This is a genomic window from Enterococcus sp. B2E4, assembly GCF_030499455.1.
GTDB classification, from domain to species: Bacteria; Bacillota; Bacilli; order Lactobacillales; family Enterococcaceae; genus Enterococcus_D; species Enterococcus_D casseliflavus.
The window spans coordinates 1-55,530 of sequence record NZ_JAUKPK010000022.1; the positions used below are offsets into that span (position 1 = coordinate 1).

Here is a 55,530-nt window from a genome sequence, read left to right on the forward strand (position 1 = left end):
CTAGGGCTGTTAAAAAGCCACCCGTTTCACGGGTGGATATTTACTTAGAGCATCAAGAAGATGCTATTAGCTGGTGCTTCATTTGGTAATGAAAAACAACTACAAAAACAGCCGATAACAATTATTCACCTGTTATCGGCTGTTTTTTATCAATAATCATCTTTTTCATGAAGCGGCAAAGTCACCGTAAAGGTAGAACCAATTTTGGGGAAACTGTCAACCTTGATGCTGCCGCCTAATAATTTGGTATAGTCTTTGACGATAGCCAGCCCAAGTCCAGTGCCGCCAGAATTGCGAGCGCGGGCTTTGTCCACCCGATAAAACCGCTCAAAAATCCGTTCCTGATCTTCTTCATCGATGCCGATGCCTTGATCCTGCACTTGAAATAACAGCTGGTCGTCTTGCTCTGAATAGGATAATGTGATGACACCACCAGGTTTTGAATAGGTGACAGCATTTTCTACCAGATTTTTTACGATGGGCTGCAGCAGCTCTTTTTTGGTAGATAAAATGAAGGGTTCGGGTCCTTCAAATTGAAAGGTCAATTGCTTCTTACCAGCTGCGGGACCATAGGTTTGAACGACTTGTTGCAGCAGCTCAGAAAAGTTGATCGGTTGGTCGACATACTGGAAAGAATCACTGTCTTGAGACAGTTGGATGATATCTTGTATTAGATTTTTCAAGCGATAAGCATCTTTTTGAATGATCTCTAAAAAGGTCTGCAATGTTTCTGGGTCTTCTTTGGCGCCGTCCAGCAGTGTTTCGGTAAACCCAATCAAGGAAGTTACCGGCGTTTTTAATTCATGGGAAACATTGCCGACAAAATCTTTTTGCATTTTTTCTAATTGTCGGATGCGCGTCAAGTCATAAGAAATACCAATCAACTGGTTTTCTTGGAAGCTTCGCAAGGTAACATCCAAGACTTTTGAACGTTCTCCGCTAAGGGTGGTTTCCGCATGGAAAATAGGGGTCTCGTCGTTAAATTGATAGATCAATTGGATCAGTTGTGTGTCATGAATCACTTCAGTGAAGGGCTGCGGCAAGGTTGGCGCAGTTTCCATCCCCAACTGTTCTTGCATCGTCGGATTCAACAGCAGCAGTTGATTTTCTTCATTAATGATAAAGACACCGATCATCAGTTCACTGAGCAAGCCGTACAGCTGTTGTTCAGATGCCGCATAGGCACGATAGGTCTGGCTCATTTGTTCGCTCAGCTGATTGATCAGTTGATACAACTCGTCATGTTCAGGGGTTTCTTGCATAATGATTGCTTGTTGATCGGGCGAGGTGATCATTTTTTTTACGACGGGCAGAATCGTTTGGATTGGACGATTCCGCTGACGCAGCGTGTGAAAAATCAGCAGGCTGATCAAGAAACAAAAGACAAGATAGACAATCAAGATCGATTGCTTGATTCCTTGGTTTTTCGCAAAAAAAGCAGCAGTCGGTTCTGCGATCCGCAAGATTTGAGTTAAGTTTCCATCTTCTTTGACAGGAATCGCCACGTAAAGCAATTCTTCATGCAAGGTGTCGCTTTCCCGCAACGATTGTCCAACGGCGCTTCCGCGCAAAACGGCTTGAACTTCTGGACGATCGGAGCGATTTTCATGGAGAGTATGATCATAAGTATCGAAAATGATTTGGCCTTGATCATCTAACAAAGTGATGCGGCTATTGCTGTCTTGAACATAGGCATCGGCAAATTGTTCGAGCGCTGCGGTTTGGTTATCTGAGAGATTCGAAAACACAGCGGCTTTCTCTTGCAGAAAATCCACTTGCTGGGCGATGACTTGCTGACGGTAAAAACTGCTTAGAACTTGCCAACACAGGAAAAAAATCAGCAATAGACCGATTGACCATAAACCATAGCCATAGCGTTTTTTCATTGGGTCGGCTCCTGAAATTTATACCCAAATCCTCGAACGGTCACCAAGTATTCTGGACGCTTTGGATCAGCTTCCAATTTTTCTCTTAAATGACTGATGTGAACATCCACGATGCGACTTTGTCCATCAAAGTCGAAATTCCAAATACGATTGAGTAAGGTATCGCGATCGATCACGCGGCCTTTACGTTTCATAAAGTAAACCAGCAGCTCGAACTCTTTCGGTGTCAGGAAGATTTTCTCACCATCCACACTGACCTGGAAATTGGTCAGATCGGCTTGGATTCCGCCAATTTGCAAGATTTCTGCAGGTTGATCTTCTTCTCGTGCTTGTTGACGAGGTTCTAAGCGACGGAAGATGGCCTTCATTCGAGCCAATACTTCTCGAGGGCTGAAGGGTTTCGTCAAGTAGTCGTCAGCCCCGATCTCTAAGCCCAAGATCCGGTCGATCGGATCATCTTTTGCGGTCAAGACGAGGATCGGTGTCTCGATTTTTTCTTGACGTAATTTCTTTGTGATTTCGATGCCGTCCAAATTCGGCAGCATGACATCCAAGATGATAAAGTCAAAAGGTTTTGACAACGCCAAGTCGAAGGCTTTTTGACCATCTGAGGCGGAAACGACTTGGTAGCCCTCTTTTTCTAAATTAAAGGTTAAAAGTGTGACGATTGAAGGTTCATCATCGACAACGAGTATTTTTTTCATGATAGACTCCTTTCGTTTCTTTTTTTCAAGAAACGATTAAATTTCAACGAACAAGTCCTATTTTAGCATGAATAGACAATTGGTACTATTGCAACCACTAAATAAATGCTATAATAAAGGACGATTTCATAGGAAAGCTGAGGGTGCTAAATGATTGGAATCAGTGCGTGTCTAGGCGGTGCCCTTTGCCGCTACGATGGAAAACATCAATCAGTACCACAATTGATCGAACTTGTTCGTGCGGGTCAAGCCATGATGGTCTGTCCAGAAGTTCTTGGCGGCTTGCCGATTCCACGTGAACCGGCCGAAATCGTCGGTGGCGATGGGGTGGATGTTTGGGCGCAACGAGCGAAGGTCGTCACCATTTCAGGAGAAGACGTGACGGAACAATTTACTAAAGGCGCGAAAATTGCTTATCAAAAATTACAAGAGCAAGGCATCACCCAACTGATCTTAAAAGAGAAAAGTCCCTCTTGTGGCAGTCAGACGATTTATGATGGCAATTTTTCTGGAATCAAAAAAACAGGGGTCGGTGTCGCTTGTGCCTATTTTCGACAACAAGGCATGACTGTTTTGTCCGATGTCGAATGGCTTGCAAAACAGGAGGAAGCAAATGGAAATTGAAAAGACCAATCGCATGAATGCGTTGTTTGAGTTTTATTCCACGTTATTGACGGAAAAACAGATGAATTACATGGAATTGTATTACGCAGATGATTTTTCTCTAGGAGAAATCGCTGAAGAGTATCAAGTTAGCCGTCAAGCAGTCTATGACAACATCAAACGCACCGAACGTATTTTAGAAGACTATGAAAAAAAACTACATATGTTTTCGGATTATATCATGCGGGAAGACTTGCTGGATCAGCTAAGCGAGTATACGAAAACCCACTATCCAAAAGACGAAACCTTACAGGGGTTTATTCAACAGCTCCAAGAAATTGAAGAATAAAGGAATGAAAAAAAATGGCATTTGAAAGTTTAACTGAACGCCTCCAGCAGGCAATGAGCAAACTGCGCAGAAAAGGAAAAGTATCTGAAGCAGATGTAAAAGAAATGATGCGTGAGATTCGTCTAGCTTTATTAGAAGCCGACGTCAATCTGCAAGTTGTAAAAGAGTTTACCAAAAATGTCCGTGAACGGGCAGTGGGGGTAGAAGTATTAGAAAGCCTATCTCCAGCGCAACAAATCGTTAAGATCGTTGATGAAGAATTAACCAAAACATTAGGATCAGAAACAGTTGGGATCGAAAAATCACCGAAGATCCCAACGATCATCATGATGGCTGGTTTGCAAGGGGCAGGGAAAACCACCTTTGCTGGGAAATTAGCCAACCATTTGATCAAAACCGAAAACGCACGTCCATTAATGATCGCTGGTGACGTGTACCGTCCAGCTGCGATCGACCAGTTGAAAGTATTAGGGCAGCAATTGGATGTACCTGTTTTTGATATGGGAACTGATGTCAGCCCAGTTGAAATCGTCCGCCAAGGATTGGCTTTGGCTCGGGAAAAGAAAAATGACTACGTTTTGATCGATACGGCGGGTCGTTTGCATATCGACGAAAACTTGATGGAAGAGCTAAAACAAATCAAGGACTTGGCACAGCCAAATGAAATTTTACTGGTAGTAGATGCGATGACAGGACAAGATGCTGTCAACGTGGCGGAAAGCTTCAATCAACAACTGGGGATCACAGGGGTAGTCATCACCAAGCTAGATGGCGATACTCGTGGCGGGGCGGCATTGTCGATTCGTCAAGTTACGGGCGCTCCAATCAAGTTCACTGGTACCGGTGAAAAATTGACCGACCTTGAAGTATTCCATCCAGATCGGATGTCTAGTCGGATTCTCGGTATGGGTGATATGCTGACTTTGATCGAAAAAGCACAGCAAGATTACGACGAGAAAAAAGCAGAAGAACTTGCTCAAAAAATGAAGGAAAACTCCTTCGACTTCAATGACTTTGTCGAACAGATCGATCAAGTTATGGGCATGGGCCCAATTGAAGATCTCTTAAAAATGATTCCGGGAATGAGTCAAATGCCTGGTATCGAAAATGTCAAAGTTGATCCGAAACAAATTGCTCGACAAAAAGCCATGGTTTATTCTATGACACCAGCTGAACGGGAAAATCCTGATTTGTTGAATCCAAGCCGTCGCCGCCGTATTGCTGCTGGTTCTGGAAACAGTGTCGTCGAAGTCAACCGTATGATCAAACAATTCAAAGAATCTCGCAAAATGATGCAGCAAATGAGTAAAGGGAATATGAATATTCCTGGCATGGATCAAATGTTTGGCGGCGGGGTCAAAGGGAAACTTGGAAAAATGGCCATGAACCGCATGGTCAAGAAACAAAAGAAGAAAAAGAAAAAACGCAAATAATCGTTTAACACTGATAGGAACTGAGAACTGAACCTTATCTTCGTGTAATTAAAAAACATGATCTGAAAAGGCACCAAATCGAGAAGCTGTACCTGCTAATTCTAGCAACTGCAGCGCCTCAGATTGCCTTCTTCAGGTCATGGTTTTTTATGCTCACAGCGTCCTCTTTAAATGAACTCCTTCAAAGAACATCAAATAGAACATCTAAAGAACATCCTTTTTTTATAGAGAAAGCCAGCTTTCTACCGAATATCTCAAATCGTCCAAGAGTCAAAAATAGCGATCAACTATCGTTGCGGACAACTCTAAGAATAGGATAGAAGCAGAACATTCGTGCTTTCTGTTAAATGGTGCTACTATTAATTTATAGCAAGTATGAAAGGAGTTTTTTACGATGACAAACAAAGATCGCATTGAAGGAAAAGTAACCGAAACAAAAGGGAAACTTACAGGAGATGACTCCGAAGAATTAAAAGGCAAAACCCAAAATAAATATGGGAAAGCCAAAGATAAGGTTGAAGATTTTGCGGATGATGTTTCTCGTAAAGTAAATGACTTCTTTGACAAAAAAGACGACGACAAACCTAGACATTAAACTTAAAAGCATCCCTGCAACATGTTCTTGTTGCAGGGATGCTTTTTTATATTCCACTGATTTGTTTGTTTTTTCGTTTGTACCACCAATTCATCAGCGCTTTAGGATAGACAAGCAGCAAACTGATGAATAAGCAGGCAACCAGTAATAAACCGAGCCGAAGGGCGATGTTCCAAAGACTGACATCATACCCCTCATAAAGATTACGGTAAAAAATTTCTAGTGGGTAATAAGAAATCATGGATAAATAGAACCAGGTTCCCAAAGAAAGCAGCCAATAAACTGGTGCGCGCAATTTAGGGATCGTTATATAATCACCGTCATTTTCTAAAGAGATTTTCGAGAACACTTTTTCGGCAGCAAGAATCAGTAAGCCGCTCAAGCCGAGGTAAAGGAGCAGCAGCCACCAAGGGTAGACATATCCTTGCGGCCAATCGATCCAGGTTTGAAAAGGAATCAGAAAATCCCCATGACCAAGAAACACAAAACTAAAAAACTCGCGGGTACATTGGAAAAAGCTATACCCCATTGATCCTAGCGAAATAGTGAAGAAGACCGAGAGCACGCCAGTAAACAGATTCCCCAGCAAAACGCCTAACAAGAGACCTGCAGCAAATACTAGCAGATTCGTTGCCAAGGTACTAAGGGCAGAAAGCAGCACGTCTTGAAGCGGCACAGCGAGATAGCGAGCTGGGATCATCGTGTATTCGATCAGGATATGACCTAACAGACCCAACACTAAACAAGCGGTCAAGGGTAAGCCGATAAAAAGCAGTTTCTTGTGAAAGACGTGCTTTCTGCTAAAGGGTAAAGCAAATAAAAAGCGATTGAAATTGGTGCGGCCATCGACAAAAAAGGACAAGAAGCCCCAAATAAACAGGAAGACAATCACAAATTGATTCATGGTGGTCATATAAGGGTGATTGTAATAAATCTCATCAGGGGACTCATTGCTGATCGTCAATACCGCATCGCGGTACTCTGTTGCCGAATCAAAGTAAACCGGGGTTTCACCCTTGTAGCTTTTGATATAGTACTCTCGATTTTCGTTGAAATCTTTGATAAATTCTTCAGATGTCAAATAGTGTTCTTGCTGATGCCAGGCTTTTTGTGATTGCCAGCCATCACCAAGATACATTAAGAGTAAGACAAAACAAAAGCCGATCAGCAGCTTGCCGTAGCGTTCTTTAAATATATTGCTTAACATCGTTTTCCACCTCTATCCTTCCACTAATGCCTCTTGTCGTAAATTTGCTTCAAACAGATCTTCCAAGGTCAAGGGCAATTCTTCGAAAACCAAAGGGTCAAGCTGCTGGATCTCAGCCGCCAGCTCTTTTGTGTAATTGTCAAACAAAGCGGTCAAGACTCGACCTTGTTTTTGAATCAGCTTGGAGCGCTGCTTGATAAGGGGAGGAATCTGCTTGCTGCGAAAGACGAGTTGAAGTTTGCGAGATTGTTCGCGAATCGTTTCCAAACGGTAGTTTCCTTCAATCGTTTTCCCTTTGATCAACAAGGCACGATCAATAATATGCTCTAATTCATTTAGATTATGGGAAGCGATCAATGCGGTACGATTCGACTCACTGAGGCTTTCCAGCAATAGTCCGATCACTTTTTTACGGACGATCACATCAAGCCCATCAAAAGGTTCGTCTAACAGTAAGAACGTCGCATTTGAAGCGATCGCTAGAATCATCTTATAAAGACCTTGCATTCCTTTTGACATTCGCCGGTAAGAAAGCGTTAGCGGCAGACCATGGCTTTGCATCAATTCTAAATAAAGATTTTGATCAAAATTCGGATAAGCAAGCCGATAAAATTGATTGATTTTTTTTTAACGAGTAGGCAGCCAGAAAGTTTTCTTTTTCATCGATATAAAAAAGCTGTTCTTTTAATTCCGGGTGCTGATCCAGGCGTTGGTTATCGATTGAAATCTCGCCATCATCTAGTAAATAATGTCCAGCGACCGTCCGAAACAACGTGGTTTTCCCAGAACCATTGCGGCCGATCAATCCTACGAGTTCTCCTTTTTCCAAAGAGAAGTTCACGTTTTCTAAGATAATTGTTTGTTCCATTTTCTTGGTCACATGTTCGATCTTCACTGCGGATCGCCTCCTAACTCTTGTTCAAAGCCATTCATCCAATCGCTCAGCTCACGCATGCTGATCTGTAGATGGCGTGCTTCGATCACCAATTCTTTCAAACGTTCTTTCACTTGTAAGATCCGAATCTCATCGCGTGGCAGATCCTCAGTAACTTTCACAAAGGTGCCTTTTCCTTTGATGGTGACAAGCACTTGCTCATTTTCCAATACTTTGTAGGCTTTGCTGACGGTATTTGGATTCATCAACAGGTGCTTGGCCATTTCACGAACCGAAGGCACTTGGTCTCCAGCGGTTAGAACACCGTTCAGAATATCTTCTTTGATACTTAAAACCAATTGCTCATAGTAAGGTTTGCTGCTGGCTTTGTTAATGCGAACCACAAAATCAGCTCCTTTCATTTATGTGTACTAGTATACGTAGTACACTAGTGGAAGTAAAGTCTTTTATGATAAAATAAACAAAAAGGAGCTGATGAGGACAATGGAACGATGTGAGTGGGCCAACAGTACACCAGCGATGCAGGAGTATCATGATACAATCTGGGGGAAACCTGAGTATGAGGATCAGCAGTTGTTTCGAAAATTGGTGTTAGATATGAATCAAGCAGGGTTGAGCTGGCAAACGATTTTAAATAAAATGGCGAATTTTGATGCGGCGTATGATCAGTTTGAAATCACCAAAGTAGCGAACTATACGGAAGAAAAAGTGGAAGAACTGATGATGAATCCAGGAATCATCCGCAATCGGCGAAAGATTGAAGCGGCGATCAGCAATGCCCAAGAAGTTTTAAAAATCCAGCAAGAATATGGTAGTTTCTCCGCATTCTTGTGGCGATATGTCGATCATCAGCCGATCATTAATGAATTTGAGCAGCAATCCGATGTACCGACCCATTCGGAAATCTCTGATCAGCTAGCGAAAGATTTGAAAAAGCGAGGGTTTAAATTTGTCGGAACGACCATTATTTACGCCTTTATGGAAGCTGTCGGCATGGTCAACGACCATTTAGTCACTTGTGTTTGTCGAACATCAGCAGCAAACAAAGAATAAAGGAGCGAGCATAATGGGAAAAGTGATATTCTATGGTGCGATCAGCCTCGATGGCTATTTAGCAGGTCTGAAGGATCAACTGGACTGGCTGTTTCAAACCGATACCGGTGTCGCCACGACTTATGAAGCATTTTTTGCAACCATCGATGCGACAGTGATGGGGAGAAAGACCTATCAAGAAGCAAAAAAACTTATGGATGGTGGACTGTTGTATCCCGAAACGACAAACTATGTTTTTTCCCGAACACAAAAAGAACCGTTGCCAGATGCAACGCTAGTGTCAACGGATCCAGTGGCATTTGTTTCAGCATTAAAACAAGAGGAAAACGTATGGGTAGTAGGGGGAGGTTCCTTACTAAAACCATTGCTGGAAGCTGATTTGATCGATGAATGGTTTATTCAAATCGCGCCGGTGTTTTTAGGAGAAGGCAAGCGACTGTTTGAACCGGGGGATTACTCGAGACGCTTGACGTTTGTTGAAACAAAACAGATGGGGGAACTGACAGAACTCCATTTTGTCCGAAAGTCTGTGTCAGGCAGCGAGTAAAAAGCGCAAACGATTATTCTTCACAGTAAAAAAGACCAAGAAACTCAGTGCCGAGTTTCTTGGTCTTTTTGTATGGATTCTTCATTAGTTGAATCGTTGAAAGAATTCAATATATTTTGCAAGGATCGTTTCGAAGAAGCTTACTGTATCTGGGTTGATTTCATTGTTTTCATCGATCAAGTTTGTGATACCGCCAATGTAGGCTTCTGGTTGTTGCAGAGTAGGCATATCCAAAAAGACTAATGATTGACGCAAATGATGGTTCGCACCAAATCCAGCGATCGCTCCTGGAGAAACGCTGACGACTAAGGCTGGTTTGCCACCCCAACTGCTCGCACCGTAAGGACGAGAACCAACATCTAAAGCATTTTTCAAGGCTGCAGGAACAGAGCGGTTGTATTCTGGTGTAAAGAAGAAGACACCATCAACGGCGCTTAATGCTTCACGAAATGCTGTCCATTCAGCAGGAACTTTTCCTTCAACTTCCAAATCTTCATTGTAAAAAGGCAAGTTGCCGATCTCGATGAAAGATGCTTCAAAACCTTCTGGTAATAGTGATGCGAATTTTTTTGCTACGAGTTTATTGTAAGAACCTTCCCGCAAGCTGCCGACGATAAAACCGATTTTTTTTGTCATGTAAAATTCCTCCTTGTTGTTTTCTACTCATTCAGCTTACCAAAAGTAAGTGAATGGTGCAAATAAAACGATTTGGCCTTAAAAAGGTTTCTCTAGTATTCATGATACGCGTCCAGATTCATTCTGGCAAAAGATAACCATGCCGAAAAAACAGGAAAGAAAAACTTTTTTCAGCTGTAAAGAAAAAACTCTTTACACCATCAGAAAAACCTGTTAAACTAGCTCTTGTGATTAAATCAATGGAGGTGTAAATAATGGCAGTAAAAATTCGTTTAAAACGCATGGGTTCTAAAAAGAAACCTTTTTACCGTATCGTCGTAGCAGATTCACGTTCTCCTCGTGATGGACGTTTCATCGAAACAGTTGGTACTTACAATCCTTTACTAGACCCAGCTGAAGTAACAATCAAAGAAGATCTAGTTCTTGATTGGTTATCTAAAGGTGCGCAACCTTCAGATACAGTTCGTAACATCCTTTCTAAAGAAGGCGTTATGAAAAAACACCACGAAGCAAAATTCACTAAGAAATAAGGTGACTTTGGATGAAAGATTTGCAAGAATTAGTCTTAACGATCGTTTCACCACTTGTTACCAAACCTGAGGATATCAAGCTTGAGCTGGTAGAGTCAGATGATTTCTTGGAATATAATCTTACTGTGGCACCAGAAGATATTGGTCGTATCATCGGTAAACAAGGTCGGGTTGCCAAAGCAATTCGAACGATCGTTTACAGTGTACGGACAAATGGACCGAAAAAAGTTCGTTTGAATATCATTGATGGTAAATAAGCAAGAGTGTAAAGCATTTCTCAAAGAGAAATGCTTTTTTTTGTAAAATTCATGCTTAAGATGGAGGACAAAAAAGGACGGTTTTGAGATAATCAAAAATGAGGAGGTGCTTGTATGTCTCAACTAATCGCATGGATCGTCGTTCTTTTGATTCTCGTCTTTATTTATAAAATCGGTTCTTTTCTTTGGCGAACGCTAGGGATCTTGTTGTTGCTCTTTTTAATTTGGGTCTATCGTGAGGAGATCATGACCCAATTGAACCAATGGACACAAAACTTTCGTTGGGGCGACCTATCGACGATCGCCAATCAAGTTTGGCAATGGATCAAGGACGGCTTCCAATCACTGCAAAATTGGGTCACCAATCTTTAAAAAATCGACAAAAAAATGACAGACAATCTGACTTGTTTGTCATTTTTTTTATTGAGGGGTATCCTTTGTATAAGGAGGGGAACATCATGAAAAAAGAACTAGGATTATTTGTTACGCTGCTAACGATCGGAACCTTGGCTGGCTGTAATAATCAAAAAGACCAAGAAACCAGTCAAGCCAGTACAGCTGAAACAACAGCAACGACTATGGTGGAAAGTACCCAAACACAAAAAAGTAGTCAATCAGAAACCAGTCAATCAACTGCATCGACTAGTCAGGCGGTTTCTGAGGATTCTTCAAATACGAGTAGCACCACAGACATCTATAGCCAAATACAAGCGGTATTCCCTGATCTTGTCTTGCCAAAGGACGTTCCGCTTGCTTCGGGTAAAGTGTTGAATGCGGCCACAGCTGGCAGTCAATCCGATGCCTCGATTCTTTATTATGGACTTGATCAGCAATTGTCTCTCAATGACAAGGCTTTGAACGAGGAAACACCGCTTGCTGCTTTTCAATCAAAAGAGTATCAATCAGCGGATGAAGCGGCTGCAGCGGTCAATGTAACAGCGGATGATGGCGGACAAGCCGTTGATCTCGGATATGGCATTACTGGGCATATGCAAGGAGCTGCTGGCTCCAGTTATTTAAGTTGGCAAGAAGGAAATTGGTCATTGACTGTTCGAGCAGTCAACCAAGAGGAACAAGATCCTGTGCCGGTTGCCAAAGAAGTGGTAGCGTATCTAGAAGAAGCCATGCTTCCAGCACCTGAGGTCGGTCAAATCACTATCGATATGGGAAAAAATGACCATACAGCAACTACCGTGGTCTGGCAACAAGAAAAGATGCTTCGAACGGTGCAACATCAAGATGCACGTTCCGCATTGGAAATGGCCGTTTCAATGAATCAATAAGTTTCAGATTAGGACATTGCCCCTTTGATCAAGCGTCGAAGGGGTGTTTTTCGCGCGATGATTTTGAGGAAAACAGGGGGCGCTAGGAAACGGCTAGAATTCGCTACTTTGCTATGCTAAAATAGAACAGAAGTTAGAAGAAATGGGGAACGAACGTGACAGAATATTTAAACGTAGGGAAAATCGTCAATACACATGGGATCCGTGGAGAAGTACGAGTGATATCACAAACGGATTTTCCAGAAGAACGCTACCGTAAAGGGGCTGAATTGACACTTTTTCGTGAAAATAAAGAGCCATTACCATTGATTGTTTCAGGTCATCGCAAACATAAAAATTTTGATTTGTTAACGTTTGAGGGCTATCCCAACATCAACGACGTTGAACCGTTTCGTAACGGCATTTTAAAAGTTACCAAGGATGATTTGGTGGATCTAGCAGAAAATGAGTTTTACTACCATGAAATTATTGGTCTGGAAGTCGTCGAAGAGGATGGCACAGTCATTGGTAAAGTCAAAGAGATCCTTTCACCAGGCGCCAATGATGTTTGGGTGGTACAGCGAAAAGGGAAGAAGGATGCCTTGATTCCTTATATCGAGTCGGTTGTCCACACGATCGATCTTGAAAATGGTCAGGTCACTGTGGAAATCCCAGAAGGGTTGTTAGACGATGAGAATTGATGTGCTGACACTATTTCCACGAATGTTTGAAGGGCCTCTAGGAGAGTCGATCATCGGCAAAGCACGGGAAAAGGAACTGTTAGAAATCAACGTCTCTAATTTCCGTGATTATTCTGACAACAAACATCAAACAGTGGATGACTATCCTTATGGTGGCGGAGCAGGAATGTTATTAAAAGTCCAACCTGTCTATGACAATATCAAAGCGATCGAAGAAGCAACACCAGAAACGAAAAAGCGGGTGATCCTATTAGACCCAGCGGGAAAACCCTTTGATCAAAAGATGGCGGAAGAATTCTCTACCGAAGAGCACCTTGTTTTTATTTGCGGTCACTATGAAGGCTATGATGAACGAATCCGTTCATTGGTCACTGATGAAGTGTCACTGGGGGATTACGTCTTGACTGGCGGCGAATTGGGGGCAATGGTCATGATCGATGCGACGGTCAGGCTATTACCAGAAGTTTTGGGCAATCAAATCTCCGCACAAACTGATTCTCATTCCACTGGTTTATTAGAGCATCCGCAATATACACGCCCGGCAGAGTTCAAAGGCATGAAAGTGCCGGAAGTTTTGATGAATGGCAATCATAAACTGATCGAGCAGTGGCAATTAAAAGAATCCTTGCGCCGAACGTATCAGCGACGTCCAGATATGCTGGAAACTTATCCGCTGACCGCTGAAATGCAGAAGCTTTTAAAAGAAATTGAAGACGAAGCGAAGACTGGCAACTAAAATAGTGCCAGTTTTTTTTGATATTCTGCGCCATGACAAGAAAATTCTCTTTACAGCCTATGGTCGACTGTGGTAAGATATTTCAGTGAGTGTAAACTCAACTATTACGATGTTCCGCTGGAGCTTTCATGCTTTAAGAATGTTTGGGAATAAGGAGAATGATAAACATGAATCCATTGATTCAAGAACTAACTCAAGAACAATTACGTACTGACATCCCAGCTTTCCGTCCTGGGGACACTGTTCGCGTTCACGCGAAAGTTGTCGAAGGAACTCGCGAACGTATCCAGTTATTTGAAGGTGTTGTCATCAAACGCCGCGGTGCTGGTATCAGCGAAACTTATACAGTCCGTAAAGTATCAAACGGTGTAGGTGTTGAACGTACCTTCCCATTGCACACACCACGTGTTGCACAAATCGAAGTTGTTCGTTACGGTAAAGTACGTCGTGCAAAATTGTACTACTTGCGTGCATTACACGGAAAAGCAGCTCGTATCAAAGAAATTCGTCGTTAATCATTTATTATCAGATGAAGCAAAAGCCCTTGATTTCAAGGGCTTTTTTCTTTTGTCTGAGATGAAAAAAACTTTATATTCGTTGTGATAAAATGAAGAAACGACTATACAAATAGGAGGGGTTTTATTGAATGAAAGAAGTAACAATCTTGGACGAGAAGAAATAATCATCGAAAAGGAGTTCGTCAGACGGCCAAAGGTTCCATGGTCGAAGGACGTTCAACGCTTTTTACGTTTTTTGCAAGATCAGCAGATAAATTATGTACCGAAACCATTAGGGTTTGATCAGGAAGAACATGAGTTAGTTTCTTTTGTTCCAGGGGAGGTATATGATCAGCCATTGCCGGATGAGCTTTATACTGATGAGGTTCTTTGTTTGGTAGCTGAACGATTAAGAGATTTTCATGATCGAAGTGTTGGTTTTCTGGAAAGGTTAACTGGTGAGGAACAGTGGATGCTGGAATACTCTGGTCCGACAGAGGTGATGTGCCACAATGATTTTGCTCCGTATAATATGACGATCGTGGATGGGGAGCCTTTTGGGCTTTTTGATTTTGACACAGTAAGGCCAGGAAGCAGGTTATGGGATGTTTCTTATGCTGCGTACCGCTGGGTACCCTTGTATTTTGATGGGAACAGTCGTCTGAGTGAAACACAATGCCATCGATTGAAACTTTTTGTGGATACTTATCGGCTGTCCAATAATGACAGGGTACAGATTGTCGATTGTTTGATCGATCGCCTTTGTGCACTAGTTGCTTTTATGAGTAGAAAAGGAGAAGAAGGGAATGAAAATTTTCAGAAAAACATTGACGAGGGACATCTTGCTAAATACCAATATGACATTCAGCGCCTGAAAGAAAATAAATCGCAAGTCATCGAAGGGATAAAAATAGAAGAACAGTGAGTACAAATCATCCTACAGTCTTCTATTAGATCGTCTTGGTGTTTTTTATTGAAACGATTGTTATTTATAGAGATGAATTATCTCTATCTTTTTAATTTTTAATTTTATGTAATCTGGAAATAAAGAAAAAATTTTGAATGATTTCATTATTGTTTTCTCATAAATGATTACAGAAAAAAAGCAATAAATTCCCCTTTTTTTGATGATTTCTATGGTAATCTTCTCGATAGAGAACTTTCTTTTATCTAGCTATTGCTGACCTCTATGCGTTAGTTAATTACTTCACAAATAAAAGGAAGTTCTTTATTTAATCGAATTGAAAGAGGTGTCTTTGTGAAAGCAGCTGTAGTATCTAAAGATAAGGTTGTAAAAATCGAGGAAAAAGAATTAAGAGCGCTTCGTCCGAATGAAGCATTATTGAAAATGGAGTGTTGCGGTGTCTGCCATACTGACTTGCATGTAAAAGATGGCGACTTTGGAGATGCATCTGGGATCGTACTCGGACACGAGGGAATCGGTAAAGTGGTTGCAATCGGTGATGATGTTACTTCTCTAGCAATCGGTGACCGTGCAAGTGTCGCTTGGTTGTATGAAAGCTGTGGGTCATGCGAATACTGTGTGAACGGGAATGAATCATTATGCCGTTCGGTTAGAAATGCCGGCTATTCTGTAGATGGTGGTATGGCTGAAGAATGTATCGTTGTAGCTGACTATGCAGTGAAAGTTCCAGAGGACTTAGGTTCTGCTGAAGCCAGCAGCATTACTTGTGCAGGTGTAACCACATATAAAGCGGTAAAAGTTTCTGACATTAAACCAGGTCAATGGATCGCCATCTATGGTTTAGGGGGATTAGGAAACCTAGCTTTACAATATGCAAAAAATGTCTTTAATGCAAAAGTGATTGGAATCGATATCAACGACAAACAGTTGGACTTCGCAAAAGATCATGGCGCTGATCTTGTAATCAATCCTGCGAAAGAAGATGCGGCAAAAATCATTCAAGAAGCAACCGGCGGCGCACATGCAGCTGTAGTAACAGCTGTTTCAAAAGCAGCCTTCAATTCTGCTGTTGATGCTGTTCGTGCGGGCGGTACGATTGTAGCGGTCGGTCTCCCACCAGAAAGCATGGACTTGAACATTCCTCGACTTGTATTGGATGGGATTAAGATTGTCGGTTCCCTTGTTGGAACACGAACTGATTTAGCAGAAGCTTTCCAATTTGCAGCGGAAGGGAAAGTCGTTCCTAAAGTAGTCATGCGTCAGTTAGAAGAGATCAACGATATTTTTGATGAAATGCTTTCAGGAAAAATCAAAGGACGGATGGTCATTGATTTTCAAGAAAAATAAACGAAAATAGAGAAACCGACTATGAATTTTTAGCGAAGGAGAAAATTTCGTGTGTAATTTATTGATCATTGACAGCGAAGAGCGAAGAGCAGTTAGCGAGATGGTTCGTTTGATTGATCGTCATTTCCCAAATGTCATCTTGCTTCCAATGGTTGATTCGAAAAAAGCACTTCAGCGTACCTGTCTTGAGCAGATGGTTGAGATTGCAGTGATCAATGCGGATGGCGAAGAGGACTGTTTTGAATTATACAAAGAGTTGCTTTCTTTTTATCCGAATGCAAAAGCAATTTTGTATTCTGCAGTAGAAAGTTTTGCTATCGCTCAAAAAGCGTTGCGTTACGACTTGATCGATTATTTGGTCGAACCGATCACCAATGATTTTGTTTATGCATTGGACCGAGGGATTCAATCCATCAATCAGATTTCCTTGCTGCACGTCGAGAAAAACAATGAAGCTTCTCCTTCGCTTTCTTTAAGACATAAGATATTGCGCTATATTCATGAAAATTATAGAGAACATATTACGTTAGACACTTTAGCAGATCACCTGCATTTAAGTCGGTATCACACCAGCCGTTTGATCAAGAATACATTAGGAATGACCTTTTCATTGTACTTGATGATTTATCGTATTGAAGTTGCCAAAAAAGAACTCTCAACAAGTGATCGATCAATCAGTGAAATTTCTGTTAGAGTAGGATTCAATGATCCAAATTATTTTAGTAAGAAATTTAAAAAAGCAACTTCTTATACGCCCAAAGAGTATCGAAAAATTTATCGTGGGAAAGTAACCGTGATCGACTCAAGACTTGAGCTTTGAGTATTAAATAAAGTAGTTTGGGCTGATTGTATTAGCGAAAACATGATTCTTTGCTAATGCTTATCAAGTTACTTTTTCATAGATGAGAAAAGCTAAAAGGCCTATGCGTGCAAGGCCTTTTTTACTTGAAAAAATTTTTTGGATCAGGTTATTCAGACTAGCAGTAGATGACAAAGACTGATGTTTTTGTGAATGTACCGATAGGTGCTATAATGAGAACGGATTCAGCAGTGCAGCTTACCAAAGAAAGGGAGCAAGAAAATGGCGAACAAAATGGTGTTTATTAACTTGCCTGTCACTGATATCAAACGTGCAACATCCTTTTATGAAGCGTTGGGGTTTGTAAAAAATGAAGAGTTCTCAAACGAGACCAGCAGTGGAATGGTTTGGAGTGAATCGATTTGGTTAATGCTGTTAGAACATGCGTTTTACCAACAATTTCTAAATGGTAGAAGTATTGCAGATACAAAGAAGACGAGTGGCGCATTGATCGCGTTTAGTTTTGACACACCAGAAGAAGCAAAGAATTTTGCAAAAATCGCTGAAGAAAATGGTGGACAGTCGTTCCAAGTTGATATGGGGATTCCAGAGGACATGATGGTCGGCTATGAAATCGTTGATCCTGACGGCAATCAGATTGAGTCTGCTTGGATGAAGGGCTATTAGCAAAGTGCTCGTTTAAATAAAAAGGAAAAAAATGGTTCAGTAGGCAGTTCCCTCAAGAAGTTAGGCTTTTGTGCTAACTTTTTGAGGGCTGCTTTTTCTTGATGGGATCCTCGAGTTTTGTAAGATTGGTCAGTACCCTTTGTCTAAATCTGAAAAAAGAGGTATGATACAAGAAAAAGGAGTGGAGACGAAGTGAAATATTCAACGAAATACAGCGACGCCATTCACATCCTCGCTTACATCCACCTCTTTAAAGGAACTGATCTATCAAGTGATCGGATCGCCCAGAGTGTTGAAACGAATCCTGCCTATGTTCGCCGGATTATGAGTGATTTGCGTATTGCAGGATTGATCGAAAGTCAAAGAGGAAAACCAAACCCTAAACTAACGAAGGAACCATATGAGATTTCTTTGTTGGACATCTATGCGAGTGTTGAAAAAGATCAGCATCTTTTGCATGCGGACAAAAAGACCAATCCCAATTGCTTGATTGGGGGGAATATCCAAACGGTATTAGAGGAAACTTACGATGTGCTGCAAAAGAAAATTGAGCAAGAGATGAGCGCTATCTCGCTACAATCCATCATTGACGGCATTCAAGTAGAAGCCAATCATTAAAAGTGTCACATGGAAGGCTGTAAAAAAAGAACTTTCACCTGCTAGGCAAATTCTTGACAGGGAAGAAAGTTTCTTTTATACTCTAGTTGTAACTTAATTAGTAACAACTGATTTTGAAAAAAAACAAAAGTAGGAAGGATGATCATTATGAAAATCGGTATTATTGGCGCAACAGGGAATGCAGGTTCAGCAATTTATCAAGAAGCAGTACAGAGAGGACACGAAGTGACTGCTATCGTGAGAAATGAAGCGAAGGCCAAAGAACAACTTGGTGAGACGGTCAAAACACTTACAAAGGATGCTTTTTCTCTCACAGAAGAAGAGCTCAGTGACTTTGATGTGCTTGTTGACGCGTTTGCGACAAGTCCTGACAAAGCTTACTTGCATGTGGATCTGGCAGCAAAATTAGTGCACCTGTTTCGAGAAAAAAACACTCGTTTGTTCTTCATCTTAGGAGCCGGCAGTTTATTCAATGAAGCGGGGGAACGTAATCTCTCTGAGTTGAAAAAAGCACCAGGAAGCGAAAGTTGGATTGCGATTCCAGAAAATCAGCTAGACGAATATCTCTTTTTAGAAACAGTCAAAAATGTCCCTTGGGTGGGGATTTCTCCTGGGAATGTCTTTCAAGAAGGACCAGCTAAACCAGCGATTTTAGGGAAAGATCACTTACTATTCAACGAACAAAAGCAATCGGTGACATCTAGCGGTACGTTAGCTAAGGCAATTATCGATGAGATCGAAACAGTACAACATGAAAACACCCGCTTTACTGTGATTGATGCCTAGTAAGTTTTCAAAGACGACTGAGAAGGAAATGCCATGAGTAGCGTTGACTATTGGTACGAGTGGATGGATAGGCTATTTTAGGCAACAGTTCTTTTTTCACACTATTGTTTCCCATACTCAGTAATTTAGACAAGACAAATCCTCTGTCTTTGCTTATAATCAAGGACAGAGGTGAGAAAATGAATAAAAAAATCGAAGCGTATGAATTGATGCTTCTGCAATTAAAAGGATTACTAGAAGCAGAGAGTAATTGGATCGCTAATCTAGCAAACTCTTCTGCTTTATTAAATGAAACATTGGAAGATACGGTGTTTGCCGGCTACTATTTGTTTGAAGAAGGCGAACTGATCTTAGGCCCGTTCCAAGGAAGAGTATCTTGCACTAGAATCACTATGGGCAAAGGAGTTTGTGGAGAGTCAGCGGCAAAACAAACGACATTGATCGTCCCGAATGTCAAAGAACATGAGAACTATATCTCTTGTGACTCGGCAGCTATGTCTGAAATCGTTGTTCCTATGATAGCTGATGATCAATTGATTGGTGTTTTGGATATCGATAGTGGCAAAACGAACAGCTATGATGAGATCGATCAGAAATATCTTGAAGAATTTGCGGCGATCCTAGTAGCGAGTCGTAAATAAATCGTCATTTCTTAATAATTAGCAAAAAACAATATAACGTTTACAAAGCAAGTGTTCATTGAATAATGGGCACTTTTTTCATTTTTGTTTTAAATAGACATGCATATCGCTTTATTTTATTAGAATTAGATGATAAGATGATAATACAATTAGAGAAACGAGTAGTAAGGAGCGCATTATGGAAGCAGAAACAATTGTATTAGGTAAAGCATATGAATGTAAACCAGTCGGCTTAGAAAGCCGCGTTATCGGAGAAGTGGTCAGAAAAATGGAACGTTGTGCCGTTTTGCATGTGATCCGTTATGAAGAGACTGATCATGACGAGCTTGAAGAACGTTGTGGACGAGTTGTGGCAAAATACAACGAGATCTATCAACCAGCATTGGTTGAATGCTTTTCTAGCTAAGGGTTAATCCCAATCAAACGAAGCCATGCACGTAAACCAATTTCCTTAACAAAGGGGCTGTTTCTTGGAAGCAGCCTCTTTTTTTGATTCTTGGACACCGCTGCGTAGAAAAATACATGCTATAATGGGCGAGAAACTAGCAGAAAGCAGGGAGCGAAATGGAATTAGAAAAAACGGTCATTGATGACAAACAGATGCTTTTTGAATTGCCGAAGGAAGCAGGGCAACTGCAAATTGTTAAAGGAAAACTTATTGAAACAAAAGACAATACCGTCCTCTTAGCCATAAAAGAAGGCCAATTACTATCAGTAGCAGATGAGAAAACATTTGATGACAAGCAAGAATATGATCGCTTAATGATCCTTACACCACCTTGGGAGATCATGGCGCCATACTTAGCAGCCTATTATCAAGAGAAATATCATTTGTCCAATGCTTCCAACGCACCTATCGTGATTCCACAGGAACTGCAACAAGGGGTCGCTGTTTGTGCGGAACCATTTGATTGCTTGATCGATTTTCTGGGTTATGTATCCATCAGCAAAAAGGAAACGAAAGCGGTGAAAAAAGGGGGCAAGCCTCGTCATAAATGGTCAAAAGAATTACAAGATGAACCCTTTATGGTGGATTATCAAGGAAGTACAGCAACGGTTTATTGGCAGAAACGCAACGAGGTTCGAATTGAAAAAGGCGCTACCTTGCGTCAAGAGGTTCCTTTGAACAAAGACGGCTCGGTGGGCTTTTCAGCTCGATTAGCAGAAAAGATACGGCAAGAGAAGCAATCAGCGATCAAAGAGGGACGAACGATTGAAGACGTCGTATTAAAAAGTGTCAATGAGGTCGGCATGTTTCTTTACTATGGGGGGACCAATGGCTGGCTTCAATTAAAAGATCAGCAAGGAAGAACCTTGAACGAGCGAACGGTGGAATAGAAAAGAGAGATACTGAACAAGAAAGCGATCCACCAAAGCGAACGGAATCAGCTTTGGTGGATCGCTCGTATCGTTTAACTAGGAGTAGGCTCTTCATCGATCAAGACAAATTCTTGACCTGTTTTGGACAAAACAAGGCTCGGTTTTGCAGTTCCTTCCTTTTCAGCTCGATACGCCTCTCGGTGCTTTTGCAGATGTTCGGGGCGTTTTAACCAAGCTTGAAATGCTTTTTTCTCAGTCCATTTTGACACCAACTGGAAAACGAGGCGGTCTTTTGATTCTGAAAACCAAGCTTCAGCAGAGTGACAGCCAGCAAATGTTTTCATTGAGGCGGTATCTTTTTTCATTTTAGCTAGAAAGATGTCTTTGCCTTCTGGAATGACTTCAAATGCGACGGTACGGATATACATGAAATTCCTCCTTGCTGCGAGTGATTTCATTTAGTATAGCGCTAATTGAGAATCATTGTCAATTAGCGTAAGGGATTTGTACGTTTTTATCGATTTTCACTTTTTGATTAAATCTTTCAAAAGCCTTGAACAAATGAAAAAAGTACGTATAATTAATATACGTACTGAAGAGTCCGAAGAGTATTGGAGAAAATGGATACTTGGGGAAGTCTTTCTTTTCTCACGTGCAATACTCTTCGTTTGTTTAGTGTACCACTCCCATTTTAAAATAGATACGTTTTTTTTACTTTCTGAGGAGATTTCTTTTATTCCTTGAGTTGAAAGGCAAAAAAGTGGGAAGGTTCTGAGAAAGCGCTATGAAGACGAAATTTATGTCTTCTTTTTTTGTGTGAAAGGAAAGGAAAAGTAAGAAAGTTTTTTTATCCATTTTACCTGCGAAATGATGTATAAGAAAGTATCATAAGTTCTGATCCCTAGAAGATCAGGACTTTTTTGTATGCTTTCTTGGCATGACTCCTTTCAACGATATTCAGCATAAAGTCGCTCTTTTCTACTTTTTACATTCAGAAGAGCGTTTCTGACACAACCATGTAACCTCTTACATTTTTTGGTCGTGTTAAATTGACAGGCTGCATAAACATGCGGTAAACTCGGTACAACAAACAGAATTTTTTGAATTATCTGAATGTTAGAAGGGGATGAGTAGAAATGGGGAAACGTAGCAAATATGCAGTATCGCTTGTGTTACTAGGCAGCTTATTTTTAGCAGCTTGTCAAAATGGCAATCAAGATAACGAGACGGATTCATCAGCAGCTTCTTCTGCAGAGCAAGTGATCAATGTGCAATTTTCGGCAGAGATGGGCAGTGCAGATATTTCTTTAGCAACCGACTCTTACAGCTTTATCACGTTAAACAACGCCTATGAAGGTCTTTATCGCTTAGATGAAAACAATGTTCCTGTGATCGCTGGTGCAAGCGAAGACGCTGAAGTTAGTGAAGATGGGCTTTCTTACACCATTTCACTGCGGGAAGAGGCAAAATGGTCCAATGGCGATCCAGTTACTGCAGCTGATTATGTTTTTAGCTGGCAGCGAACCGTTGATCCAGCCACTGCTTCCAATTATGCTTATATGCTGGCACCCGTTAAAAACGCTGCCGCTATTTCAGATGGGACGCTAGATAAAAGCGAGTTAGGGATCGAAGCAGTCAATGATCATGAATTGAAAATCACGTTAGAAAAACCGACGCCTTACTTTTTATCTTTACTGGCTTTTCCAACTTTCTTCCCGCAAAACGAGCGTGTCGTGGAAGAGTTCGGTGACCAATATGCCTTAACCAGTGAAAACGCGGCGTACAATGGACCATTCCTATTGACCAATTATGCTGGACCAGGCACCGACATCCAATGGACATTGGCGAAAAATCCCGATTATTGGGATGCCGATTCGGTCAAACTTGAAACAATTAACTTTGATGTCGTGAAAGACTCATCGACCGCTTATAACTTGTACGAAAGCGGACAAGCCGATGACATTATTTTAAGCGGTGAATTGGCGATGCAGAATGTGAATCATCCTGATTACATTGTTCAGCCTAGTGCAACCACTCAGTATTTAGAAATGAATCAAGCACCAGAAGATTCGCCTTTTCGAAATGCAAATCTGCGCCAAGCCATTTCGTATAGTATGAATCGACAACAAATCGTTGACAATATTTTAGGCAACGGCTCCTTACCGGCGGTCGGTTTTGTTCCTTCTGACCTAGCGTTTAATCCAGAGACAAAGGCTGATTTTGTCGAGGATGCGGCAACCACGTTAGCCTTTGACGAAGAAAAAGCTCAAGAATATTGGGAAAAGGCAAAAGCTGAACTGGGTATCGATACATTGTCTTTTGAACTGTTGACATCAGATACCGATCAATCGAAAAAAATGGCAGAATACATTCAAGGTACCTTGCAGCAAACACTGGATGGGCTGACTGTCGAAGTCACAAACGTTCCATTTTCTGTGCGCTTGGATCGTTCAAATAGCGGCGATTTTGAGATGGTCATGAATAACTGGATCGGGGATTATGCAGATCCAATCAACTTTTTGGAATTGTTCAAAAAAGACAGTTCCTATAATCGTGGAAAATGGCTAAATGATGACTACAATCAATTGATCGAACAAGCCTCCAATGAAAATGCTAACGATCCAGAAGCCCGTTGGGAAAATATGGTAGCAGCAGAAAAAATCTTAAACGACGACTTAGGCGTTATTCCACTCTTCCAAAGTGCTGAAGCACATCTACGGTCGCCAAAAATCAAAGGCCTCATCGTTCATAGTGTTGGCGCGGCCTATGATTATAAAAATGTCTTTGTCGAAGATTAAGGAGAAAAAAGCTCCTTTTGTCTATTCATTGTCTGACTTCGCCAAAGAGGGCAGCAGACGAGAAAAACGTTACTAGAATGTTTAGCAACTTGATAACAAGGAATAAAGCAGTTCTTTTTCTAGCAGCGAACAATGACGTATTCATTTTAGCTAGATAAGAACTGCTTTTCTTTTTGGGAGGAACACCAATGAAAATCACAGCAGTTGAAACCAAACGAATTCCGATCCAGCTGAATGCACCCTTTAAAACGGCGCTCAGAGAAGTGCACGCCGTCGAAGTGATTCGAGTGCTGCTTTTTTTTGATAATGGGATCGTTGGCATCGGAGAAGCAGCCCCTACCGAAGTGATCACCGGTGATACAAAAGAAAGTATTTTAAAAGATATCGAAACGGTCTTTGCCCCGTTCCTGTTAGGCAGAAAGGTAGATGCCCAATTGCTAGTAATGGATGAGCTTCATGCGTTGATCCAGCATCATACGAGCCCTAAAGCGGCGATTGATATCGCGTTGCATGATGCACTGGCAAAAGCGGCCAACTTGCCTCTTTACCGCTATTTAGGTGGTTCTGCCAATACACTGACAACCGACTATACGATCAGTGTTGGTTCACAGGAGCAGATGCTGCATGATGCCCAAGCGAAAGTCCAGGCGGGATTTCGCTCCTTGAAAATCAAACTAGGGGCAGGAACGATCGAAGAGGAAGTTGCGAAAATTCGCCGCATTAATGAACGCTTGGCAGGAAAGATTCCCTTTCGAATTGATGCGAATCAAGGCTGGACCAAAGAAGAAGCGGTGCAGATTTTAGACCAATGGCAAGACATTCCGATCGAGTTTGTTGAACAGCCAGTAAAAGCCCATGATTTTGCTGGACTCAGCTACGTGACTGCTCGTACGACGATTCCGATCATGGCCGATGAAAGTCTTTTTTCCTATGAGGATGCCAAGCATTTGATTGCTGAAAACTGCTGCAATTATTTGAACATTAAATTGATGAAAAGCGGCGGGATCAAAGAGGGACAAAAAATTTATCACTTGGCAAAAGAGCATCAAATGCCAGTGATGGTCGGTTCGATGATTGAAGGGTATGGGGGAATGGCGGCAGCCGCCCATTTTGCCTTGGGGATGGCCGACGTCCAATTTTATGATCTGGACGTTCCTTTTATGTGGGAGACCCAAACGACTTCCCCTGAAATGCAAGGGATTCTTCAGCGTCCAGGAAGCTTGAGCGTCACCGAACGCATCGGTCTAGGAATCAACGAATAGATAGTTATGAGAGGAGCAAAGATGAAACAAATTGTTCAGGCTGGCTCTTCCTTCTTATGGAAGGAACCCAAAGAAAACAAAGTACTAGCAAAAATCAAAGCATTTCCTTTAGAAGCGCTACACACTTTTTTGACTGATGAAGATACGATGCGGCTTTATCAGGAAAGCTTAGTGGACTCCGAAGTATTATATGGGACGATAGTAGAAGTCATCACCCAAACGGATGGTTGGTCCCATGTGATCGTCTTGGATCAAAAAAGCAATAAACACCCACTCGGGTATCCCGGTTATCTGCCGAACGAGGTATTGAAGCCATTGCCACCAGATTATGCAACAGCTAAAAGAAGGATTGGGGTGATTGCAAAAGAAGCCGTGCTTGTTTTTGACTCGACCACACGACTTGTTTCTTTTGGAACAGTTTTACCACTTGTTGGGGAAACCGCAGATTCCTATCAAGTGGCTACGCCTAATGGACCAGCAACGATCGCTAAAGCTTTTGCTCACGTCCTATCGGACACATGGGCAAAGCTCCCAGAAAAAATAATAGCCTTGGCAGAACAATTTATAAACCAGCCCTATGTCTGGGCAGGCATTAGCGGCAGTGGCTTTGATTGTTCTGGATTCATGTATTCGCTGCATCGACTTCATGGTATTTTAATCCCCCGAGATACGATCGAGCAAGCACAACAAGCAAACATCGTACCTTACAGTCAGGCACAACCAGGGGATCTGCTGTTGTTTGCTTATGAAGAAGGAAAAGGCGAAGTCCATCATGTCGGTCTATATTTGGGGGATGACGAAATGATTCATTCAAGAACACCTGGGTCACGGGTCATGAAAACCAAAATCACTGGCTCTAATTATGAACCAGAACTCGCAGTTGTGGCGCGTTATTGGCAAAACCAGCCGAATGCATCACAGGAATGATCATGAACATTCTTTTCATGATCGTAAGGAAAGGGGCATTTGATGGGAAAAGATGACTTGCGTGTAGCAATTAAGCCTATTCTAAAAAACTATCAGACAACCTTGGAAATGGGTTTATGGATCGGTACGCCAACGGACTGTCTCATTGACTATCAGAGTCAAAAGTCGTTTTCGGCAGCGAGTATCAGTAAGCTTGTTTTGTATGCCTATTATCTTGAACAGATTATCGAAGAAAAAATCAATCCGCAACAGCTGATCGGTGTGAACCCCGTTGATCTGACAGGGGGTGCTGGGGTGATCCGTCTTTTTCCTCAGAAGAAAGGTTGGACCATCAGTGAACTTCTCACGGCGATGATCGCCATATCTGACAATACTGCGACCAATGTACTATTGGACTTAGTAGGGTTGCCCACGCTTCAGGCCTGGATTCAGGAGCCAGAGATTCAATTTGAACGGTATATGATGCGACCGATCAAAGACAAAGAGAACCGCTTGACCCCCTCGGCGGCTGCCAAACTACTACTAAGGTGTGTTAAAAGAGAAGAAGCTGCACTAGGGTTTTCACCCTTAAATCAGCAGCAATTTCAAGAAGGATTAGCGGGAAATTTTGCGGAAACTGCGCAGCCTGCTTGCCGCATTTTTAATAAGACAGGCCGTCTTGACCGCATCGAACACGATGTAGCGTATTTACAAGCCAATGAAACGACGGTCATCATTGCGGCGTTTTCCTATGATAAAACCGGTAGTGGTCAAGGGATCAGTTGGCTAAGAGAAATTGGTCAAACAGTCTATCAGCAATATTTTTAAGTAAAATGCGCTGCGTATCGCTCCTCACTCAGAGGCACTCGATCCGCAGCGTATTAATTATTTACAACAATAAAATCCCCCATATCATAGCGGTGCCGTGATTGGGAAAATTCAAAAGGCGTCCCATCGCCGAGGTAAACCGTTTGCTCAACTTCTAAAACGGGATCGGTGGCAGCACAAGCTAAGTATTGCTGGTCATAGGTGTCTGCACGATCCGCTTTGATACGACGGACAGATGTTCCAATCGAGGAGTGGAGTTGGTTGGTGATATAACCGTAGACCGATGAGTTTAAGACTTCCTCGGTAATCCCAGGAATGACATGAAGCGGCATGATGGTATACTCTAAAACAACAGGTACATCGTCAAATAGACGCAGACGAACGATATCATAAATTTGCTGGTCACTGCGAATTTTTAGTTTTTCTTGTTCTTTCTCATCGGGAAAAAGAATGGCAAAAGAAATGATCTTGCTGGTGATTTTTCCTGTCTCTCCAAGGCGCTTCGTCAGCCCGCGATTGATCTTGGCGTTGTAATCGAAGGTTGAATAGGAATCACTGATAAACGTACCCGTGCCTTTTTTACCGTAAATAATGCCTTCCATTTGTAAAATATTCAATGCTTTTTGAATCGTCACACGGCTCGTTTGATAATCCGCAGCCAGTTCGGATTGCTTCGGCAATTTTTTCTCTTCTTCGTAAAACCCGTGATTGATTTTGCTCCGTAAATCGGCAGCGATGTCATGGTAGTTCGCCATTTGCTTCACCTCAAAATAATAATAAGTGATAAAACGAAGTATGTAAACTTGGAGCTTTACATACCCTGTTTTGAAGGCTTTTCCTGCGTTTACATTCTTCAGGAAATGAATTACATTTGTAATGTAATCGTTTTCTAACAATTGAAGAATAGGGGTATAGGAGGGAGTTTTATGCAAGGATTTATGGATCGACTCGCTGACGTTTTAGGAAAGTTTGCCAATAGGATCAACAATTTACGCTACATCATGGTCATTAAAAATGCCTTTGCTGCTTTGATTCCAGTAATCATTACAGGGGCGTTTGGTACATTGTTTTCAGCAATGGTTTTTGATGCTGAAAATGGATTGGCACAAATCGAGGCACTGCGCTTTTTAGAAAGTTTAAAACCGATCTCATCTGCGGTCAGTTATGTGACGTTGAGTTTCTTAACGATCTATGCAGTGTTTCTGATTGGGATTGAGCTAGCAAAATTAAATAAGATTTCTGGGGTCTTTCCAGGAATCATCGCAGTGATGTCTTATCTTTCTGTTAATCCAATGATCTTTGAATTTTTGCACGAAGATGCGACGGTGGTTGCCGAAAACGTGCTGGCTAAGCAATATACTGACACGAAAGGCCTATTTTTAGGCATGTTCGTTGCGATCGTTTCCATCGAGCTTTATGCGTGGTTAGGAAGACAAAAACGGCTGCAGATCACGATGCCTGATAGTGTTCCTGGGAATGTTTCGGCAAGTTTTTCGGCATTGTTTCCAACGATTTTCACCGTGACCATCATCGCCACCGCTGGTTTTGCTATCAAAGCACTCACAGGGATGTATGCTTACGATATCATCTACAATGTCGTCCAACGACCACTGGAAGGGATCGTCCAAGGATTGCCAGGTATCTTGTTGTTGATGTTTATCGCACAAGTTTTTTGGGTCATCGGGATTCATGGGAACCAGATGGTCAAACCCATTCGCGAACCATTGTTGCTGGCAGCGATCGCTGTCAATACGGAAGCTTTTGAAGCTGGAAAAGAAGTACCCAATATTATTACGATGCCGTTTTGGGATATGTATATGAGTATGGGCGGCTCTGGGGTTACGATTGGGTTGCTGATTGCGATTTTGATCGTCGGCAAGCGGGAGGACATGCGCCAAATCACTAAATTGTCATTAGCACCTGGGATTTTCAATATCAATGAGCCAGTGATCTTCGGAATGCCAATTATGCTGAATCCCATTTTGGCGATTCCCTTTATCCTGACACCGTTAGTAACAGGAACGATTGGGTACGTGGCGACTAGTCTAGGCTTTGCCGCTAAAGCCGTGGTAATGGTCCCATGGCCGATGCCACCGATCGTCAATGCTTATCTAGCTACTGCTGGGGATATCGGGGCTGTGATCACGCAAGTTATCTGTATTGTCGTGGCAATTTTGATCTATCTACCTTTTGTTTTGGTAATGAATCGTACGACCAATGAAGTTGCATAAAGGAGTTTTAAAAAAATGGTAAAAATACCTGAAACATTTATTTTAGGGGCTGCTTCGTCTGCTTGGCAGACAGAAGGCTGGCAAGGAAAGAAAGAAGGGCAAGATTCGTATCTCGACCGCTGGTACAAAGAAGAACGCTTTGTCTGGCATAATGGCTACGGGCCGGCTGTTGCGACGAATTTTATGGAAAAGTTTTCAGAGGATGTTGAACTGATGCAGGAGGTTCATTTGACCCATTACCGAACATCGATCAACTGGGCGCGCTTCTTTACCGACCATGAACAGCTGATCGTTGACGAAGATTATGCTGCTCATATTGATCAGCTTATCGACCAATTGCTTGCGGCTGGGGTCGAACCGATGCTTTGTTTGGAACATTATGAACTGCCAGCTAGTTTGATGGATACCTATGATGGCTGGAGCTCGCGGAAAGTGGTCGATCTATATACCCGTTATGCCGAAATCGTCTTCGAGCGTTACGGTGATCGAGTCAAACAGTGGTTTACCTTCAATGAGCCGATCGTTATTCAGACTCGTTGCTATCTCGATGCGATCCGCTGGCCCCATGAGCAAAACACAAAAAAATGGATGCTTTGGAATTATCACAAAGTATTGGCATCCGCCCAAGCGGTGGCTGTCTATCATGAAAAAGGCTATGAGGGGCGCATCGGTTGTGTGCTAAATCCAGAAATGGTTTACGCACGCTCTTCCTCACCAGAGGATCAAAACGCGCAAAAAATGTACGATCTTTTTTTTAACCGAATCTTTTTTGATCCAATGGTTAAGGGGCATTATCCAGATGAACTTATCACACTTTGCCAAACCTATGACATCTACTTTGATCCGACAGAAGAAGATTTGGAAACGATCCGCACCCATACGGTGGATTTCTTAGGTGTCAATCAGTACTACCCGAAACGCGTGCGGGCACCACGATATCAATGGCATTCGGATACACCATTTCATCCAGAAATGTTTTATGAGACCTTTGATTTGCCAGGAAAACAAATGAATAACTCCCGTGGCTGGGAAATCTATCCGAAGGTCATGTACGATATGGCCAATTATCTTAAGGAGAATTATGGCAATATTCCATGGCTGATCACTGAAAATGGTATGGGGCGGGAAAATGAAGAACAGTATATGGATGCCACAGGTCAAGTCCAAGATGACTATCGGATTCAGTTTATTACCGAACATCTTTACTGGCTGCTAAAAGCCGTCGAGGAAGGCGCCAACTGCGAAGGCTATATGCTTTGGGCATTTACCGATTGTGTTTCACCTATGAATGCGTTCAAAAACCGCTATGGTCTTGTACGAGTCGAGCTAAATGAAGAACGGACTCGGTCATTAAAAAAATCAGCCGCTTGGTATCGTTCCCTGATTGATGAACGGTGGCTTCCATTTGAAGAAAAACCATTGATTCTGTAATAAAAACCCACGTTGATTTCCTCATCCTAAAGGAAATCAGCGTGGGTTTTCAGTTAAAAGGGTTGTTTATGAGGAGCAAGTTTCTCCCAGTCAAAGGTGACGCCAATCCCTGGTTCTTCTGGGGCAATCGCACAGCCATCGGATGGATCGATCACTAACGGTCTCGTGGTGTATTGATCGATTGGGAAACTGTGTATTTCGAGATACCCAGCATTAGGCATCGCTGCTAGTAGACTAACGTGCAATTCTTGCATGCCATGTGTAGAAACAGATAAGTTACTTGTTTGTGTTAAGGCAGCAATTTTCAACCAGCCGGTGATCCCACCGCAATTGGAAGCGTCGGGTTGCGGAAAATCGACATTGCCATATTTGATCATATGAGCAAATTCGATAGGGGTGCGCAAGTTTTCTCCGCCTGCCACCGCAATTTGCCCTTCTTTAGCGATACGAGCGTAGCCTTCGTAATCTTCGGGGATCGTTGGTTCTTCAAGGAACAAAATGTCATAAGGCGCCATCAGTTTGGCGGCTTTGATCGCTTTTTCAACAGACCAGCTCATGTTGGCATCCACCATAAAGACAACATCGGGACCAATCAATTCTCTGACCGCTTTTATTCGAGCAATATCTTCGGCAAGTGTTTTTTGTCCCAATTTGATTTTGACCGCTTTTAATCCCATGCCTAAATATTTTTGATTATTGGCTAAGAGTTTTTCAAGAGGAAAGTTTAGATCAATCGCACCACCATAGCATTTTACTTTGTTGCTTGCGCCACCTAAAAGTTTGTAGAGGGGTTCTTGTGCTTTTTTCGCACGTAAGTCCCACAAGGCGATATCACAAGCCGCAATGGCGAAACTTGCTAAACCGCCTCTGGCAACATAGTGGATTCCCCAGTTCATCTGATCCCACAAGGCTTCCACACATGCTGGATCTTTCCCTAAAAGGATCGCTTTTAGTTCTTTATCGATCAGTTTGGCGATCGATTCGCCACCGAAGCCACCAGTATACGTATAGCCGACCCCTTCACGTCCATCATCAGTAACGATCTTGACGATAGGCACTTCAAAGTGGGTGTGTAAGCCGTGCTTCGCATCTTCCATGATTTCTGGAAGAGGTATCCGATAATACGCTGTTTGTACATCTGTAATTTTTGCCATTAAAAATCCTCCTCAAATTAATGTTCACGTGTGCATTTTAATGTTAACGTTTGCATAACCATGGTAGCATGAGAAGGCGAGATTGACAAGGCTGAATTTTCTCAAATTCAAAACTTTAAAAGAAGGAGGATCGCTATCGAAGGGATCGCATCTCATCAACTGATGCTTCATGGAACGATTTAGAATATAAACAGATATAGGGAATATTAGCTAGAAATGAAGTGAAACCCCTATAAATTGTCACAAAATAGCATTTTGTTTATTTTTAAAGCATAGTTATTGAATAAAAATCATTTTTGTATTATGATTATCTTAACAACGAGCAATGAAGAGTACTGGGGCAAATGAAAGCTTGGGGAAGTCTTTTATTTGGGATACCTAGTACTCTTATCTTTGTTAAACGACAAGTGAAATACAAAAGAGCGACTGAACTTCTTTGGTTCAGTCGCTCTTTTGTATTTCAAAAAGCGAGCGAGAGTAACTTGTCGTAAGGAAGAAAAAGTTTTTTCTCAATTGACAAAGGAATAATCATTGGCGGTTAAAACAGTACGAGCTTGTTCTACCTGATGCTCCTTGATTAAAATATAATCAGTGTTGAAGGTAGAAACAGCAAAAATACTGATTGACTCCTCGGCTAGAAGGGAAGAGATTTTTGCAATAATGCCAATTAAGCTAAAATCCAGCACACCAATTATTTTCATCGCTTTCCATCCATCTTCTCTGTTTAGTGTTTCAGATGGAACGTTTGCCGTTGGTAACACTAAAGAAAGTTCTTCTGACGTATGGGCAAAAAATAGAGGAACGATCTTCAGTATCGAAGGATCGATACGTTCTACTTGGATGACAGAAAAAGAGGGTGCCAATAAGGTCAGTTTCATCTAATCACGTCCTTCGTTTGATGCAAACATCATATCAAAGGATAAGAAAGAAGGGAAGGCGATTATCATTTGATCACGTACGATTCTAAGCGTTGTGTCGTAACAGACGGGTAGATTCTATACAGAAGAAAATAAGCGGTTAAAACTGATGGGTATACCTCTGTTTCTGGAGAAGAAGAAATATCAATTGGATCCGCAATCTATGCTGAATCAGATTTGAAATCAATCGAGTTAATAGAAGATAAATAGCACTCAATCATAAATCAATGGTTGAGTACTATTATTGTACATAAAATTATGGTGGACAGAGGAATGGAATATAAATCACTAAATGTTTAATTGGAAGAAAAATTGATACTGAGGATCATAAAGAGAAGAAGGAACATGCTAAATTTTACGAAGACCTTACAAGATTCAAGGAGAAGGTAAAGAACGCTTTGTAATATTTTGATAAACTTTAGTCAAGGAGGTGTGATGAATGGATAAATTTTTCAACTTTATTGAAAAAGGACTTTCCGAAGAAATTAATTTTTTTATGTTTTCCATAGATTTGGAACATTATTTAGTCGATCACTATGAGGAAATGTATACCGAAAACAAGGAAGCTACATTGTACCTGAATGATTTACTTCCTGATGAGGCTGAGAAAATGGAACCTGGAATGAATCCAGATAGTTTTTGTGAACGAGTAAAGGAAATTGTAGAGAAATCGAAAACATTTTAATTAGCACTTTTTTTACTGAGGCAGAGTCAGATCAAGCCAGCAACGAACTATCATAGATTGTTGATGATCAAGCAGATTATGAAACTTACATCAAGCTTTGATGAAAAGAAACATCTTCAAAAAATTTCATGCGATGAGGCAGGGAAAATAACTATTGTAGAAGCAAAGAAAGCCGTTGAGAACGCAAAACAGGAGTGAAAAAAAGTGTATCTAAAGATACTAAGGAGTAAAAAGCCTTAAATCAAAAATAGAGTAAAAAAATCAGCCCAAGAAAAACTCGCAAAAAAGAGACTCGTATACAATTTGGTGAAAAGGTACGCCATTGAAGAGCATTGATTGCTTAAAAAAAAGCATCTGACTTCACTTGAACAATTAATGTAGGTTCAATCGGTATAAGAAATACAATCTAAGAAAAGCGAGGAATAGCACATCGGTTTAAAGCTGATAATTAACCACCATTTGACTAACAAACAAGAAAACTACGAAAACATTGTGCAACTGAAAATACAAAAAAAGTGTTCAAAACCTCTTTAAATCAAGGTTTTGAACACTTAGGAAAAACTACGAAAATCTAATCGATTTAAGCTTATGGAGATGGCGGGAGTCGAACCCGCGTCCAAACATATTGCTACCTAAAAATCTACGCTCATAGTCAACTCATTTGAAGGTTCGCTTTACAGCTTGCCGAGTGACAGGCAGTCTGTATCGCTAGTCTGATGCTCTCTTTTTTATCTTACAGACGGAAAGATAAAACGTATCCCACTTAGAATAGGACCCTTACTCGAGCACATGGGCGATGCCGAGAGGATCTACGCTAACTGTTTTTAGGCAGCTAAAGCGTAAGAGTTTTCGTTTTTAGCAGTTATATTTAACTGTAACGTTTTAACGTAGACGTAACCTACGAAGCGCAATTCAGGCTCAACTATGCCTGTCGAATCCGTAACATCCCCTTGATAAAAGGGGTATCGCTACCATTCATTAGTATACCATAGTTTTGCCTGTATGCAAAGAATCAGATTAAGTCAAAGTGTTTCAGGGCGTGCACGATCCCGCCTTCGGTATTTTTCAGGGTCACGAAGTCTGCCAACTCTTTCAACTCTTGAATTCCATTTCCCATTGCAATTTTGTGGTCGCAGGCTTCTAAAAGAGCGAAGTCGTTGCTGCCGTCACCAAAGCCGAAGGTAGGTACATCTTCTAGACCCAACAATTCTACCAAGGTTTTTACGCCAGTCCCTTTAGAGGTACCAGATTTTACGACATCGATGGAAAAGGGGGTATTACGATAAAAAGTTAATTCTGGAAAACGCTCATGATAATAAGCATCGTTGCCGACACCTAAAACCAACAACATGTTGGTCCGATCTGTTTCATAATGCAGAGGATCGATTTCTGGTAAAGGGCTGCGGACATAGTTGTACGCACCAATCATTTCCTCGGTATGTCCAGTCGCCCAATAGCCTTTCTCATTGTAATAGCACAGTTCATCGCCATTGTCTTTGACTGCTTGGAACATCCGTGCGCAAAGTTCAGGTTCAAGGGTATCGGAAAAAACTTCTTTGCCGTCAATACGGATAAAGGCGCCGTTCATGACGATGTTCGAGGTGATCCCAGCTGCTTCACGAATGGCGGTAACTTCAGGTTCGGTTCTTCCTGTTGCAATGATCGGCAGTACTTGGTTTTTTCGCAACATCGCCATCGCTTCAGCGATTTCGGATGTGATTTGCGAGTGTTCATCTAAAAGCGTACCGTCAAGATCAAAAAAAGTTAATGCTTTATAGGTCATGTATCTTACTCCTAAGGTTTATAGTCATAGTCCACTCACAATCTTATCAAAGATTGAAAAAAAGGCAAACCTTTATGAATAATCGGTGAAGTTGTTGGTAGAAGAAAGAAATTCGAGTATACTATAGGAAGAATGGAGTGAAACGATGATTTTTTTAGTAATTGGCATCATTTTTTTCTTGATTGGTCTCACTTTTTTTCTTTTTCCATCAAAAAAAATGAACCTTATTTATGGCTACCGTTCCTATTTAGCAAAACAAAATGAACGCAACTGGCGGCATGCTCAGAAACTATGCGCCCGTTATTTTCTGCTTTTTGGCGGAATCATGGCGGTCATTGGGTTTGTCTTGAAATGGCAAGAATGGACCAATTTTTTCCTAGTTGAAATGATCGCGATCCCTTGGTTCATCGTGCCGATCTTTGGCCTGATCGAAGAGAATCTGCAACGATTTGATAAAGAATATAGAGGTGAAGAAAATGAATATATTAATGATTGAAGACAACGAATCTGTTTCTGAAATGATGCAAATGTTTTTCTTGAATGAAGGATGGGAAGCGGCTTTTAAGTACGACGGCAAAGAAGGACTGGAAGCCTTTGCTGCTGAACCAGACAAATGGGACATGATCACCCTTGACTTGAACCTTCCTTCCATGGATGGCATGATGGTGGCGCGAGAAATTCGCAAAATCTCCAGTACAGTACCTATTATTATGTTGACGGCCCGTGATTCAGAAAGCGATCAAGTCATCGGGTTGGAGATGGGGGCAGATGACTATGTGACGAAACCTTTTAGTCCACTGACCTTGATCGCGCGGATCAAAGCCTTACACCGCCGCAGTGAGTTGGTTGAAAAAACAACGCCTGAAGCTTCCGATGCAACTTTTGATGTTGTGACCGATCATTTCAAAATGAACACAAAAACACGGGAAGCCTATTTAAATGGCAAACCCATCGATGGGTTGACGCCGAAGGAATTTGATTTGCTTTATACGTTAGCGAAAAAACCGCGGCAAGTCTTTTCACGAGAGCAATTGTTAGAACTAGTTTGGGATTACCAATATTTTGGTGATGAACGGACGGTTGATGCGCACATCAAAAAACTAAGACAAAAAATAGAAAAAGTGGGACCTCAGATCATTCAAACCGTCTGGGGTGTGGGGTATAAATTTGACGATGCAGGTGCTGCTTAATGCGCTACTTGTATCAACAGCTGATTGCGTTTTTTGTTGTGATCTTCGTAATTTTGATGACGATTGGTATTGCGTTTACACAAATGACGCGCCAAACATTACAAGAACGAAATTATGAGCAGTTAATGGGGTATGCTTCGTCGGTCGCGACGATTTCGCAAATCAGCGATTCAGAATATTTGCAGCAAAATATGACGCGAGATGGCTATCTGCAATATTCTCTGCATTTGGCTGAAAATATTTTGAGCAACCAAGACATTTCTTTTGCTTTCTTTAAAAGCCCCGATGACATCATTTATCCATTAGATACGACTCGTGCGGTAGATTTTCCAATTTCTGAAAAAGACTGGCAATCCTTAGAAAACGGGGCGCGTCTGCAACTGACATCACCCACGAATCTATATGGGGAAAAAGAACTGACTTCCTATGTTTTGATTCCTTTTTCTGTCAATCGAACGGATTTTTACGGGGTGATGGTGGTTTCGCAATCGGCAAGCAGCATCTTGAATCTTGTCAGTGCTTTTAACCAAAACTTGTTTAAAGTATGTTTGATCTCGATCGTCGTTTCTTTATTGATCAGTTACCTATTTGCTACGTTCCAAGTAAGGCGGATCAATCGCATGAAACGAGCAACCAAGGAGATCACCAATGGCAATTTTGATATCTTCTTGCCAGTGCATAACCGGGATGAATTTGATGAGTTAGCCGAAGATTTTAATTTAATGACGAAATCCTTAAAAGAGTCGCAAGAGGAAATTGAACGACAAGAAGAACGTCGTCGACAATTTATGGCAGACGCTTCGCATGAGATGCGCACGCCTTTGACGACCATCAATGGCTTATTGGAAGGGTTAGAGTACAACGCGATTCCTGAAAATCAAAAGGACAATGCGATCCGTTTGATGAAAAATGAAACCAATCGCTTGATTCGATTAGTCAACGAAAACCTTGACTACGAAAAAATCCGAACCAATCAAATCTCGATGGTCATCAAAAAATTCGATGCAACGCAAACCATCAAAAATCTGCTGACGCAACTTGAGAGCAAGGCAGAAATCGCCAAAGATGTGTTGATTTTAGAAACAACAGAGCCAATTGACGTCTATGCCGACTACGATCGTTTCGTCCAAATCATGGTCAATATTTTACAAAATGCGATCCAGTTTACGGAAGATGGAGAAATTCGGGTTCGAATCGAAAAAGGCTACTTGGAAACGATCATCGAGATCAGTGATACGGGAATCGGCATGTCTGAAGAACAAGTCAAGAATATTTGGGATCGTTATTACAAAGTCGATCCTTCCCGTAAAAACCGTCAATTTGGTGAATCAGGTTTGGGTCTATCGATCGTTGAACAGCTCGTACGCCTACACAAAGGAAAAATCAGTGTAGAAAGTGAACTTGGCAAAGGCACGACGTTTAAAATTTCTTTTCCTGATATCGACTTAAATGAAGAATAGCAATCGACCGGCAGCAATTCGCTTAGCCGGTCGATTTTTTTTGCGGTTCAGTGGCAGCAGTCTAAACAAAAAGACCTGCTTTTGCAAGCAAGCCTTCTTGTTTGGGGGCTATGTAAACTATAGATAAGTAGTATAAGGGGTATGGGCAAAGCATTCGTCTTCATGAATCAAATAGATGGCAACAGCAAATTGTTCGGCGATTTCTTGACACAAGGGCAACAGGGTTTGAACCTCGTTCGTTGTTAATGTGCTCAAGACATTTTCGATTAAAAGGGTTTCTCTTTCTGAAAGTAAAGCTAAGAGCAGTTGAATTTTGAGCTCCTCAAAGGGTGTTAACTCTGTTCGATCTTTTTTCAAAGCCGATAAGGGAAGCTGTACATAAGGCAGCACTTCCTCTAAATCGCCCCCTTTTTTATTTGCAAGAGATACATTGTCCATGACCGATAAAAAGGGGACGGAGGGCCACTGTGCGCGAATCAAGATTGCTTTTTTTTGTGAAAGCAGCAAGCTTAATTCAGATGTTTTTGTTTCATTGTCTTTCGCAACATAAAAGAAACCAATTGATTTCGTTAGCTGAGTTGGTTTTTCCATTGTTTTTTCCTCCAATACAGACTATGTCCGCTAGCAATCAGACCAGTAAAGCTGGTAACAGCGGCAAGCAATACGATAAGTGTGTGGCGCGTACTTTCAAATAAAATAGCCAGCCAAGTGGTGCTGTTCAAGTCAACATTTTGGACAAGAATTTGACTGTTTTGCGGGATCGTAATGGCGAATTCTTGACCGGGAAGACTTTGAACAGCCTCCCAAAAGTGATCCGAAGCACGCTCACGATCAAGAGCGATGATATGCCCGCTAAGCAATTCTCGCTGGAAATAAGGCTGGAAGAGCAGCAATAACACAAAGGCGATCACGGCAGCTGCTAAAAGCGGCAAGAGCATTTCAAGCAACTGCATCGCCACCCATTGTCTGGTGGTGGCACCACTTGCTAACCAGGCAGTGTACTCTGAGCGTTTTGATAATTGGTAATAAACTTGAAAGCCGATAAAGACCAGTGTAAAGGCACTAAAAATCAAATAGAACAGTTGATGATAGATCGTCGTGACTGGTTGGATCTCTTCTGCTACTTTCGTTTGCAAATCTTCTGTTGTTAAGAGATCTCTGGTTTGAGCGATCACTTGATCCATTGAGTAGATCAAGGCGAAGGTCACGATCAAGCCAATCACGGCAAAGAAGGATACAAGCGTATAAAGCACCATGGCTTTTTTATGATAAAATATGCTGGCAATCGCAAAATGTATAGTTTTCATCTAGTTCACCTCATCCTATTTCATAGTATAAAAGGGGAGTTTGAATAAAGTATGAAGTTCTTGTAGTAAAATATCGAAGCTAAAAAAGCAATAGAAAAAATCGGGTTTTTACGAACAAAACAGCCGAAAAAAATCCAGCAAAGCATCCGCCTTGCTGGATCGATCTTGTAGTACTTATAGGTTATTCTCCGCTATCTTGTTCCGTCATCTGCTGGTATTCTTGGAAGGTTTTTGTTTGGTACAGATCGACGGTCGATTGATTGCCGTTTTGAGAAAAGGCGCTGGTTGAATCACTGCCTAGATTCTTTTCGATAGCCATCATTTGCTGAAGGGCGTCTTTGTAATTATAGGTCGAAGGATCGACTTCTTCTAAACCGCTCTTCGCGTAGAAACGTAAGAGATCACCATTGTTGATCTGATCAGAGACTGACAGCTGTTTGTCAACTTTGGCTTTCCACTCATCGACTTTCGCTTGCAGTTCATCGGATGGATCGTTGATCGGCATGCCGGTACGATTGTCATACAATGTACTGCTATAGTAAGTGTAGTCTGGTGTCACAAAGTCGCCATCGCGGAAGGCAACCAGTTGTTCATTTTGATCAGAGAATAAATCTTGTCCCAATTGAATATAGTTCGATGTATCGACACCGAGTAAGTGCAAGAGGGTTGGCAACGCATCAACTTGGCCACCATACGTATGATTGATGCCGCCGTTTGATTGTCCTGGAATATGGATCATATAAGGGACACGTTGCAATGAAGCATTGTCAAAGTTTGTCCAAGTCGAACTTGTTTTTCCAAGCAATTCTGCTAAGTTGCGGTTCCGAGAATTGGAAATTCCGTAATGGTCACCATATAAAACGATGACTGAGTTTTCGTACAAGCCGCTTTCTTTTAAGTAATTAAAGAACTCTTCTACGGCTTTATCTAAATAATTCGCGGTTGCGAAATACCCATTGATCGTTTGATCAGAAGTGTTCGCTAGCGGGAAGCCGCCTTCTTCATTGGTAAATTCAGAATATGGGTAGTGGTTAGAAACTGCAATGAATTTTGAATAGAACGGTTGTTGCAGACGTTCTAAGTATTGTACCGATTGTTCAAAGAACGGTTTGTCATGTAGACCGTATTGGAATGAATTTTCATCATTGACATCATAATACGATGCGTCGAAGAAATAATCATAGCCAAACCGTTTGTAGGTTTCATTTCGGTTCCAGAAGGTACCCGTATTTCCGTGGAAAACCGCACTGGTATAGCCTTGGGTTTGACCTAAAATATCTGGCGCTGCCTCAAAGGTATTTTTCCCACCCAGTTGAGTGAATAATGCCCCTTGATTCAATCCGAACAAGGAATTTTCGAATAACGTTTCCGCATCACTGGTCTTCCCAGCTTTTACTTGATGGAAGAAGTTATCGAAACTAAAGGTGCTATCGCTATGATACAAACTATTGATAAATGGCATAACTTCATGTTCAACACCATCTTCATCTTTTAATTTATAATCGATCAAGAATTGCTGAACACTTTCTAAGTGAATATAAATGACGTTCTTGCCTTTTGCGATACCGAACAGATCGTCATTCGGTTCCGCGTAATGTTCTTTGACATAGCTTTCTACTTCGTTCATGTCGTTGGGACTTGCTTCGGCACGTACTTGCGAAGCTTGATAGGTTTGCACGCCATCATAAACCGTAAAGGCGTTGATCCCAAGGTATTTCACTAAATAGTCACGAGAAAACGTTCGAGTAAGCAGTTCAGGACGATCCGCTTCTGCTAAGAAAAGATTGGCAGAAAAGACCATGACAGCTAAGGTTGAGATCGCAAAAGCCATCCGTGCCCGCACAGGACGAGTGTCCATTTTGATTTTTTTCATTGAAAAGGCTGCAATCAGCACGATAAAGTCAATGAAGTACAACACATCGTAGGGACGGAACAAGCGAATTGCGCTTTCTCCTAGACCACTTGCCACTTTTCCTACACCAAGCATCGTGTTGATGGTGATAAAGTCAGTGAATTCTCGATAGTACGAAACATTGGAGAACAACAGCAGAGTCATCAAGAAATAGATCACAAGCATCGTGATATAAGCTGCTTTGGTTCTTCTTACGTACAATGCGATCGACAGCAGCAACAAAGTCGTTGCGATCGGATTGATGAATAAGATGAAGTACTGAATGCTGCTTTCAATACCTAGGTGGAAGTCCACCATATAGGCAAAGATATTTTTTAGCCAAAATAATAGGGCTAATAGGAAAAAAAAGCCCATTCTTGTATTCACAAAGGTGGATACTTTATTTTTTTTCAAAGGAATCGTCCTCTCTTTTTCCAGTATAACCGGTAAATTACGATTTTACATCACAGTACATTTTACTAGGCTGTGAAAGACGTGTCAAATGAATTCCTTGTCATGACGCGGAATTAAGTATTTCTTTACTTTCAAGGATACAGACAATACAGTCGCTTTTTGCTATACTAAAAAGGAGAATGAATGGAGCAGATGAACATGAAAATAAAACTAACGAAGCAAGGATCAGCGAAGCTTCGCAAAAAGAATCCGTTGATCCAACGAGAAGATCTTCAACAAGCAATCGAGACGAAGGAGTGGGTCACCTTTATTGATCAGGCCAACCATTTCTTAGGTGTCGGCTATCTTGGGGAACAAAATAAAGGGATCGGCTGGGTCGTATCCTTTGAAGAAACAGTGATCGACCAAGCATTCTTTGCGCAACGCTTTGCGAAAGCAAAAGGCAAACGCATTGCTTACTATCAAGATGACCTGACAGATGCCTTTCGTCTGTTTAATGGCGAGGGGGATCAATTGGGGGGACTTACCGTAGATTTGTATGGCGAGTATGTCGTTTTTTCTTGGTACAATGCCACCCTTTATCAACATAAAAAAGCGATCGTGGCGGCTTTTCGTCAAATATTTCCCGAGATCAAAGGGGCTTATGAAAAAATCCGCTTTACGTCTGAACTGCCTGAATCAGCATGGGTCTATGGAAAAACGGCACCTGAACCCTTACTGGTGAAGGAAAATGGCGTCACGTATGCGACGTATTTGAACGAAGGACTAATGACGGGCATCTTTTTGGATCAAAAAGAAGTTCGTGGGCAACTTGTTGATGGCTTGGCAGCTGGCAAGACGGTTTTAAATATGTTCAGTTATACGGGGGCGTTTTCTGTCGCTGCTGCTGTCGGTGGCGCTGTTCAAACAACGAGCGTCGATTTGGCAAAACGCAGTCTAGAAAAGACCCGCGAGCAATTTGCAGTCAACGGCATTGATCCAGATACCCAGCGTATCCATGTCATGGATGTTTTCAATTACTTCAATTATGCCAGCAAAAAAGATTTGCGCTTTGATGTGATCGTTTTAGATCCGCCGAGTTTTGCCCGCAACAAGAAAAAGGTCTTCTCGGTTGCGAAAAATTATGGCGACTTAGTCACTGATAGTTTGGCGATTTTAGCGCCTGATGGCTTATTGATCGCCTCAACGAATGCGGCCAATCTTTCTCCGAGGAAGTTTCAAGAAATGATCGAAGCATCCTTAGAGAAAGCACACGTTGCTTATGAATGTATTCAAAGTTATCGTCTACCAGCTGATTTTGCGGTAGATAAGCATTTTTCCGAAGGGAACTATCTGAAAGTATTCTTTTATCAAATGAAAAAGGAGTGAAGTAGATGAGCCGATCAAAACCAGTAACGTTAGACGGGAAAACACCGTTGATTTGTGTGCCATTGATTGGGAAAACCAATGAAGAGATCTTGAAACAAGCCATTGCTGCTGAGGAATCAGAGGCACAGATCGTCGAATGGCGTGTTGATCATTACAAACATGTCGAAGACCAGCAAGCGGTCTTAGATGCGTTATCACATATTCGCACGACATTAAAGCACAAAGAGCTGCTCTTCACTTTTCGAACCTTGGAAGAAGGGGGCGAGCGGGCGTTCACATTGACCCAGTACAAAGAATTGTGTTTAGCTGCTGCTGATTCAGGTTTGATCGATTGGATCGATGTCGAATTAGAGAAAGCTGAATTTTTAGGTCGAGCCTTTATTCAAGAAATCAAAAAGGCACAGGTAAAGCTGATATTGAGCAATCATGATTTTGAGAAAACGCCAGAAGATGCTGTGTTGATTTTAAAGATCGGCGTAATGAATCAATTTGGTGCCGATGTTGGTAAGTTAGCGATGATGCCTAAGCAAGTCCAAGATGTTTTACGTTTGATGGGGATCATTACTAAAGCGCGTGGCTTCAACCAACTGCCGTTGGCGATCATGTCGATGGGGGAGCTGGGGAAAATCAGCCGGGTTAGTGGGGCATTGACTGGTTCGGTCTTTACTTTTGCTTCGTTGCAAGGTGCTTCAGCACCTGGACAAATACCGATCGAACGAATGACCAACTACTTACAAGAATTTTCACTCAATGAGTAAGACCAGCCAAGGCCTTCTCTTAGAAGAAACCAAAACAAAAGAGGGATAAAATGGCGAAGAAGAAACAAAAAACCAATGCGATCCGTCAAGTAGAACAACAGAAAATTGCTTATAACGAATACACCTATGAGTGGTCGGAAGATCATCTCGATGCGCAATCCGTCGCTGCACAACTAGCACGCCCGCAAGCCATCTACAAAACGCTGGTGGCAGTGGGCAACAAAACAGGTCCGCTGGTGGCTGTGATTCCTGGAAACAGAGAAGTGGATCTGAAAAAGTTAGCCAAAGTCAGTGGAAACAAAAAAGTAGAGATGCTGCATCTGAGAGATTTAGAAGAAACGACTGGCTATATTCGCGGCGGCTGTTCGCCGATCGGGATGAAAAAGCTCTTTCCTACTTATATTGATCATAAGGCAGAGACACTGGAAGAAATCGTGGTTTCTGCAGGAAAGCGCGGGTTGCAGATGGGGCTTGCCCCACAAGCGTTGCAACAATTGACTAGGGCGGTCTTTGCCGATTTGTTGGCACCTGAACACGAATAAAAAATCCCCGTGAACCATCTTGAAATGCCGTTCACGGGGATTATTTTGTACTATTTTATTCCATTACTTCAATATCGAAAACCTCAATATTTTCTAAACCGCCATAAAAGTCAAACCACGGAGTGGCATATTGTTTTAAAATGGCGTTTAATTCTTCAACATTTTCTTTCCCTTGGGTGTCCAGCCATTCCAGTAATGCTTTGGCGCCTTGCTTCCCATAGATTTCCACACTATCGCGCCAAGTTGCTCGTCCTCCTAAGATCCCTGAGAATTTAGCACCGTGTTGACCAGCAAAGGTCAATTCATCGCGAAAGACATTCGCTGGGACCCCCGCACTCAAATAGATAAATGGTCGCGTCGCAGCGTCACTAGCTTCTTTGAAGTAATTGGCGGCTTCTTCTTGCGTATAGACGGCCTCTAAGCCTTCTTTTTGGAAACCTTCAACTAAGTCGAACTGAACCGGTACTTCGACTTTCAAAATATCGATATGGTAGTGATCTTTCGTCAGTTCCTGAATGGTTCGGATGACCTTGCTCGGTTTGATCTTGGCAAAAGCAGGTGATTTGTCATCTGTGATCTCATCGTCGTAAACGATTGGCTCTACAAATAACGGAATATCGGCCGCTTGTGCCTCCGTACCTAAACGTTCTAAAAACGCATGTTTGGTATCTAAAATCTCTTGCGGTTCATCTGGATTATAATAAACCAAGACTTTTGCAGCATCTGCCCCTTTTTTCACTAAGCGCTGCAGCGATTCATTGGGTAAAATTTCTGGCAAACGACCCGGCGTATTGACATCATACCCTGTTTTTTCATAGGAAAGGATCAAGCCAGCATTGGGATTCTTTGCTTCGATCCCTAAGAAGCCATATTCCTCATCTAACAAAATACTGCTGACATATTTGGTCAATTCTTGGGAAACCAACTGCTTGAATTCATAAATGTGTTCCATCGTAAAGTCATCCGGTCCAGTTGCCGCCTTCATCATTTTTTTCATGGAACCACGTTGGTCGATCGCTAGTGCGGCAATCACACCATCCTTATTTGAAAGTTTTTGCATTCGTTCAAATTTACCTCTTGAAATTCGTTTCATTAAAAAAACCTCCCTCGATCTTGCTATCTTTAGTCTACGCCTACTTTGAGAAAAACCCAACTAATAAGCAAAAAGAGAGGAGACCCAGGTGTTGGTAGCAACGGCAAGGATATTGCTGCCAACACCTGGGTCATCGATCAATAACTGAAATAACTAGCTGTTTCTGCTGCGTTTTTCCCTGAAACATGTCCAGTACAAAACGCTGCTGTAATGTTGAAACCACCTGTATACCCATTGATATCCAATAATTCACCAGCAAAATACAAGCCGTTGATTTTCTTGCTCTCCATGGTTTTTGGATTGATTTCTTTCAGATGGACCCCGCCACCAGTCACGAAAGACTTTTCTAACGGGAACGTGCGAACGATAGTGACTGAAAAGCCTTTGATCAAGGAAGCGAGCGCAGCCAACTGTTCTGGTGAGGCTTTTTCAGCAACCAGCTCATGCAGGTCTAGCTGCTGCAAAAAGAAGGTCATCAAGCGCTCAGGCAAAAAGCCAGCTAAAGCATTCGGCAATTGTTTCTTCGAAGCCGCAGACTGAATCAATTCCTGGGTCAAGGCTTCATGGGATTTTGCTGGCAGACAATCCAGAACAACCGTCACGGGTTGTTGCTTTTTCAATTCTTGGTTCACAAAAGAGGAACAGCGTAAAGCAGCTGGACCAGATAACCCAAAGTGGGTAAACAAAAGATCCATGGTATGGGCGACGATGGGCTTTCCTTTTTGATCCAAGACACTCAACGTGATGTCATGCAAGGAAATGCCTTGCAACGTCCGCTCTTGAATAAAGGAGTCTTCTGAAACAAGCGGCGATTCGGTTGGATAAAGTGGCGTAATGGTATGGCCGACTTTTTTTGCCATCTTATAGCCGTCCCCCGTTGCGCCCGTGGAAGGATAGGTGCGGCCACCTGTGGTCAAAATCACACTAGGGGCAGAGAACTCATCGGTTTCGGTTCGCACGCCGCGAATTTGACTGCCGTCATGGATCAGCTTTGTGACGACCGTGTTCGTCAATAGGGTGACGTGATGATCGTTGATTGCTTGAAGCAACGCTTCGACGATGGTTTTTGATTTGTTCGTCACAGGGAACATCCGTCCGTGGTCTTCTTCTTTTAAGACGACACCTAAGTCTGCGAAAAACGCCATTACATCATAATTATTGAATTGAGAAAACGTGCTATACAAAAACTTGCCGTTTCCTGGAATATGAGCAACTAAATCATCTACCGGCCGATTATTGGTTACATTGCAGCGTCCGCCGCCAGTCATCAATAATTTCTTGCCGATTTTTTTGTTTTTTTCGATTAATAACACCCGCGCACCTTGTTTGGCAGCAGTGATCGCAGCCATCATGCCGCTCGTACCTGCACCAACAACAATGACATCATAGGTTTTTTCCATTCTTTTCACCTCTTTGGGATTGTAACACATCGGCTACGAGTGCTGAAAGGATTGGTCGATTTTTTTCGAATAATAAAAAATTCTGACAATTCTAAAAAAAAGCGTGCAATTTCAGAAAATTTCTTTAAAATAGAAAATATCTTAAAGGAGGTAATGCACTATGACCAAAGCTTCAGCTTACGTGAAAGAAATTCAAGCGAAGATTCATGAGAAAGACCAACACCAACCGGAATTTCTTCAAGCAATTGACGAATTTTTGCCTACGATCGTTCCCTTTTTAGAGGAGCATCCAGAATATATTGAATCAAATATCCTTGCACTCTTAACTGAACCAGAACGTTTTATCCAATTCAGAGTCCCGTGGCAAGATGATCAAGGCAACTGGCAAGTAAACCGTGGCTATCGGATTCAATTCAACTCGGCAATGGGGCCTTACAAAGGCGGCTTGCGTTTTCACCCAAGTGTAAACTTGAGTATCTTGAAGTTTTTGGCGTTTGAGCAAATCTTCAAAAACAGCTTGACAGGTCTGCCGATCGGCGGCGGAAAAGGCGGAAGTGATTTTGATCCAAAAGGCAAATCCGATGCCGAAGTGATGCGTTTTTGCCAAAGCTTTATGACGGAGCTGTCAAAACATATCGGACCTGACTTAGATGTTCCAGCTGGCGACATTGGTGTCGGAGGCCGAGAAATCGGCTATTTGTTTGGTGCCTACAAACGATTGAAGCAATACGATGCTGGTATTTTAACTGGTAAGCCATTAGACTTCTGGGGCAGTAAAAACCGCACAGAAGCAACGGGTTATGGCGCCGTTTATTTCGTTAAGCATTTATTGACAGACCTAGGTGAAACCTTTGCAGGCAAAAAAGCGATCGTTTCTGGAAGCGGCAATGTTGCGATCTATGCAATTGAGAAATTGCAAGAATTAGGTGCGATCCCTGTCACGTGTTCTGATTCCTCTGGTTTTATCTATGACAAAGACGGCATTGATCTGGCCTTGTTAAAAGAGATCAAAGAAGTGAAGCGTGAACGGTTGACGGCTTACGCCAAGGAACGTCCATCAGCCGAATATCATGAAGGGGCGTCTGTCTGGGATTTTGATACACCAGCGGAATTAGCCTTTCCTTGCGCGACCCAAAACGAGATTGATCTCTCACAAGCCAAACGTGCAAAAGCCAATGGTGTCCGGGTCGTTTCTGAAGGCGCGAATATGCCTAGCTCATTGGAAGCAGCAGAATATTTTATTGAAGAAGGAATTTTCTACTGCCCAGGAAAAGCAGCCAATGCTGGCGGCGTAGCCGTTTCTGCGTTAGAAATGAGTCAAAACTCCCAACGACTGCAATGGGAAAAAGCTGAAGTCGATGCCAAATTGGACGATATCATGAAGTCGATCTATGAGGCATGCCGTGATACTGCTGAAACCTTCGAACAAAAAAATAATTTTATGTTAGGTGCGAACGTCGCAGGCTTTGAAAAAGTTGCTAAAGCAATGTTTGCTCAAGGACTTGTCTAAAATCACCCAACAGGCTACCTATCAGGAATTACTTGAAAAAAGTTGAAAAAAAACGTAAAGTAGGTAGTGTATGAAAAACTATTTTTTCAAGGAGGACAAATCATGTCACACATCAAGTTTGACTATTCGAAAGTAGCACCATTCGTGAACGAATACGAATTGAGCTACATGCAAAGTCAAGTTACAGCAGCAGACAAACAATTACGCGAAGGAACAGGTGCTGGTAGCGACTTTTTAGGTTGGATCGACCTTCCTAAAAACTATGACAAAGATGAATTTGCGCGCATCAAAAAAGCGGCTGAAAAAATTCAATCTGATTCTGAAGTATTAGTCGTGATCGGGATCGGCGGATCTTATTTAGGAGCGAAAGCAGCGATTGATTTCTTAAATCATTCTTTCTTTAACTTGCTACCAAATGAAGAACGCAAAGCACCACAAATCTTTTTTGCAGGTAATTCGATTTCTTCAACATACTTAGCAGATTTGATCGAAATCATCGGTGACCGTGACTTCTCTGTGAATGTGATCTCAAAATCAGGAACAACTACTGAGCCAGCGATCGCTTTTCGTGTTTTCAAAGAACGTTTGATTGAAAAATACGGCAAAGAAGAAGCCAACAAACGGATCTACGCAACAACGGATAAAGCGAAAGGTGCAGTAAAAGTTGAAGCAGATGCTGAAAACTGGGAAACCTTTGTGATTCCAGATGACGTCGGCGGCCGTTTCTCTGTATTGACTGCTGTTGGTTTATTACCAATCGCTGCCAGCGGAGCGGATATCGATGCCTTGATGCAAGGGGCAGCAGATGCTAGCGATGCTTACGCAAGTGACGACCTTGAAAAAAATGAAGCGTATCAATATGCAGCAATGCGTAACATCCTTTATCGTAAAGGCAAAGTAACCGAATTGCTGATCAACTACGAACCAGGCATGCAATACTTCTCAGAATGGTGGAAACAATTATTCGGCGAGTCTGAAGGAAAAGACCAAAAAGGGATCTATCCTTCAAGTGCAAACTTCTCGACAGACTTGCATTCTCTTGGTCAATACATCCAAGAAGGCCGTCGCAATATCTTTGAAACAGTTGTTAAAGTTGAAAAACCACGCAAATCAATTGCGATCCCTACACAAGAAGCAGATCTTGATGGTCTTGGCTACTTAGAAGGAAAAGAAGTTGATTTTGTTAATACGAAAGCCTTTGAAGGAACATTACTTGCACATACAGATGGGGATGTCCCAAATCTGTTAGTAAAAATCCCTACAATGGATGCGTACACGTTAGGTTATACCATGTACTTCTTTGAGATCGCTGTGGGTATCTCTGGCTACTTAAATGGCGTGAACCCATTTGACCAACCAGGGGTTGAAGCGTACAAGAAAAACATGTTCGCCTTACTTGGCAAACCAGGTTTTGAAGATCTTGCAAAAGAATTGAACGAACGTCTATAATTTGATAAAGAAACGCCTTGAGCCAGTCTGATTGGCTCAAGGCGTTGTTTTATTTTCGTATTTGTTGTGCTACTAGATCGTTGGGCCAATAAATCAGCGGTCTTCTTTTAATCCCCAAAGCAACGCAGCAGACAATAGTCCAAAGATACAGGTTTGAATAATTGGCATTTGGCTCATCTCCTTTTGATTTCCTTTAGTATAAAATGCTTTTTAAGAAGTGGCACGAACAAACCAGTGCGTTTCAACGAACGAAACTGTCATTTCTTGGTGACAAATGCGTGATAAATTGAAATAAAACGTTTTCAATTTGATGCTTTTTTGTTATTATATCTTTAAGAAAGAAAACGGTTGAGGTGAGGATATGGAGAATATTACGATCGGTGAAAAATATGTCTGCCAACCTGTCGGGGCGAGCAAGCCTGTGATTGGTGTGGTGGAAAAACTATACGTAAATACGGCGTTGATCGTCGTTTCAAGTTATGAAGAAGAAGATCAAGCACAAGTAGAAGCTTGTAATCGTCGGATGATCGTCAGTTTCAATAAAATTTGTACGCAAACGAACGTTGCCTAACCAACTAGCAAAAAATGCTGCTCAACGGAACACCGTGAGCAGCATTTTTCTTCGTGTGAGATCAGCCAACGCCGATCACAAAATTCAATAGTTTGTCTGAATAAGTCATATCTTCTTCCGTCACACTCAACTCTTCATTTAAGATCCCCATCTGGTCAGTAATGATCCCGTCCACGCCGTAAAAACGCATCCGGCTGATAGTATCCGCATCATTGGGGGTCCAAACGAACACTTCCTTGCCATCGGTTCGGGCAGAGGCGATGAAGTTGCGGTTGATCGTACTGTATTCCATCGTCAGAAAATCAGCACTGGTCAGTGGTGGCCCCACGACATTGAAGGGCATGATGTATCCTGAAATCAATTGAGGCGCCTGCGCCTTTAATTCCTCAACAACTGTATAGGAGAGACTTTGCATAATATGACCATTTGCAAGGAGGTCCTCTTGATATCTTGCTAAAAAGGCCTTTACAAGTTCCGTGGTATCTTTTCGCTGCGTTTTGATCTCCACCAGCAGTTTTTGGTCCAATTGGTTGGCAAGTGCCAAGTATTCATCAAAGGTTGGAATACGTGCTGTCTGGTTGTTTTCCGAAACTGTCAGTGATTCGGCGTAACTCAAAGGCAATTGCTCTGGTTTGCCCTGACCACCTGTCAACGGACGGTAAGAAAAATCATGATAGACAATAAAATGACCATCACTTGTTTGCTGGACGTCCATTTCAACGTAATCTGGTTGGTACTTTTCGCTAGTAAAGCGTAGTGCTTCAAGAGAATTTTGGACCCCTTGTCCGTCGCTGACCCCTCGATGGGAGATCGTTACCGGATGGATCGAAGCAGCTGAAGTCAGATAGTTCATATTATATAGACTAACACCGACACCGAAAAGCACCGTTACCAAGGTAAACAACGAACTTTTTAGACCTAAGAAATGACGCTGGTTCAATGGCTCTTGGTGGAACCATGAAGGAATCTCCGGTAAAAAGCCTTCATCATCCATGAAATCAACGATGATGTAAAAAATGGCTACCGTCGATAAAATGACGTTCAGTAACAAGATAAACTGCAAGAAAGTCATAATAAAAACAGCACTATACAACGCATAGTCCGGTGTAACAACTTCAATCACCGCCTGAATGGTAATCAGCAAAGTGAAGCCCAGTGTCGAAATCAACAAGATGCTGCCACCGATAAAGACAAATTGTCCAACGATGGCAAAAAAACGGCGTTTTGTTACTTGGAGGCTTTCTTTGATCGCTTTTCGAAAGGGCAGATCACGTAATATCATTTCTGGCAAGGCAAAGATCACGCGAATCCCCAAGTAAATCAACAAAACATAAACCAACAGCACTGCCCCGATGATCAAGACACGGTTGGCAAAAATGAAATCCATGATAAATGCGGGAATTTTGATTTTTGCGAGTAAATCAGAATTAAAACTCAACCCACCGATCGGTAAAATCAGTAAGAAGTAAAACAGGAAAAATAAAAAGGTCATCGGCCGTAATTTACGCAACTGCAAAACAGTCATCCGTAACAATTGCCGCAAGCTGATCGGCTGTTTCTTTTTAATAAAATAGACACTTAGCAGCAAAAAAGTAAACTCAAAAAAGACGGCTAATAAAATCAAAAGTAAAATCAGTGTTAATGAGAGCAGCACGACTGGGTGGTCGGTAAAGATACTGCCAATATTATCAAAAGAAAGGTAAGGCAAGCCCCCACGTTTTAAGACGAACTTGGTGGAAGCCGATAAGATTGGGATCACTAAGAACAACAAAGCACCGTGCATCAGTAACACATCACGGAAGTAGGCATTGCTGTCTTTCAAAAAATCCCAAGTGTTGACTAAGCTGTTTTTTAAATAATTCATGGTCGTCATCCTAATAAAGTAAGTATTTTGGTTCCTATTTATTCTAAAAAGGCGGAAAAAAAGAGTCGAACAGTTTCAGAAGCACATTCGCCACAGGTATAGATCCCTGTATAAAAAGCAGCTCCTTCATGTTCGGCTCAATGAATTGATCGTTTTTCTTACCTATTTTTCTTATCCGCCTAACAAACCAGTTAAGAATGTTCCACCATAAATCAAAGCCATGCTGTACAAGAAAATTGAAGCAGGTTTTGCCAACAAAATAATCAACGTAAATTTCTTCACTGTCATGTTGGTCAAGCCAGCCATTAGACAAAGGGCATCATCTGGGGCGACTGGTAGAAAGATTGCAAGGGCGAAAAGTTTTTCAAATCGGCTTTGGTTATCTAACCAGCCAATATATTTATCGTAAGTTTTGTCACTGATCATACTTAAAATGAATGGTTTACCGTATCGTCGGCCTAGCAGGAAAATAATGACAGAACCAATACTGATTCCTACATAGTTATAAACGAATCCTAGATAAGGACCAAAAATCAAGACACCTGCAGCGCTGGAGACACCACCGGGAATGATCGGGATCACTACTTGCAAGATCTGCAAAAGGATAAAGACGATTGGTCCTAAGATAACGGAATTTCCAACTAGACCTCGCAGTGCATTAATGTCTTTGAAAACACCTAGATTGATAAAATAGATCGTTAATGCGATAGATAAACCTAAGCCAATAATAGAAATCGTATTAATGATACGACGGGAAGTTGCTATGCTCACAGGACTTCATCTCCTTTATGTTTCATAATCCCACTATACGGGGTGAGACCAGAAAAATCCAGTAAAACAAATGACAAACGTCAAACAGTTTTGTAAGGTATGCCTTTATTATAAAAGAAGTCCGAAAAGAAAACATTGTACTAAAGTCTGAAATAAGAAAAATTTATAGTTTCTGCGCACCAATAGTTTCAGGAGATTTTTTTATCTGAGAGATGTTTTTTCGTTCGCTTCATTTGCCAACGATTAACGATTTTTTCAACCACACTCGTCATCATGAAGCCTCCAGCGATCGCCCCAGCGGTGATGACAACGATCATCAGATTTTCAAAGCCGACAAAGTTGTCGCCCAAAGCGAATTCTCGAACGGCTTTGTAGGCAGGACCACCCGGTACGAGAGGAACGAGGCTAGGAATGTTAAAAATGATCATGGGCATTTTTTTTCTGCGGGAAAAAAAGATGCTAACGCAACCGACGGCAAATGCGGCTAAGAAGTTGGCGCTGCCTAGACCGTAGCCAATCGTTTTCAATGACCAATAGATCATCCAGCCAACCGTTCCAGCAATGCCTGTTGCAACTAAGGCTCTTTTAGGAATATTGGTCAAGATACCAAAGGTCACGGTGCTTAAAAAGCTAAAGGAAAGGTGAATAAAAATCGTCATGAGATCCCTCCAAATAAGGTGAAGACCGTGGCGATGCCAACACCGATCGCGGCAGCTGTGAAAATAGCTTCAGTTCCCCGAGCAGTCCCACTGATGAGATGGCCTGCCAAAATATCCCGAAAGGAATTGGTGATCGCTACACCAGGAACTAAGGGCATGACGGCACCGATAATCAAATTATCGACGTTTTGTGCGACATGAAGAGAGACCGCTAGAAGAGACAAAGTACCGATCAGTAAAGAGGCGCAAAACATATCCAAAAAGCGGATATCGATGACTTTTTTGACCCAATAGGCGCATAAAAATCCCAGACAGCCAATGACAAACGTTGCTAGAAAATCAAACCAAGCACCGCCGAAAATAATCATTAAAGTACTGCTGACCACGCCCGCACTAAACACCTGCAGCCAATAAGGAAAACTTGGTGTCGTTGGATTGACCTTTTTTAATGCCTCGTGCAGTTCCACTAACGAGATTTTTTTCTCAGCATAGGCACGAGACAATCCGTTGACGGCAACGATTTTTTCGAGATTGATGACTCGATCATGAACATTTTCTACTTGTGCGTAGTGGCTACTGCGTAAGCCCATAAAAAGTCCAGTTGCTGTTACATAACTAATGCTGCCTTGCTCCCCGGCATTTGCTGCAATTCGATTCATTGTATCTTCCACTCGATAGACTTCCGAGCCGTTTTCCATCATGATTTTTCCTGCCAACAAACAGGCCTCCAATAATAGCTCTTTTGATTCCGCCATTTCCAAACTCCTTTTTCAATCGAATTTGCGCACTACATTCTTAGTGTACAATTTCAGCGAGTTTTCAACAAGGAAGAAAAGTAGATTTGAAAAATAACTAGCAGCCAATGCGTAGGATTTTTTGTGATAAATGGAAGGAGAAGCACTTCTCTTTATTAGTAAACATTCGTTTTTAATGAACAAAGTGAATAGAAATAAGATAACGGATGGAGTGTTTTATTTTAAAAAAATGAATATCTCGGTTACAATTAAATAAATATAAAAAGGGGGATTTATTGATGCGAAGGAAGGTCTATACAAGAGAACACATTTTGAAGGCCGCTTATGAACTGATCAATAGAGAAGGTTTTGGCAATTTTACGGCCCGGAATATCGCTAAGCACATGGGAATTTCTACTCAACCGATTTATCTTGAGTTCGAAAATATGCAGGACTTAAAAAATACCTTGGTGGAGGCTGTTTTCAAAGATTTATCGGAAAATGTTTTTCCAGTTGTTCGAACAGGAGACAAACTTGTTGATTTAGGCCTGAATTATATACGCTTCGCTCAAGAGCAGCACAATCTCTACATCGCCCTTTTTATCGACGACTATGGCGGTGGGAAATTGATGCATGATTTTTCATCGACCTATTTCAAATCCTTGATCAAATCAGAAGAAAAATATGCGGATCTTTCAGAAGATGCGGTAAATGCACTACATAATGGCGCATGGATCGTTGTGACTGGTTTGGCTTCCTTAATGTCGGCGGGTATCATCACACCCACCGATGACCAGATCATCAAAATCATCAACGAGACTATTGAAGGCGTAATCGAAAAGAAAGATAGCTACATCTTCGATTAAAGAACAAAAAATCTGCATCCCATTACTTATTGGGTGCAGATTTTTCTTGACATTTTTAATAAAACTAGCGAAAATAACTGTTATGGAGAGTTGGCAGAGTGGTAATGCAGCGGACTCGAAATCCGCCGACCCGGTTCATCCCGGCGCGCAGGTTCAAATCCTGTACTCTCCTTATATCAACGCTTTGGAGCGTTTAGCCTATCTTTCTAGATAGGCTTTTTTGCTTGTGGTCCTGCAACAAACGAAAAGAATCAATCGGGCAAACGCGCTAAGGCGTATTCAATTTGTTCAGAAGTAAAGCCTTCAAAGGAAAGTTGGCTCGCCACACGCTCATCTGATAAGGATAAATTTTGCGAGTAGCGAATTGCTTTTTTCAAAGCTTGCTCGTTCCAATCGGCATCCACAGTGGCTACGGCAAAGTCTGCTGCGCTCTCAGAAAAATCTTCATAGAGTAGTTGGCGTTTCAAGCTCGACTGAGAAAACGCATTGCTAGATAAGTATCTTTCTGCACGATTCAGTGCATTTCTTTCTTCACGAGAAAGTTGAGGTGTATGTTGCTCGTTGTTTGCGGGTTCTTCTTGTTGCGCGCTGCTTGCTTCGTTGTTGCCAGCTGTTTGTTCTCCTTGTGGTTGTTCCATGGAAGCAGCGGCATCGCCAAAGGACTCATTTTTCCC

At 41.9% G+C, this 55,530-nt stretch carries 59 protein-coding genes, 1 tRNA gene, 1 other RNA gene and 1 pseudogene (1 of these 62 only partly in view); 40 read left to right on the top strand and 22 right to left on the bottom strand.

From position 1 onward, the window contains the following. Window positions 1–149 precede the first annotated feature (149 nt). Both pnpS and Q1X33_RS14425 read right to left on the bottom strand, forming a co-directional pair. Entirely contained in the window at window positions 150–1,886 is a 1,737-nt protein-coding gene (pnpS, locus tag Q1X33_RS14420; RefSeq protein WP_005228894.1) for a two-component system histidine kinase PnpS, read from the bottom strand. Beyond that, window positions 1,883–2,590: a response regulator transcription factor gene (locus Q1X33_RS14425; protein ID WP_005228895.1), complete on the bottom strand. Its 708-nt coding sequence runs from the start codon at window positions 2,588–2,590 to the stop codon at window positions 1,883–1,885. The genes pnpS and Q1X33_RS14425 overlap by 4 nt, the downstream gene beginning before the upstream one ends. 150 nt (window positions 2,591–2,740) lie before the next feature. Here Q1X33_RS14425 and Q1X33_RS14430 point away from each other — a divergent pair, with 150 nt between their 5' ends. The 4 genes from Q1X33_RS14430 to Q1X33_RS14445 all read left to right on the top strand — a co-directional run bounded on the left by Q1X33_RS14430 (window position 2,741) and on the right by Q1X33_RS14445 (window position 5,570). Continuing rightward, entirely contained in the window at window positions 2,741–3,214 is a 474-nt protein-coding gene (locus tag Q1X33_RS14430; protein WP_005228896.1) for a DUF523 domain-containing protein, read from the top strand. Next, complete coding sequence (locus Q1X33_RS14435) at window positions 3,204–3,542, top strand: putative DNA-binding protein (RefSeq protein WP_005228897.1); 339 nt, start codon at window positions 3,204–3,206, stop codon at window positions 3,540–3,542. Before Q1X33_RS14430 ends, Q1X33_RS14435 begins: the two co-directional genes overlap by 11 nt. 14 nt (window positions 3,543–3,556) lie before the next feature. Beyond that, window positions 3,557–4,975 (top strand): signal recognition particle protein, encoded by a 1,419-nt coding sequence (ffh, locus tag Q1X33_RS14440; RefSeq protein ID WP_005228902.1) that lies wholly within the window; start codon window positions 3,557–3,559, stop codon window positions 4,973–4,975. A 394-nt stretch (window positions 4,976–5,369) separates the two neighbouring features. Beyond that, a complete protein-coding gene (locus tag Q1X33_RS14445; RefSeq protein WP_005228904.1) occupies window positions 5,370–5,570 on the top strand; it encodes a CsbD family protein in 201 nt (66 codons plus the stop codon). Between the two features lie 46 nt (window positions 5,571–5,616). Here the strand turns inward: Q1X33_RS14445 and Q1X33_RS14450 are convergent, their stop codons facing one another. The 3 genes and pseudogenes from Q1X33_RS14450 to Q1X33_RS14460 form a co-directional block, all read right to left on the bottom strand. Next, entirely contained in the window at window positions 5,617–6,777 is a 1,161-nt protein-coding gene (locus Q1X33_RS14450; RefSeq protein ID WP_005228907.1) for a hypothetical protein, read from the bottom strand. A gap of 12 nt (window positions 6,778–6,789) precedes the next feature. Beyond that, window positions 6,790–7,672 (bottom strand): annotated as a pseudogene (locus Q1X33_RS14455) (ATP-binding cassette domain-containing protein). After that, window positions 7,669–8,055, bottom strand: a complete 387-nt coding sequence (locus tag Q1X33_RS14460) for a GntR family transcriptional regulator (RefSeq protein ID WP_005228910.1) — start codon at window positions 8,053–8,055, stop codon at window positions 7,669–7,671. The pseudogene Q1X33_RS14455 and the gene Q1X33_RS14460 overlap by 4 nt, the downstream one beginning before the upstream one ends. A gap of 100 nt (window positions 8,056–8,155) precedes the next feature. Between Q1X33_RS14460 and Q1X33_RS14465 the strand changes: the two genes are divergently transcribed. Both Q1X33_RS14465 and Q1X33_RS14470 read left to right on the top strand, forming a co-directional pair. Next, entirely contained in the window at window positions 8,156–8,725 is a 570-nt protein-coding gene (locus Q1X33_RS14465) for a DNA-3-methyladenine glycosylase I (protein ID WP_034869182.1), read from the top strand. Window positions 8,726–8,738: 13 nt separating this feature from the next. Then, complete coding sequence (locus tag Q1X33_RS14470; protein ID WP_005228914.1) at window positions 8,739–9,272, top strand: dihydrofolate reductase family protein; 534 nt, start codon at window positions 8,739–8,741, stop codon at window positions 9,270–9,272. Between the two features lie 84 nt (window positions 9,273–9,356). Here the strand turns inward: Q1X33_RS14470 and Q1X33_RS14475 are convergent, their stop codons facing one another. After that, entirely contained in the window at window positions 9,357–9,908 is a 552-nt protein-coding gene (locus Q1X33_RS14475; RefSeq protein WP_005228916.1) for an NADPH-dependent FMN reductase, read from the bottom strand. A 254-nt stretch (window positions 9,909–10,162) separates the two neighbouring features. On the opposite strand from Q1X33_RS14475, the gene rpsP reads away from it, so the two are divergent. From rpsP to Q1X33_RS14555, 16 genes are all read left to right on the top strand, one after another. Beyond that, on the top strand, window positions 10,163–10,438 hold the full coding sequence (rpsP, locus tag Q1X33_RS14480) for a 30S ribosomal protein S16 (protein ID WP_005228917.1): 276 nt from the start codon (window positions 10,163–10,165) through the stop codon (window positions 10,436–10,438). An 11-nt stretch (window positions 10,439–10,449) separates the two neighbouring features. Continuing rightward, complete coding sequence (locus tag Q1X33_RS14485) at window positions 10,450–10,695, top strand: KH domain-containing protein (protein WP_005228918.1); 246 nt, start codon at window positions 10,450–10,452, stop codon at window positions 10,693–10,695. Between the two features lie 114 nt (window positions 10,696–10,809). Further along, entirely contained in the window at window positions 10,810–11,067 is a 258-nt protein-coding gene (locus tag Q1X33_RS14490) for a hypothetical protein (protein ID WP_005228919.1), read from the top strand. Between the two features lie 86 nt (window positions 11,068–11,153). After that, window positions 11,154–11,978: a hypothetical protein gene (locus Q1X33_RS14495; protein WP_005228920.1), complete on the top strand. Its 825-nt coding sequence runs from the start codon at window positions 11,154–11,156 to the stop codon at window positions 11,976–11,978. A 155-nt stretch (window positions 11,979–12,133) separates the two neighbouring features. Next, window positions 12,134–12,658, top strand: a complete 525-nt coding sequence (rimM, locus tag Q1X33_RS14500) for a ribosome maturation factor RimM (protein ID WP_005228921.1) — start codon at window positions 12,134–12,136, stop codon at window positions 12,656–12,658. Then, the gene (trmD, locus tag Q1X33_RS14505; protein ID WP_005231877.1) at window positions 12,648–13,394 is read left to right on the top strand and encodes a tRNA (guanosine(37)-N1)-methyltransferase TrmD; all 747 of its coding nucleotides are present in this window, start codon (window positions 12,648–12,650) and stop codon (window positions 13,392–13,394) included. The genes rimM and trmD overlap by 11 nt, the downstream gene beginning before the upstream one ends. A gap of 167 nt (window positions 13,395–13,561) precedes the next feature. Beyond that, window positions 13,562–13,909, top strand: coding sequence for a 50S ribosomal protein L19 (rplS, locus tag Q1X33_RS14510; RefSeq protein WP_002357176.1), 348 nt, complete (start codon window positions 13,562–13,564; stop codon window positions 13,907–13,909). Window positions 13,910–14,036: 127 nt separating this feature from the next. Further along, complete coding sequence (locus Q1X33_RS14515) at window positions 14,037–14,816, top strand: aminoglycoside phosphotransferase family protein (RefSeq protein ID WP_005229063.1); 780 nt, start codon at window positions 14,037–14,039, stop codon at window positions 14,814–14,816. Window positions 14,817–15,149: 333 nt separating this feature from the next. Continuing rightward, window positions 15,150–16,163, top strand: coding sequence for an alcohol dehydrogenase AdhP (gene adhP / locus Q1X33_RS14520; protein WP_005229064.1), 1,014 nt, complete (start codon window positions 15,150–15,152; stop codon window positions 16,161–16,163). Between the two features lie 100 nt (window positions 16,164–16,263). Further along, on the top strand, window positions 16,264–16,983 hold the full coding sequence (locus Q1X33_RS14525) for a DNA-binding response regulator (protein ID WP_171805173.1): 720 nt from the start codon (window positions 16,264–16,266) through the stop codon (window positions 16,981–16,983). Window positions 16,984–17,244: 261 nt separating this feature from the next. Beyond that, window positions 17,245–17,649 carry a VOC family protein gene (locus Q1X33_RS14530; protein ID WP_005229066.1) on the top strand — a complete coding sequence of 135 codons (405 nt, stop codon included), beginning with the start codon at window positions 17,245–17,247 and terminating at the stop codon, window positions 17,647–17,649. Between the two features lie 192 nt (window positions 17,650–17,841). Beyond that, window positions 17,842–18,267, top strand: a complete 426-nt coding sequence (locus tag Q1X33_RS14535; protein WP_005229076.1) for an Rrf2 family transcriptional regulator — start codon at window positions 17,842–17,844, stop codon at window positions 18,265–18,267. Between the two features lie 138 nt (window positions 18,268–18,405). Next, entirely contained in the window at window positions 18,406–19,053 is a 648-nt protein-coding gene (locus Q1X33_RS14540) for an NAD(P)H-binding protein (RefSeq protein WP_005229078.1), read from the top strand. A 179-nt stretch (window positions 19,054–19,232) separates the two neighbouring features. Continuing rightward, complete coding sequence (locus Q1X33_RS14545) at window positions 19,233–19,694, top strand: GAF domain-containing protein (RefSeq protein ID WP_015510123.1); 462 nt, start codon at window positions 19,233–19,235, stop codon at window positions 19,692–19,694. A 178-nt stretch (window positions 19,695–19,872) separates the two neighbouring features. Further along, window positions 19,873–20,100, top strand: coding sequence for a hypothetical protein (locus Q1X33_RS14550; protein WP_005229082.1), 228 nt, complete (start codon window positions 19,873–19,875; stop codon window positions 20,098–20,100). Between the two features lie 158 nt (window positions 20,101–20,258). Continuing rightward, window positions 20,259–21,032, top strand: a complete 774-nt coding sequence (locus tag Q1X33_RS14555; protein WP_005229085.1) for a hypothetical protein — start codon at window positions 20,259–20,261, stop codon at window positions 21,030–21,032. Window positions 21,033–21,106: 74 nt separating this feature from the next. On the opposite strand, the gene Q1X33_RS14560 is transcribed toward Q1X33_RS14555, so the two are convergent. Then, window positions 21,107–21,442 (bottom strand): antibiotic biosynthesis monooxygenase, encoded by a 336-nt coding sequence (locus Q1X33_RS14560; RefSeq protein ID WP_005229087.1) that lies wholly within the window; start codon window positions 21,440–21,442, stop codon window positions 21,107–21,109. Between the two features lie 708 nt (window positions 21,443–22,150). On the opposite strand from Q1X33_RS14560, the gene Q1X33_RS14565 reads away from it, so the two are divergent. The 4 genes from Q1X33_RS14565 (at window position 22,151) to Q1X33_RS14580 (ending at window position 26,808) form a co-directional block, all read left to right on the top strand. Continuing rightward, on the top strand, window positions 22,151–23,812 hold the full coding sequence (locus tag Q1X33_RS14565) for a peptide ABC transporter substrate-binding protein (protein WP_005229089.1): 1,662 nt from the start codon (window positions 22,151–22,153) through the stop codon (window positions 23,810–23,812). 188 nt (window positions 23,813–24,000) lie between these two features. Beyond that, the gene (locus Q1X33_RS14570; protein WP_005229091.1) at window positions 24,001–25,074 is read left to right on the top strand and encodes a dipeptide epimerase; all 1,074 of its coding nucleotides are present in this window, start codon (window positions 24,001–24,003) and stop codon (window positions 25,072–25,074) included. A gap of 21 nt (window positions 25,075–25,095) precedes the next feature. After that, a complete protein-coding gene (locus tag Q1X33_RS14575; protein WP_005229093.1) occupies window positions 25,096–26,001 on the top strand; it encodes a C40 family peptidase in 906 nt (301 codons plus the stop codon). Window positions 26,002–26,043: 42 nt separating this feature from the next. Then, window positions 26,044–26,808, top strand: coding sequence for a serine hydrolase (locus tag Q1X33_RS14580; RefSeq protein WP_118215345.1), 765 nt, complete (start codon window positions 26,044–26,046; stop codon window positions 26,806–26,808). Window positions 26,809–26,861: 53 nt separating this feature from the next. On the opposite strand, the gene Q1X33_RS14585 is transcribed toward Q1X33_RS14580, so the two are convergent. Beyond that, window positions 26,862–27,563, bottom strand: a complete 702-nt coding sequence (locus tag Q1X33_RS14585) for a GntR family transcriptional regulator (RefSeq protein ID WP_034869190.1) — start codon at window positions 27,561–27,563, stop codon at window positions 26,862–26,864. 171 nt (window positions 27,564–27,734) lie between these two features. Here Q1X33_RS14585 and Q1X33_RS14590 point away from each other — a divergent pair, with 171 nt between their 5' ends. After that, window positions 27,735–29,039 (top strand): PTS sugar transporter subunit IIC, encoded by a 1,305-nt coding sequence (locus tag Q1X33_RS14590; protein WP_015510115.1) that lies wholly within the window; start codon window positions 27,735–27,737, stop codon window positions 29,037–29,039. Window positions 29,040–29,054: 15 nt separating this feature from the next. Beyond that, on the top strand, window positions 29,055–30,470 hold the full coding sequence (locus tag Q1X33_RS14595; RefSeq protein ID WP_005229101.1) for a glycoside hydrolase family 1 protein: 1,416 nt from the start codon (window positions 29,055–29,057) through the stop codon (window positions 30,468–30,470). Between the two features lie 53 nt (window positions 30,471–30,523). Here Q1X33_RS14595 and Q1X33_RS14600 read toward each other — a convergent pair whose 3' ends face one another. Then, window positions 30,524–31,624 carry a mandelate racemase/muconate lactonizing enzyme family protein gene (locus tag Q1X33_RS14600; RefSeq protein WP_005229109.1) on the bottom strand — a complete coding sequence of 367 codons (1,101 nt, stop codon included), beginning with the start codon at window positions 31,622–31,624 and terminating at the stop codon, window positions 30,524–30,526. A gap of 509 nt (window positions 31,625–32,133) precedes the next feature. Further along, window positions 32,134–32,502 carry an ACT domain-containing protein gene (locus Q1X33_RS14605; RefSeq protein WP_005229110.1) on the bottom strand — a complete coding sequence of 123 codons (369 nt, stop codon included), beginning with the start codon at window positions 32,500–32,502 and terminating at the stop codon, window positions 32,134–32,136. A gap of 478 nt (window positions 32,503–32,980) precedes the next feature. Between Q1X33_RS14605 and Q1X33_RS14610 the strand changes: the two genes are divergently transcribed. Beyond that, entirely contained in the window at window positions 32,981–33,226 is a 246-nt protein-coding gene (locus Q1X33_RS14610; RefSeq protein WP_005229113.1) for a hypothetical protein, read from the top strand. A 586-nt stretch (window positions 33,227–33,812) separates the two neighbouring features. On the opposite strand, the gene ssrA is transcribed toward Q1X33_RS14610, so the two are convergent. Together ssrA and Q1X33_RS14620 are read right to left on the bottom strand one after the other, a co-directional pair. Continuing rightward, window positions 33,813–34,176, bottom strand: a transfer-messenger RNA (tmRNA) gene (gene ssrA / locus Q1X33_RS14615). Window positions 34,177–34,238: 62 nt separating this feature from the next. Next, a complete protein-coding gene (locus Q1X33_RS14620; RefSeq protein WP_005231883.1) occupies window positions 34,239–35,009 on the bottom strand; it encodes a Cof-type HAD-IIB family hydrolase in 771 nt (256 codons plus the stop codon). 145 nt (window positions 35,010–35,154) lie between these two features. Here Q1X33_RS14620 and Q1X33_RS14625 point away from each other — a divergent pair, with 145 nt between their 5' ends. From Q1X33_RS14625 to Q1X33_RS14635, 3 genes are read left to right on the top strand one after another with little or no spacing between them, the layout of a single operon-like run. Next, entirely contained in the window at window positions 35,155–35,505 is a 351-nt protein-coding gene (locus tag Q1X33_RS14625) for an SdpI family protein (protein WP_005229116.1), read from the top strand. After that, window positions 35,486–36,199 carry a response regulator transcription factor gene (locus Q1X33_RS14630; protein ID WP_010749704.1) on the top strand — a complete coding sequence of 238 codons (714 nt, stop codon included), beginning with the start codon at window positions 35,486–35,488 and terminating at the stop codon, window positions 36,197–36,199. The genes Q1X33_RS14625 and Q1X33_RS14630 overlap by 20 nt, the downstream gene beginning before the upstream one ends. Then, on the top strand, window positions 36,199–37,659 hold the full coding sequence (locus Q1X33_RS14635) for a sensor histidine kinase (RefSeq protein ID WP_005229120.1): 1,461 nt from the start codon (window positions 36,199–36,201) through the stop codon (window positions 37,657–37,659). Before Q1X33_RS14630 ends, Q1X33_RS14635 begins: the two co-directional genes overlap by 1 nt. 117 nt (window positions 37,660–37,776) lie before the next feature. Here the strand turns inward: Q1X33_RS14635 and Q1X33_RS14640 are convergent, their stop codons facing one another. The 3 genes from Q1X33_RS14640 to Q1X33_RS14650 all read right to left on the bottom strand — a co-directional run bounded on the left by Q1X33_RS14640 (window position 37,777) and on the right by Q1X33_RS14650 (window position 41,232). Next, window positions 37,777–38,250 (bottom strand): hypothetical protein, encoded by a 474-nt coding sequence (locus tag Q1X33_RS14640; RefSeq protein ID WP_005229123.1) that lies wholly within the window; start codon window positions 38,248–38,250, stop codon window positions 37,777–37,779. Next, window positions 38,229–38,966 carry a hypothetical protein gene (locus Q1X33_RS14645; protein WP_005229124.1) on the bottom strand — a complete coding sequence of 246 codons (738 nt, stop codon included), beginning with the start codon at window positions 38,964–38,966 and terminating at the stop codon, window positions 38,229–38,231. Before Q1X33_RS14645 ends, Q1X33_RS14640 begins: the two co-directional genes overlap by 22 nt. A 181-nt stretch (window positions 38,967–39,147) precedes the next feature. Further along, a complete protein-coding gene (locus Q1X33_RS14650) occupies window positions 39,148–41,232 on the bottom strand; it encodes an LTA synthase family protein (protein ID WP_050759618.1) in 2,085 nt (694 codons plus the stop codon). A 237-nt stretch (window positions 41,233–41,469) separates the two neighbouring features. On the opposite strand from Q1X33_RS14650, the gene Q1X33_RS14655 reads away from it, so the two are divergent. Genes Q1X33_RS14655 through ybaK form a run of 3 tightly spaced genes read left to right on the top strand, consistent with a single transcriptional unit; the run spans window position 41,470 to window position 43,939 of the window. Continuing rightward, window positions 41,470–42,639, top strand: a complete 1,170-nt coding sequence (locus Q1X33_RS14655) for a class I SAM-dependent rRNA methyltransferase (RefSeq protein WP_034869221.1) — start codon at window positions 41,470–41,472, stop codon at window positions 42,637–42,639. A 5-nt stretch (window positions 42,640–42,644) separates the two neighbouring features. Then, the gene (aroD, locus tag Q1X33_RS14660) at window positions 42,645–43,397 is read left to right on the top strand and encodes a type I 3-dehydroquinate dehydratase (RefSeq protein WP_005229128.1); all 753 of its coding nucleotides are present in this window, start codon (window positions 42,645–42,647) and stop codon (window positions 43,395–43,397) included. Window positions 43,398–43,447: 50 nt separating this feature from the next. Then, window positions 43,448–43,939 carry a Cys-tRNA(Pro) deacylase gene (gene ybaK, locus Q1X33_RS14665; RefSeq protein ID WP_005229129.1) on the top strand — a complete coding sequence of 164 codons (492 nt, stop codon included), beginning with the start codon at window positions 43,448–43,450 and terminating at the stop codon, window positions 43,937–43,939. A gap of 55 nt (window positions 43,940–43,994) precedes the next feature. Here the strand turns inward: ybaK and Q1X33_RS14670 are convergent, their stop codons facing one another. Continuing rightward, a complete protein-coding gene (locus tag Q1X33_RS14670; RefSeq protein WP_034869196.1) occupies window positions 43,995–45,032 on the bottom strand; it encodes a tagatose 1,6-diphosphate aldolase in 1,038 nt (345 codons plus the stop codon). 137 nt (window positions 45,033–45,169) lie between these two features. Next, window positions 45,170–46,432, bottom strand: coding sequence for an NAD(P)/FAD-dependent oxidoreductase (locus Q1X33_RS14675; RefSeq protein WP_005229131.1), 1,263 nt, complete (start codon window positions 46,430–46,432; stop codon window positions 45,170–45,172). Window positions 46,433–46,592: 160 nt separating this feature from the next. Between Q1X33_RS14675 and gdhA the strand changes: the two genes are divergently transcribed. The 3 genes from gdhA (at window position 46,593) to Q1X33_RS14690 (ending at window position 49,962) form a co-directional block, all read left to right on the top strand. After that, window positions 46,593–47,942 (top strand): NADP-specific glutamate dehydrogenase, encoded by a 1,350-nt coding sequence (gdhA, locus tag Q1X33_RS14680; protein WP_005229132.1) that lies wholly within the window; start codon window positions 46,593–46,595, stop codon window positions 47,940–47,942. A 102-nt stretch (window positions 47,943–48,044) separates the two neighbouring features. After that, window positions 48,045–49,391, top strand: a complete 1,347-nt coding sequence (locus Q1X33_RS14685; protein WP_005229134.1) for a glucose-6-phosphate isomerase — start codon at window positions 48,045–48,047, stop codon at window positions 49,389–49,391. A gap of 361 nt (window positions 49,392–49,752) precedes the next feature. Next, window positions 49,753–49,962: a hypothetical protein gene (locus tag Q1X33_RS14690; protein ID WP_005229136.1), complete on the top strand. Its 210-nt coding sequence runs from the start codon at window positions 49,753–49,755 to the stop codon at window positions 49,960–49,962. Window positions 49,963–50,023: 61 nt separating this feature from the next. Here the strand turns inward: Q1X33_RS14690 and Q1X33_RS14695 are convergent, their stop codons facing one another. The 4 genes from Q1X33_RS14695 to Q1X33_RS14710 all read right to left on the bottom strand — a co-directional run bounded on the left by Q1X33_RS14695 (window position 50,024) and on the right by Q1X33_RS14710 (window position 54,011). Next, window positions 50,024–51,826 (bottom strand): glycerophosphoryl diester phosphodiesterase membrane domain-containing protein, encoded by a 1,803-nt coding sequence (locus tag Q1X33_RS14695; protein ID WP_005229138.1) that lies wholly within the window; start codon window positions 51,824–51,826, stop codon window positions 50,024–50,026. Between the two features lie 171 nt (window positions 51,827–51,997). After that, the gene (locus Q1X33_RS14700) at window positions 51,998–52,597 is read right to left on the bottom strand and encodes a TVP38/TMEM64 family protein (RefSeq protein ID WP_005229140.1); all 600 of its coding nucleotides are present in this window, start codon (window positions 52,595–52,597) and stop codon (window positions 51,998–52,000) included. A gap of 188 nt (window positions 52,598–52,785) precedes the next feature. After that, on the bottom strand, window positions 52,786–53,256 hold the full coding sequence (locus tag Q1X33_RS14705) for a threonine/serine exporter family protein (protein WP_005229143.1): 471 nt from the start codon (window positions 53,254–53,256) through the stop codon (window positions 52,786–52,788). Continuing rightward, a complete protein-coding gene (locus Q1X33_RS14710) occupies window positions 53,253–54,011 on the bottom strand; it encodes a threonine/serine exporter family protein (RefSeq protein WP_005229145.1) in 759 nt (252 codons plus the stop codon). Before Q1X33_RS14710 ends, Q1X33_RS14705 begins: the two co-directional genes overlap by 4 nt. Window positions 54,012–54,289: 278 nt before the next feature. Between Q1X33_RS14710 and Q1X33_RS14715 the strand changes: the two genes are divergently transcribed. Next, a complete protein-coding gene (locus Q1X33_RS14715) occupies window positions 54,290–54,856 on the top strand; it encodes a TetR/AcrR family transcriptional regulator (RefSeq protein WP_010749693.1) in 567 nt (188 codons plus the stop codon). 84 nt (window positions 54,857–54,940) lie between these two features. After that, window positions 54,941–55,028: transfer RNA gene (locus Q1X33_RS14720), tRNA-Ser, on the top strand. 79 nt (window positions 55,029–55,107) lie between these two features. On the opposite strand, the gene Q1X33_RS14725 is transcribed toward Q1X33_RS14720, so the two are convergent. Further along, window positions 55,108–55,530, bottom strand: the 3' portion of a protein-coding gene (locus Q1X33_RS14725; RefSeq protein WP_034869199.1) for an Ltp family lipoprotein. It continues 237 nt past the right edge of the window; only the last 423 of its 660 coding nucleotides appear in the window; the start codon falls outside the window, past its right edge; it ends in the stop codon at window positions 55,108–55,110.

What these genes read in the sequence shown, in the direction of transcription:
- pnpS (WP_005228894.1), bottom strand. Translation starts at nt 1,886, where the DNA reads ATGAAAAAACGCTATGGCTATGGTTTATGGTCAATCGGTCTATTGCTG.
- Q1X33_RS14425 (WP_005228895.1), bottom strand. Translation starts at nt 2,590, where the DNA reads ATGAAAAAAATACTCGTTGTCGATGATGAACCTTCAATCGTCACACTT.
- Q1X33_RS14430 (WP_005228896.1), top strand. Translation starts at nt 2,741, where the DNA reads ATGATTGGAATCAGTGCGTGTCTAGGCGGTGCCCTTTGCCGCTACGAT.
- Q1X33_RS14435 (WP_005228897.1), top strand. Translation starts at nt 3,204, where the DNA reads ATGGAAATTGAAAAGACCAATCGCATGAATGCGTTGTTTGAGTTTTAT.
- ffh (WP_005228902.1), top strand. Translation starts at nt 3,557, where the DNA reads ATGGCATTTGAAAGTTTAACTGAACGCCTCCAGCAGGCAATGAGCAAA.
- Q1X33_RS14445 (WP_005228904.1), top strand. Translation starts at nt 5,370, where the DNA reads ATGACAAACAAAGATCGCATTGAAGGAAAAGTAACCGAAACAAAAGGG.
- Q1X33_RS14450 (WP_005228907.1), bottom strand. Translation starts at nt 6,777, where the DNA reads ATGTTAAGCAATATATTTAAAGAACGCTACGGCAAGCTGCTGATCGGC.
- Q1X33_RS14465 (WP_034869182.1), top strand. Translation starts at nt 8,156, where the DNA reads ATGGAACGATGTGAGTGGGCCAACAGTACACCAGCGATGCAGGAGTAT.
- Q1X33_RS14470 (WP_005228914.1), top strand. Translation starts at nt 8,739, where the DNA reads ATGGGAAAAGTGATATTCTATGGTGCGATCAGCCTCGATGGCTATTTA.
- Q1X33_RS14475 (WP_005228916.1), bottom strand. Translation starts at nt 9,908, where the DNA reads ATGACAAAAAAAATCGGTTTTATCGTCGGCAGCTTGCGGGAAGGTTCT.
- rpsP (WP_005228917.1), top strand. Translation starts at nt 10,163, where the DNA reads ATGGCAGTAAAAATTCGTTTAAAACGCATGGGTTCTAAAAAGAAACCT.
- Q1X33_RS14485 (WP_005228918.1), top strand. Translation starts at nt 10,450, where the DNA reads ATGAAAGATTTGCAAGAATTAGTCTTAACGATCGTTTCACCACTTGTT.
- Q1X33_RS14490 (WP_005228919.1), top strand. Translation starts at nt 10,810, where the DNA reads ATGTCTCAACTAATCGCATGGATCGTCGTTCTTTTGATTCTCGTCTTT.
- Q1X33_RS14495 (WP_005228920.1), top strand. Translation starts at nt 11,154, where the DNA reads ATGAAAAAAGAACTAGGATTATTTGTTACGCTGCTAACGATCGGAACC.
- trmD (WP_005231877.1), top strand. Translation starts at nt 12,648, where the DNA reads ATGAGAATTGATGTGCTGACACTATTTCCACGAATGTTTGAAGGGCCT.
- rplS (WP_002357176.1), top strand. Translation starts at nt 13,562, where the DNA reads ATGAATCCATTGATTCAAGAACTAACTCAAGAACAATTACGTACTGAC.
- Q1X33_RS14525 (WP_171805173.1), top strand. Translation starts at nt 16,264, where the DNA reads ATGGTTCGTTTGATTGATCGTCATTTCCCAAATGTCATCTTGCTTCCA.
- Q1X33_RS14530 (WP_005229066.1), top strand. Translation starts at nt 17,245, where the DNA reads ATGGCGAACAAAATGGTGTTTATTAACTTGCCTGTCACTGATATCAAA.
- Q1X33_RS14540 (WP_005229078.1), top strand. Translation starts at nt 18,406, where the DNA reads ATGATCATTATGAAAATCGGTATTATTGGCGCAACAGGGAATGCAGGT.
- Q1X33_RS14545 (WP_015510123.1), top strand. Translation starts at nt 19,233, where the DNA reads ATGAATAAAAAAATCGAAGCGTATGAATTGATGCTTCTGCAATTAAAA.
- Q1X33_RS14550 (WP_005229082.1), top strand. Translation starts at nt 19,873, where the DNA reads ATGGAAGCAGAAACAATTGTATTAGGTAAAGCATATGAATGTAAACCA.
- Q1X33_RS14555 (WP_005229085.1), top strand. Translation starts at nt 20,259, where the DNA reads ATGGAATTAGAAAAAACGGTCATTGATGACAAACAGATGCTTTTTGAA.
- Q1X33_RS14560 (WP_005229087.1), bottom strand. Translation starts at nt 21,442, where the DNA reads ATGTATATCCGTACCGTCGCATTTGAAGTCATTCCAGAAGGCAAAGAC.
- Q1X33_RS14565 (WP_005229089.1), top strand. Translation starts at nt 22,151, where the DNA reads ATGGGGAAACGTAGCAAATATGCAGTATCGCTTGTGTTACTAGGCAGC.
- Q1X33_RS14570 (WP_005229091.1), top strand. Translation starts at nt 24,001, where the DNA reads ATGAAAATCACAGCAGTTGAAACCAAACGAATTCCGATCCAGCTGAAT.
- Q1X33_RS14575 (WP_005229093.1), top strand. Translation starts at nt 25,096, where the DNA reads ATGAAACAAATTGTTCAGGCTGGCTCTTCCTTCTTATGGAAGGAACCC.
- Q1X33_RS14580 (WP_118215345.1), top strand. Translation starts at nt 26,044, where the DNA reads ATGGGAAAAGATGACTTGCGTGTAGCAATTAAGCCTATTCTAAAAAAC.
- Q1X33_RS14585 (WP_034869190.1), bottom strand. Translation starts at nt 27,563, where the DNA reads ATGGCGAACTACCATGACATCGCTGCCGATTTACGGAGCAAAATCAAT.
- Q1X33_RS14590 (WP_015510115.1), top strand. Translation starts at nt 27,735, where the DNA reads ATGCAAGGATTTATGGATCGACTCGCTGACGTTTTAGGAAAGTTTGCC.
- Q1X33_RS14595 (WP_005229101.1), top strand. Translation starts at nt 29,055, where the DNA reads ATGGTAAAAATACCTGAAACATTTATTTTAGGGGCTGCTTCGTCTGCT.
- Q1X33_RS14600 (WP_005229109.1), bottom strand. Translation starts at nt 31,624, where the DNA reads ATGGCAAAAATTACAGATGTACAAACAGCGTATTATCGGATACCTCTT.
- Q1X33_RS14605 (WP_005229110.1), bottom strand. Translation starts at nt 32,502, where the DNA reads ATGAAACTGACCTTATTGGCACCCTCTTTTTCTGTCATCCAAGTAGAA.
- Q1X33_RS14610 (WP_005229113.1), top strand. Translation starts at nt 32,981, where the DNA reads ATGGATAAATTTTTCAACTTTATTGAAAAAGGACTTTCCGAAGAAATT.
- Q1X33_RS14620 (WP_005231883.1), bottom strand. Translation starts at nt 35,009, where the DNA reads ATGACCTATAAAGCATTAACTTTTTTTGATCTTGACGGTACGCTTTTA.
- Q1X33_RS14625 (WP_005229116.1), top strand. Translation starts at nt 35,155, where the DNA reads ATGATTTTTTTAGTAATTGGCATCATTTTTTTCTTGATTGGTCTCACT.
- Q1X33_RS14630 (WP_010749704.1), top strand. Translation starts at nt 35,486, where the DNA reads ATGAATATATTAATGATTGAAGACAACGAATCTGTTTCTGAAATGATG.
- Q1X33_RS14635 (WP_005229120.1), top strand. Translation starts at nt 36,199, where the DNA reads ATGCGCTACTTGTATCAACAGCTGATTGCGTTTTTTGTTGTGATCTTC.
- Q1X33_RS14640 (WP_005229123.1), bottom strand. Translation starts at nt 38,250, where the DNA reads ATGGAAAAACCAACTCAGCTAACGAAATCAATTGGTTTCTTTTATGTT.
- Q1X33_RS14645 (WP_005229124.1), bottom strand. Translation starts at nt 38,966, where the DNA reads ATGAAAACTATACATTTTGCGATTGCCAGCATATTTTATCATAAAAAA.
- Q1X33_RS14650 (WP_050759618.1), bottom strand. Translation starts at nt 41,232, where the DNA reads ATGGGCTTTTTTTTCCTATTAGCCCTATTATTTTGGCTAAAAAATATC.
- Q1X33_RS14655 (WP_034869221.1), top strand. Translation starts at nt 41,470, where the DNA reads ATGAAAATAAAACTAACGAAGCAAGGATCAGCGAAGCTTCGCAAAAAG.
- aroD (WP_005229128.1), top strand. Translation starts at nt 42,645, where the DNA reads ATGAGCCGATCAAAACCAGTAACGTTAGACGGGAAAACACCGTTGATT.
- ybaK (WP_005229129.1), top strand. Translation starts at nt 43,448, where the DNA reads ATGGCGAAGAAGAAACAAAAAACCAATGCGATCCGTCAAGTAGAACAA.
- Q1X33_RS14670 (WP_034869196.1), bottom strand. Translation starts at nt 45,032, where the DNA reads ATGAAACGAATTTCAAGAGGTAAATTTGAACGAATGCAAAAACTTTCA.
- Q1X33_RS14675 (WP_005229131.1), bottom strand. Translation starts at nt 46,432, where the DNA reads ATGGAAAAAACCTATGATGTCATTGTTGTTGGTGCAGGTACGAGCGGC.
- gdhA (WP_005229132.1), top strand. Translation starts at nt 46,593, where the DNA reads ATGACCAAAGCTTCAGCTTACGTGAAAGAAATTCAAGCGAAGATTCAT.
- Q1X33_RS14685 (WP_005229134.1), top strand. Translation starts at nt 48,045, where the DNA reads ATGTCACACATCAAGTTTGACTATTCGAAAGTAGCACCATTCGTGAAC.
- Q1X33_RS14690 (WP_005229136.1), top strand. Translation starts at nt 49,753, where the DNA reads ATGGAGAATATTACGATCGGTGAAAAATATGTCTGCCAACCTGTCGGG.
- Q1X33_RS14695 (WP_005229138.1), bottom strand. Translation starts at nt 51,826, where the DNA reads ATGAATTATTTAAAAAACAGCTTAGTCAACACTTGGGATTTTTTGAAA.
- Q1X33_RS14705 (WP_005229143.1), bottom strand. Translation starts at nt 53,256, where the DNA reads ATGACGATTTTTATTCACCTTTCCTTTAGCTTTTTAAGCACCGTGACC.
- Q1X33_RS14710 (WP_005229145.1), bottom strand. Translation starts at nt 54,011, where the DNA reads ATGGCGGAATCAAAAGAGCTATTATTGGAGGCCTGTTTGTTGGCAGGA.
- Q1X33_RS14715 (WP_010749693.1), top strand. Translation starts at nt 54,290, where the DNA reads ATGCGAAGGAAGGTCTATACAAGAGAACACATTTTGAAGGCCGCTTAT.